At 40.6% G+C, this 57,671-nt stretch carries 55 protein-coding genes (1 of these 55 running past the window's edge); 20 read left to right on the top strand and 35 right to left on the bottom strand.

Translation table 11 applies throughout. The features are described from left to right. The first annotated feature begins 411 nt into the window (after nt 1-411). Nucleotides 412-792, top strand: coding sequence for a YgzB family protein (locus IEX94_RS05325; RefSeq protein ID WP_156856592.1), 381 nt, complete (start codon nt 412-414; stop codon nt 790-792). Nucleotides 793-835: 43 nt separating this feature from the next. Here the strand turns inward: IEX94_RS05325 and perR are convergent, their stop codons facing one another. From perR to bcp, 3 genes are all read right to left on the bottom strand, one after another. Next, a complete protein-coding gene (gene perR, locus IEX94_RS05330) occupies nt 836-1,279 on the bottom strand; it encodes a peroxide-responsive transcriptional repressor PerR (protein WP_156856593.1) in 444 nt (147 codons plus the stop codon). 167 nt (nt 1,280-1,446) lie between these two features. Beyond that, complete coding sequence (locus IEX94_RS05335; protein ID WP_188856349.1) at nt 1,447-2,394, bottom strand: D-2-hydroxyacid dehydrogenase; 948 nt, start codon at nt 2,392-2,394, stop codon at nt 1,447-1,449. A gap of 34 nt (nt 2,395-2,428) precedes the next feature. Further along, nucleotides 2,429-2,902, bottom strand: coding sequence for a thioredoxin-dependent thiol peroxidase (gene bcp, locus IEX94_RS05340; RefSeq protein ID WP_188856350.1), 474 nt, complete (start codon nt 2,900-2,902; stop codon nt 2,429-2,431). A gap of 318 nt (nt 2,903-3,220) precedes the next feature. On the opposite strand from bcp, the gene IEX94_RS05345 reads away from it, so the two are divergent. Then, on the top strand, nt 3,221-4,510 hold the full coding sequence (locus tag IEX94_RS05345) for a glutamate-1-semialdehyde 2,1-aminomutase (protein ID WP_156856596.1): 1,290 nt from the start codon (nt 3,221-3,223) through the stop codon (nt 4,508-4,510). Between the two features lie 197 nt (nt 4,511-4,707). Here the strand turns inward: IEX94_RS05345 and IEX94_RS05350 are convergent, their stop codons facing one another. The 4 genes from IEX94_RS05350 to mutY all read right to left on the bottom strand — a co-directional run bounded on the left by IEX94_RS05350 (nt 4,708) and on the right by mutY (nt 8,582). Continuing rightward, the gene (locus IEX94_RS05350) at nt 4,708-6,468 is read right to left on the bottom strand and encodes an ABC transporter ATP-binding protein (protein WP_188856351.1); all 1,761 of its coding nucleotides are present in this window, start codon (nt 6,466-6,468) and stop codon (nt 4,708-4,710) included. A 127-nt stretch (nt 6,469-6,595) separates the two neighbouring features. Next, the gene (ntdP, locus tag IEX94_RS05355; RefSeq protein WP_156856598.1) at nt 6,596-7,123 is read right to left on the bottom strand and encodes a nucleoside tri-diphosphate phosphatase; all 528 of its coding nucleotides are present in this window, start codon (nt 7,121-7,123) and stop codon (nt 6,596-6,598) included. A 123-nt stretch (nt 7,124-7,246) separates the two neighbouring features. Beyond that, entirely contained in the window at nt 7,247-7,414 is a 168-nt protein-coding gene (locus IEX94_RS05360) for a gamma-type small acid-soluble spore protein (RefSeq protein WP_156856599.1), read from the bottom strand. Nucleotides 7,415-7,517: 103 nt separating this feature from the next. Beyond that, nucleotides 7,518-8,582: an A/G-specific adenine glycosylase gene (gene mutY / locus IEX94_RS05365; RefSeq protein WP_188856352.1), complete on the bottom strand. Its 1,065-nt coding sequence runs from the start codon at nt 8,580-8,582 to the stop codon at nt 7,518-7,520. A 121-nt stretch (nt 8,583-8,703) separates the two neighbouring features. Here mutY and IEX94_RS05370 point away from each other — a divergent pair, with 121 nt between their 5' ends. After that, nucleotides 8,704-9,690, top strand: a complete 987-nt coding sequence (locus IEX94_RS05370; RefSeq protein ID WP_156856601.1) for a metal-dependent hydrolase — start codon at nt 8,704-8,706, stop codon at nt 9,688-9,690. Nucleotides 9,691-9,794: 104 nt separating this feature from the next. Here IEX94_RS05370 and IEX94_RS05375 read toward each other — a convergent pair whose 3' ends face one another. Both IEX94_RS05375 and recX read right to left on the bottom strand, forming a co-directional pair. Further along, a complete protein-coding gene (locus tag IEX94_RS05375; RefSeq protein ID WP_156856602.1) occupies nt 9,795-10,130 on the bottom strand; it encodes a YfhH family protein in 336 nt (111 codons plus the stop codon). Nucleotides 10,131-10,210: 80 nt separating this feature from the next. Then, nucleotides 10,211-11,026, bottom strand: a complete 816-nt coding sequence (gene recX / locus IEX94_RS05380; protein WP_156856603.1) for a recombination regulator RecX — start codon at nt 11,024-11,026, stop codon at nt 10,211-10,213. Nucleotides 11,027-11,540: 514 nt separating this feature from the next. Here recX and IEX94_RS05385 point away from each other — a divergent pair. After that, nucleotides 11,541-12,098 carry a GNAT family N-acetyltransferase gene (locus IEX94_RS05385; RefSeq protein WP_156856604.1) on the top strand — a complete coding sequence of 186 codons (558 nt, stop codon included), beginning with the start codon at nt 11,541-11,543 and terminating at the stop codon, nt 12,096-12,098. Between the two features lie 118 nt (nt 12,099-12,216). Here the strand turns inward: IEX94_RS05385 and IEX94_RS05390 are convergent, their stop codons facing one another. Further along, a complete protein-coding gene (locus IEX94_RS05390; RefSeq protein WP_188856353.1) occupies nt 12,217-12,504 on the bottom strand; it encodes a hypothetical protein in 288 nt (95 codons plus the stop codon). 146 nt (nt 12,505-12,650) lie between these two features. On the opposite strand from IEX94_RS05390, the gene IEX94_RS05395 reads away from it, so the two are divergent. From IEX94_RS05395 to IEX94_RS05420, 6 genes are all read left to right on the top strand, one after another. Further along, nucleotides 12,651-13,064 carry a helix-turn-helix domain-containing protein gene (locus tag IEX94_RS05395; protein WP_156856606.1) on the top strand — a complete coding sequence of 138 codons (414 nt, stop codon included), beginning with the start codon at nt 12,651-12,653 and terminating at the stop codon, nt 13,062-13,064. A gap of 174 nt (nt 13,065-13,238) precedes the next feature. Continuing rightward, nucleotides 13,239-13,640 carry a GntR family transcriptional regulator gene (locus IEX94_RS05400; protein ID WP_156856607.1) on the top strand — a complete coding sequence of 134 codons (402 nt, stop codon included), beginning with the start codon at nt 13,239-13,241 and terminating at the stop codon, nt 13,638-13,640. Continuing rightward, nucleotides 13,633-14,739, top strand: a complete 1,107-nt coding sequence (locus IEX94_RS05405) for a DUF1648 domain-containing protein (protein ID WP_188856354.1) — start codon at nt 13,633-13,635, stop codon at nt 14,737-14,739. Before IEX94_RS05400 ends, IEX94_RS05405 begins: the two co-directional genes overlap by 8 nt. A gap of 16 nt (nt 14,740-14,755) precedes the next feature. Beyond that, nucleotides 14,756-14,962: a PLD nuclease N-terminal domain-containing protein gene (locus tag IEX94_RS05410; RefSeq protein ID WP_156856609.1), complete on the top strand. Its 207-nt coding sequence runs from the start codon at nt 14,756-14,758 to the stop codon at nt 14,960-14,962. Next, a complete protein-coding gene (locus IEX94_RS05415) occupies nt 14,962-15,873 on the top strand; it encodes an ABC transporter ATP-binding protein (RefSeq protein WP_308425582.1) in 912 nt (303 codons plus the stop codon). The genes IEX94_RS05410 and IEX94_RS05415 overlap by 1 nt, the downstream gene beginning before the upstream one ends. Continuing rightward, nucleotides 15,870-16,649, top strand: coding sequence for an ABC transporter permease (locus IEX94_RS05420; RefSeq protein WP_188856356.1), 780 nt, complete (start codon nt 15,870-15,872; stop codon nt 16,647-16,649). Before IEX94_RS05415 ends, IEX94_RS05420 begins: the two co-directional genes overlap by 4 nt. 776 nt (nt 16,650-17,425) lie before the next feature. Here IEX94_RS05420 and IEX94_RS05425 read toward each other — a convergent pair. From IEX94_RS05425 to IEX94_RS05470, 10 genes are all read right to left on the bottom strand, one after another. Then, nucleotides 17,426-18,298: a ComEC/Rec2 family competence protein gene (locus IEX94_RS05425; protein ID WP_188856357.1), complete on the bottom strand. Its 873-nt coding sequence runs from the start codon at nt 18,296-18,298 to the stop codon at nt 17,426-17,428. Between the two features lie 96 nt (nt 18,299-18,394). Further along, nucleotides 18,395-20,527, bottom strand: a complete 2,133-nt coding sequence (locus tag IEX94_RS05430; RefSeq protein WP_188856358.1) for an ATP-dependent Clp protease ATP-binding subunit — start codon at nt 20,525-20,527, stop codon at nt 18,395-18,397. Nucleotides 20,528-21,201: 674 nt separating this feature from the next. Beyond that, entirely contained in the window at nt 21,202-22,779 is a 1,578-nt protein-coding gene (gene mbcS, locus IEX94_RS05435; protein ID WP_188856359.1) for an acyl-CoA synthetase MbcS, read from the bottom strand. A 123-nt stretch (nt 22,780-22,902) separates the two neighbouring features. Beyond that, on the bottom strand, nt 22,903-23,694 hold the full coding sequence (gene pdaA, locus IEX94_RS05440; RefSeq protein ID WP_188856360.1) for a delta-lactam-biosynthetic de-N-acetylase: 792 nt from the start codon (nt 23,692-23,694) through the stop codon (nt 22,903-22,905). A 128-nt stretch (nt 23,695-23,822) separates the two neighbouring features. Next, on the bottom strand, nt 23,823-25,136 hold the full coding sequence (locus IEX94_RS05445) for a Na+/H+ antiporter family protein (RefSeq protein WP_188856361.1): 1,314 nt from the start codon (nt 25,134-25,136) through the stop codon (nt 23,823-23,825). 167 nt (nt 25,137-25,303) lie between these two features. Next, nucleotides 25,304-26,098 (bottom strand): YfkD family protein, encoded by a 795-nt coding sequence (locus tag IEX94_RS05450; protein ID WP_188856362.1) that lies wholly within the window; start codon nt 26,096-26,098, stop codon nt 25,304-25,306. Nucleotides 26,099-26,500: 402 nt separating this feature from the next. Next, on the bottom strand, nt 26,501-27,193 hold the full coding sequence (locus tag IEX94_RS05455) for an amino acid ABC transporter permease (protein WP_188856363.1): 693 nt from the start codon (nt 27,191-27,193) through the stop codon (nt 26,501-26,503). Between the two features lie 6 nt (nt 27,194-27,199). After that, entirely contained in the window at nt 27,200-28,069 is an 870-nt protein-coding gene (locus IEX94_RS05460) for a transporter substrate-binding domain-containing protein (RefSeq protein ID WP_188856364.1), read from the bottom strand. A gap of 554 nt (nt 28,070-28,623) precedes the next feature. Further along, nucleotides 28,624-29,457, bottom strand: coding sequence for a YihY/virulence factor BrkB family protein (locus IEX94_RS05465; protein ID WP_188856365.1), 834 nt, complete (start codon nt 29,455-29,457; stop codon nt 28,624-28,626). A 90-nt stretch (nt 29,458-29,547) separates the two neighbouring features. Beyond that, complete coding sequence (locus tag IEX94_RS05470; RefSeq protein ID WP_156856620.1) at nt 29,548-29,826, bottom strand: YtxH domain-containing protein; 279 nt, start codon at nt 29,824-29,826, stop codon at nt 29,548-29,550. A 262-nt stretch (nt 29,827-30,088) separates the two neighbouring features. Here IEX94_RS05470 and IEX94_RS05475 point away from each other — a divergent pair, with 262 nt between their 5' ends. Continuing rightward, nucleotides 30,089-31,447 carry an alanine/glycine:cation symporter family protein gene (locus IEX94_RS05475; protein ID WP_188856366.1) on the top strand — a complete coding sequence of 453 codons (1,359 nt, stop codon included), beginning with the start codon at nt 30,089-30,091 and terminating at the stop codon, nt 31,445-31,447. A 103-nt stretch (nt 31,448-31,550) separates the two neighbouring features. On the opposite strand, the gene IEX94_RS05480 is transcribed toward IEX94_RS05475, so the two are convergent. The 4 genes from IEX94_RS05480 to IEX94_RS20105 all read right to left on the bottom strand — a co-directional run bounded on the left by IEX94_RS05480 (nt 31,551) and on the right by IEX94_RS20105 (nt 35,247). Then, nucleotides 31,551-32,234, bottom strand: coding sequence for a YdeJ family lipoprotein (locus tag IEX94_RS05480; RefSeq protein ID WP_188856367.1), 684 nt, complete (start codon nt 32,232-32,234; stop codon nt 31,551-31,553). Nucleotides 32,235-32,323: 89 nt separating this feature from the next. Continuing rightward, on the bottom strand, nt 32,324-32,989 hold the full coding sequence (locus IEX94_RS05485) for an SOS response-associated peptidase (protein ID WP_188856368.1): 666 nt from the start codon (nt 32,987-32,989) through the stop codon (nt 32,324-32,326). Between the two features lie 15 nt (nt 32,990-33,004). Next, the gene (locus IEX94_RS05490; protein ID WP_188856462.1) at nt 33,005-34,000 is read right to left on the bottom strand and encodes a glutaminase; all 996 of its coding nucleotides are present in this window, start codon (nt 33,998-34,000) and stop codon (nt 33,005-33,007) included. A 377-nt stretch (nt 34,001-34,377) separates the two neighbouring features. Continuing rightward, on the bottom strand, nt 34,378-35,247 hold the full coding sequence (locus IEX94_RS20105; protein ID WP_188856369.1) for a CAP domain-containing protein: 870 nt from the start codon (nt 35,245-35,247) through the stop codon (nt 34,378-34,380). A gap of 437 nt (nt 35,248-35,684) precedes the next feature. Here IEX94_RS20105 and mreBH point away from each other — a divergent pair, with 437 nt between their 5' ends. After that, complete coding sequence (gene mreBH / locus IEX94_RS05500; RefSeq protein ID WP_188856370.1) at nt 35,685-36,692, top strand: rod-share determining protein MreBH; 1,008 nt, start codon at nt 35,685-35,687, stop codon at nt 36,690-36,692. Between the two features lie 92 nt (nt 36,693-36,784). Here the strand turns inward: mreBH and IEX94_RS05505 are convergent, their stop codons facing one another. Together IEX94_RS05505 and IEX94_RS05510 are read right to left on the bottom strand one after the other, a co-directional pair. Then, nucleotides 36,785-37,933, bottom strand: coding sequence for a saccharopine dehydrogenase family protein (locus IEX94_RS05505; protein ID WP_188856371.1), 1,149 nt, complete (start codon nt 37,931-37,933; stop codon nt 36,785-36,787). A gap of 33 nt (nt 37,934-37,966) precedes the next feature. After that, a complete protein-coding gene (locus IEX94_RS05510) occupies nt 37,967-39,451 on the bottom strand; it encodes an aldehyde dehydrogenase family protein (protein WP_188856372.1) in 1,485 nt (494 codons plus the stop codon). 209 nt (nt 39,452-39,660) lie between these two features. Here IEX94_RS05510 and IEX94_RS05515 point away from each other — a divergent pair, with 209 nt between their 5' ends. Beyond that, on the top strand, nt 39,661-40,332 hold the full coding sequence (locus tag IEX94_RS05515) for an HAD family hydrolase (RefSeq protein WP_229782582.1): 672 nt from the start codon (nt 39,661-39,663) through the stop codon (nt 40,330-40,332). A 70-nt stretch (nt 40,333-40,402) separates the two neighbouring features. Here IEX94_RS05515 and IEX94_RS05520 read toward each other — a convergent pair whose 3' ends face one another. Both IEX94_RS05520 and IEX94_RS05525 read right to left on the bottom strand, forming a co-directional pair. Continuing rightward, nucleotides 40,403-41,758 (bottom strand): TldD/PmbA family protein, encoded by a 1,356-nt coding sequence (locus IEX94_RS05520; protein ID WP_188856374.1) that lies wholly within the window; start codon nt 41,756-41,758, stop codon nt 40,403-40,405. Then, a complete protein-coding gene (locus IEX94_RS05525) occupies nt 41,759-43,153 on the bottom strand; it encodes a TldD/PmbA family protein (protein WP_188856375.1) in 1,395 nt (464 codons plus the stop codon). Between the two features lie 1,043 nt (nt 43,154-44,196). Here IEX94_RS05525 and IEX94_RS05530 point away from each other — a divergent pair. Then, the gene (locus IEX94_RS05530) at nt 44,197-44,865 is read left to right on the top strand and encodes a hypothetical protein (protein WP_188856376.1); all 669 of its coding nucleotides are present in this window, start codon (nt 44,197-44,199) and stop codon (nt 44,863-44,865) included. A gap of 343 nt (nt 44,866-45,208) precedes the next feature. Continuing rightward, nucleotides 45,209-46,219 carry an LLM class flavin-dependent oxidoreductase gene (locus IEX94_RS05535; RefSeq protein ID WP_308425583.1) on the top strand — a complete coding sequence of 337 codons (1,011 nt, stop codon included), beginning with the start codon at nt 45,209-45,211 and terminating at the stop codon, nt 46,217-46,219. 541 nt (nt 46,220-46,760) lie between these two features. Here the strand turns inward: IEX94_RS05535 and IEX94_RS05540 are convergent. From IEX94_RS05540 to IEX94_RS05565, 6 genes are all read right to left on the bottom strand, one after another. Then, nucleotides 46,761-47,429, bottom strand: coding sequence for a hypothetical protein (locus IEX94_RS05540; protein ID WP_156856631.1), 669 nt, complete (start codon nt 47,427-47,429; stop codon nt 46,761-46,763). 76 nt (nt 47,430-47,505) lie between these two features. Next, a complete protein-coding gene (locus IEX94_RS05545) occupies nt 47,506-49,389 on the bottom strand; it encodes an ABC-F family ATP-binding cassette domain-containing protein (RefSeq protein WP_188856377.1) in 1,884 nt (627 codons plus the stop codon). Between the two features lie 12 nt (nt 49,390-49,401). Beyond that, nucleotides 49,402-49,587, bottom strand: a complete 186-nt coding sequence (locus IEX94_RS05550) for a hypothetical protein (protein ID WP_188856378.1) — start codon at nt 49,585-49,587, stop codon at nt 49,402-49,404. A gap of 336 nt (nt 49,588-49,923) precedes the next feature. Continuing rightward, nucleotides 49,924-50,202 (bottom strand): GNAT family N-acetyltransferase, encoded by a 279-nt coding sequence (locus tag IEX94_RS05555; protein WP_156856634.1) that lies wholly within the window; start codon nt 50,200-50,202, stop codon nt 49,924-49,926. 339 nt (nt 50,203-50,541) lie between these two features. After that, complete coding sequence (locus IEX94_RS05560) at nt 50,542-51,585, bottom strand: hypothetical protein (RefSeq protein WP_188856379.1); 1,044 nt, start codon at nt 51,583-51,585, stop codon at nt 50,542-50,544. A 150-nt stretch (nt 51,586-51,735) separates the two neighbouring features. Further along, entirely contained in the window at nt 51,736-52,815 is a 1,080-nt protein-coding gene (locus IEX94_RS05565; RefSeq protein WP_188856380.1) for a uridine kinase family protein, read from the bottom strand. A gap of 121 nt (nt 52,816-52,936) precedes the next feature. Here IEX94_RS05565 and IEX94_RS05570 point away from each other — a divergent pair, with 121 nt between their 5' ends. The 5 genes from IEX94_RS05570 (at nt 52,937) to IEX94_RS05590 (ending at nt 56,716) form a co-directional block, all read left to right on the top strand. After that, complete coding sequence (locus tag IEX94_RS05570; protein ID WP_188856381.1) at nt 52,937-53,353, top strand: SLAP domain-containing protein; 417 nt, start codon at nt 52,937-52,939, stop codon at nt 53,351-53,353. Between the two features lie 67 nt (nt 53,354-53,420). After that, a complete protein-coding gene (locus IEX94_RS05575) occupies nt 53,421-54,314 on the top strand; it encodes a fructose bisphosphate aldolase (RefSeq protein WP_188856382.1) in 894 nt (297 codons plus the stop codon). A 404-nt stretch (nt 54,315-54,718) separates the two neighbouring features. Next, nucleotides 54,719-55,093 carry a GntR family transcriptional regulator gene (locus IEX94_RS05580; protein WP_188856383.1) on the top strand — a complete coding sequence of 125 codons (375 nt, stop codon included), beginning with the start codon at nt 54,719-54,721 and terminating at the stop codon, nt 55,091-55,093. After that, entirely contained in the window at nt 55,093-55,968 is an 876-nt protein-coding gene (locus IEX94_RS05585; RefSeq protein WP_188856384.1) for an ATP-binding cassette domain-containing protein, read from the top strand. Before IEX94_RS05580 ends, IEX94_RS05585 begins: the two co-directional genes overlap by 1 nt. Then, nucleotides 55,961-56,716 carry a hypothetical protein gene (locus tag IEX94_RS05590; protein ID WP_188856385.1) on the top strand — a complete coding sequence of 252 codons (756 nt, stop codon included), beginning with the start codon at nt 55,961-55,963 and terminating at the stop codon, nt 56,714-56,716. Before IEX94_RS05585 ends, IEX94_RS05590 begins: the two co-directional genes overlap by 8 nt. 23 nt (nt 56,717-56,739) lie before the next feature. Here the strand turns inward: IEX94_RS05590 and IEX94_RS05595 are convergent, their stop codons facing one another. After that, a protein-coding gene (locus tag IEX94_RS05595) for an MATE family efflux transporter (RefSeq protein ID WP_188856386.1) crosses the window boundary here: on the bottom strand, nt 56,740-57,671 show its 3' portion. Its footprint extends 433 nt past the window's final position; 932 of the gene's 1,365 nt are visible here — the last part of the coding sequence; the start codon falls outside the window, past its right edge; it ends in the stop codon at nt 56,740-56,742.

The following is a 57,671-nucleotide window of genomic DNA, read 5'->3' on the forward strand; positions in this document are numbered from 1 at the left end:
TCTTTTTCATACTGGTTGTTTTGTTCAGTTTTCAAAGAGCAAATGTTCTGCCGTTTTCTTAACGGCGACTTGTCTAATATAACATGAATGTAATATCCTGTCAACGACTATTTTTTTATTTATTGTCGCTAAGTCGTTTGAATCTCTTTCGCTTTTGGCGACGGTTATTAATGTACCATGATATAAATTGGAAGTCAACGAAATAAAGAAAATCTAAATTATCTTTTAATTACGTTCAAAACAAGAAAATAAACGCTTCTATTATATAGTAAAATGACATCATGATTCCATTTCTCAATTTTATTTTACTAGAATCCGAACCTGTCACGAATCCCTAACCTTTTAATCCTCAATTTCAAAGAAAATATGCTATACTACAAATGGAATACTAAGGGAGGAATCTGAAAAAACATGTCACAATTAGTCTATTCGAGTAAAATAAATAAAATCCGTTCATTTGCTTTAATCTTGATTTTTGCTGGAATTCTTCTTATGTATGTAGGGTTGATTTTCAAAAGTAGAGAATGGTTGATGGTTATCTTCTTCATATTTGGTCTATTAGCAATCTTCGCGAGCTTAATTGTCTATTTATGGATCGGTACACTCTCGCTCCGAGCCGTCCCGATAATATGTCCCAGTTGTGAGAAACCGACAAAAATGCTCGGACGGGTTGATGCGTGCATGCACTGCAAACAACCGCTCACATTAGATAAAGATTTAGAAGGTATGGAGTTTGACGAGAAATACAATAAACGTAAATATGCCAAACAAAAAAATCAATCAACCGATTAAAAAAGTCACCCGGGGGTACCATCCCAGGTGACTTTAATTTAAATTAATGTTTCTCTGTTGCTACCTTACTGCACTCTTCACAAGTTCCATACAATTCCAGGCGGTGGTGGCTAATGTTAAAGCCCGCTACTTGTTCTGCCAGAGATTCTACTTCATCCAATGATGGGTAATGAAAATCTACAATCTTACCGCAACTGTTACAAATAATATGGTAATGGTCGGTTGTAGTGCAATCAAACCTGCTGGAGGAATCTCCATAGGTTAGTTCACGTACGAGCCCGATTTCTTTCAACACACGTAAATTATTGTAAACTGTTGCAACACTCATATTAGGAAACTTCCCCTCCAGCCCTTTATAAATCTCGTCCGCTGTAGGGTGAGTCATCGAACTTAGAAGGAATTCGAGAACTGCATGACGTTGTGGAGTAATCCGGACGCCTGATTCTTTTAATGTATCAATCGCATCTCGCAGTCTTTTTTCAGACATCACAGCAACCTCGCTTTCAATTAAATATTCAATCTAATAGATAATATAACATACAACTTATATTATTAATTAATAATCTTTATAATCAGTGTACCGTTATTCTCAATTCTAGTCAATATAAGTAGCTTGAGAATAGTGAAAACTTATCAATTATCTGCTAATATTAATTAATAACCGCGAGTTAAATCAATTTTATTGATGTATTCACCCTTATTACTTACATATACGGTAAGATTCTTATGGAAAATATCCAATGCCCGTTTCACATATTCTGGAGATAGACCGGAGATGTGTGGGGTGATTGTAATATTCTCTTCTTTCCAGAAGCCATGCTCTTTAGGGAGTGGCTCCTCTTTAAAGACATCAAGAACAGCATGGCCAATTTCTTCGTTGCGTATCGCCCGCAGCAGATCTTCTTCAACCAATACATCTCCTCGGCCCATATTTAAAAATACGGCGGATTCTTTCATTGCTTTAAAATGTTCATAAGTTAAAAGCTGTTTCGTTTCCTCTGTACTCGGTAGAACAGAAACAATTAAATCCGCTTTAGGTAAAATATGCAGTAATTCCGCTGTGTTATATACTTCATCAAAATGCTCAGCTGCTTTCCCGCTCCGGGAAATTCCTATTACATTCATTTGAAATGCTTTCGCCAGTCTTGCAGTTTCGCCACCGATTGCACCTGTTCCAAGGATGAGTAATGTCTTTCCGGTAATTTCTTGAACCCTTACTCCTTTATCCCACTTGGAATGACGCTCATTTTCAATAATGGTTTTCGAATTGCGGTATACTTGAAGAAGCATTGCAATTGCATATTCGGCCATTTGCGTCTTATGGATGCCTCGCGCGTTTGTAAGCAGGATCCCCTTTTCTTTCAAGCGTTCAAACGGAAAGCCATCCACTCCCGCAGATAAGCAAGCGATCCATTTTACGTTAGGTGCTTTTTCAAGCAACTCTTTCGTCACATCATTTCCGTACGTAACATATACTTCTGCCTTCTCCAAGTGCCTCTCCACTTCTGCATCAGTTTCGCCAAAAATAAATTGCTGCTCTGGAAAAGTCTTTATCAATTTTTCTTGATGCTTGTCTGCTACTTTAGCTGAAAATACAATCATGAAATCACTCCTCATCCCTATAGATTATGTTCTATTATGCATGAACTTCATCACGTAAATATTCCAGTGCCTCTTCCACATGCCCTTTCACTCGGACTTTACGGTATTCTTTTAATAACTTTCCTTCTTTATCAATAATAAAAGTAGAGCGTTCAACTCCATAATATTCTCGTCCAAAATTCTTCTTCAACTTCCAAACATCAAAGGCTTTAGCTAATTCATGGTTCTCATCCGCCAATAATTCAAATGGCAAATCATGTTTATCGATGAATTTCTGATGTCTTTCCACCGGATCTGGACTTACTCCAAGAATCACTGCATCCAGCTCACTGAATTTCTCATGATTATCTCTAAAATCACAAGCCTGCGTTGTACAGCCTGGCGTCATATCTTTCGGGTAAAAATAAAGAATGACATATTTCCCTCTATAATCACTCAAACTGATTTCCTCTCCGGACTGATTCTGTATAGTGAAATTGTTAACTTCTTTTCCTAATTCAACTGTCATGAAAATTCCTCCATCTCTTCTATCGCGGTGTAACTGGGTATAGCCCCCACATCAAGCTCCAGCAGACATTTCAGTTTCTAAGTGGGAGTTGCAGCAACCAGTAACTGCCCGGTTAATTCGACTAACATTCCGTGAAAGTGAAGTACAGCCCCACAGAATGAAGTTCTACTTTATACCCACTATATCATAGACAGTAACTGGATTCCTTAAAAAATGCTTTAATTCATTATGTACGAAATGATAATATTTGATATAGTAAATAGGCATCTATTCATTATATGTATTACTGTAATAACTCATGAACAAGGAGGCTTAACGATGAATCATCAAACATCAGAAAAATTGCATCAAGAAGCATTAGAACATATTGTCGGAGGAGTGAATTCCCCTTCCCGCTCTTATAAAGCAGTAGGTGGTGGTTCACCTGTCTATATGGATCGTGCTGAAGGTCCTTATTTTTACGATGTCGACGGAAATAAATATATTGATTATTTAGCGGCATATGGTCCAATCATTACGGGACATGCACACCCACATATAACGAAAACGATTCAAGAACAAGCGGCAAAAGGGGTGCTTTACGGAGCACCAACGAGTCTTGAAAATAAATTTGCGAAAATGTTAAAAGAGGCAATTCCTTCCCTTGAAAAAGTCCGTTTTAATAACTCGGGAACAGAAGCAGTAATGACAACTATCCGTGTCGCTCGTGCATATACCGGACGAGATAAAATCATCAAATTCGCTGGGTGCTACCACGGACATTTTGATGCAGTGCTCGTTGAAGCAGGCTCAGGACCTTCCACATTAGGAACACCGGATTCAGCTGGTGTTCCACAAACAACGGCCAATGATGTCATCACTGTTCCTTTCAATGATTTAGCAGGACTAAAAGAAGCATTAGAAAAATGGAAGGATCAAGTAGCTGCAGTTCTTGTGGAACCGATTGTCGGGAACTTCGGAATCGTGACACCACATGACGGGTTCCTTCAAGGCGTAAATGACCTTGCCCACGCGGCAGGTGCACTCGTTATTTATGATGAAGTCATTTCTGCATTCCGCTTCACTTATGGAAGTGCCCAGCAAGTGTACGGTGTCGAACCGGATATGACAGCAATGGGTAAAATCATCGGTGGCGGCTTGCCAATCGGTGCTTATGGCGGGCGGAAAGATATAATGGAACAAGTTGCCCCGCTCGGTCCAGCTTATCAGGCAGGCACGATGTCAGGTAACCCGTTATCCATGGCTGCGGGGATTGCCTGTTTGGAAGTGCTTCAAGAAGAAGGTGTTTACGACAGGTTGGAGAAGCTTGGTGCACAGCTTGAAGCAGGTATTTTAGAAAAAGCAGCGAAACATCAAATTGATATTACAATCAATCGTCTGCGCGGAGCATTAACCGTGTTCTTCGGTACAGAAGAAGTAACAAACTACGCGGAATCCGAGGCAACCGACGGTGAGGCTTTCGCGAAGTTCTTCCAACTGATGCTACATGAAGGAATAAACTTGGCCCCATCGAAATACGAAGCCTGGTTCCTAACGACGGAGCATACAGAGAAAGATATTGATGACACAATCGCAGCTGTTGACCGAGCCTTTGAACAAATGAGATAATCAAGAGCGGAAACGCCCGTTTAGCGACGTACAGATTGGACTGAGCCGGAGGAGATAAAGGAAACACAGCGACCAAAGGGAGCTGATGTTGACTTATCGTACGGAGGTAAAGGAAATTCGATAGTCGCTGGACACTGGAGCTAGATGAGATAGAACAAAAACAGGAAGAAATCTTTTAACGGATTTCTTCCTGTTTTTTATATCTTGATACCATTATCTAAATTCTGGATTTCATATAAATCAAAGTAACTTCCTTGTTTCTTCATTAACTCTTCATGTGAACCTTTTTCCACGATTTTCCCGTTTTCGATAACGACGATTGTATCGGCATGGGTAATAGTAGCAAGGCGATGGGCAACGATAAAAGTTGTCCGCTCCGCAGCAAGTTTTTCCATCGTTTCCTGGATCAATGATTCACTCTCCAAGTCAAGAGCTGATGTTGCTTCATCGAATATGAGAATTGGTGGATTTTTCAAGAATACACGGGCGATTGCGATTCGTTGTTTCTGACCACCGGATAATTTCACTCCTCGTTCACCGACTAATGTATCGTAGCCTTTCGGGAGACTCATAATAAAATCATGAGCATTCGCTGCTTTTGCCGCTTCAATTACCTCTTCATCCGAGGCATACGGATTCCCCATTCGGATATTCATTGCAATCGATTCACTAAATAAAATATTGTCCTGTAAAACCATCCCAATATTATTCCGTAAAGAGCGTGCTTTTACATCCCGAATATCTGTACCGTCTACTCGGATTGCTCCACCGGTCACATCGTAAAAACGCGGAATCAAGCTAATAAGTGTTGATTTCCCGCCACCGCTCATTCCAACAAGGGCAACGGTTTCCCCTTTTTCCACTTTGAGGTTCACATCTTTCAGTACTTGCAATTCATCCTCATCATAATGGAATGAAACATGTTCGAACTCCACCGTACCTTCCACTCGGTCCAATTGCTCGGCGCCCTCTTTATCCGTAATATCATATTTTTCATTCATGAATTCGAATACCCGGTCAATCGAAGCAATTGATTGGACTAGGACAGTGGATGAGTTGACTAAACGGCGTAACGGGCTATACACCCGGTCCATGAACCCGACAAAGGCAACCATCGTACCGACTGTCACATTCCCATTAATCACCTGGTAACCTGCATAAGCAATCACGAGCAGTGGAGCAAGGTCTGTGATTGTGTTCGTGACGGCAAATGTTTTCGCATTCCAGTCTGTATGTTCTAGGGCTTTATTCAGAAAGCCTGAGTTTCGCTTACCAAATTGTTCCTGCTCATAATCCTCCAACGCGAAACTACGGGTGACAGGTACTCCTTGAATTCGTTCATGGAGATGGCCCTGAACCTCTGCCAATTTCTGTGACCGTTCTCTTGTAAGCTGCCTGAGTCGACTATAAAAATATTTAATTGCAAATCCGAAAAACGGAAAGAGCGCAATAGCGACGAGTGTTAACGGAATATCCATAGCAAACATGATGCCAAGTGCAATAAATATAGTAATTAAATCCAGCCACACGTTCATTAACCCGGTCATCACGAAATTCTTCGTTTGTTCGACATCATTTATTACCCGGGAAATTATTTCACCGGATTTTGTCTTCGAATAATACTTTAAACTGAGCTTTTGAATATGGTCAAAAAGCTTATCACGAATATCGAAAAGAACCGTGTTTCCGACCCACTGGGCGTAATATTGTCTGGCATATTCAATCGGTGGACGGATGATTAAGAATATCAGAAAGGCGATTCCCATTACCCATAAAAGTTGGGTTACTTTCTCATCCGTTGTCAATGTCTCCACATAAATAATATCATCAAGGACATATTTAAGTATCAGTGGCATTAACAAAGGGATTCCGAATTTTAAAATCCCGATTAAAATCGTCAGGAAAATCTTCCACTTATATGGCTTTACAAATTCCATATATTGTCTAATACTACTCATGCAGTCATCTTCCTCTTATACGTGCTATAAATAATAGTTACCCATCTATTGTTAACCTTTTTCCTTTCACTTGTAAAACAAAATGCCTTGCTACAATTTGTAACAAAGCATTTAGATCGATTTCAATCTAACGGTATGTAAGGTATCGTTCATACCAATTATCGACGAAATCCGGTGCGAAGGGACCTTTCTGCTGATGGATCCAATGTTTCAATAATCTTAAGTTTTTTTGTAAGATCCGGTCGATTTCAATCGGATAATTCATCAATTTCCTATGGAGATCATATTCATCTTCATCAAGCAGCTCATACGTCATGTCCGGAAACACTCTCACATCCAAATCATAATCAATATATTTCAGGGCTTTATCTTCATATATGAATGGAGAACTAAGATTGCAATAATAATGTATGCCGTTATTTCGGATCATGCCGATAATATTAAACCAGTGTTCGGAATGGAAATAACAGATTGCCGGTTCCCTTGTCAACCATACTCTACCATCACTTTCCTTCACCTTTGTCCGATCATTTGCCCCGATTATTTCTGACTCCGTACCTTTTAAAACTAGGCTGCTTTCCCATATGCGATGAACCGTCCCATTATGTTTATAGCTTTGTATTTCTATTCTAGAACCAGGCTCCGGAGCAACCACTTGGATCAACCTTCCTTTTACGTTAATTACTCTTTTCTTTTTATATCTTATCTATTATAAAGGGAATGATATAAAATATAAAGGAAAAGAGCCTCCTATAACGGAAGCTCTTTTTTATCCAAGTTATTTTTTGTTTTGTTGAGACTTTTGGTTTTTGCGTTTTACTTCTTGTGCATCAGTCTCAGAAGCAAACTCTGTCCCATATTGACCTTGCTGTGCCATTTGGTTTTGCTGTCTTACTTTTTGTACATTGGTGCCCGCCTTAGAGTTTTTAGGGTTGTTGTTAGCCATCAATATCACCTCCGTAGTTGTTAATTTATCCATTTCTCGCAGGACTATACGGAGGAAAATATTACTTCTGGAAAGCTTGGAGAGGCACTAGGCACCAAAATGTCTAAAAACCGCGGATTCTTAAATGCGATACAGGAAATGGTAGTTTTTTCATTTCGTCTGGGCTCGCCAGACGGAGGCGGTTGTCTGCCACTTCGATCGCATCTGTTTCGGCTTCGTAAATTTCGATATCCCATATTAAATGGCTGAAGACGTGTTTCAAATCGCCGTCCCGTTTCCCAAGCATAACATCAACACCGTATTCTTTTTTAAACCACTTCGGGATATCGATTAGAGCAACTTCGCTGAGCGGAACCATTGGAAATTGGTACATATTCGCAAGCAATCCCGTTTCCGGTCGTTTTTCAATTAAATAATTGCCGTCCGCATTTTTCACCTTTAGTGCTGCATAAAATATTGGCTTTTGTTTTTTCGCCTTCGATTTTACTGGTAATTCGGCTTGAGCACCGACTTCAAAGGCACGGCAATGTTCTAGTACGGGACAGACGAGGCAAGCAGGTGACTTCGGTGTGCAAATTGTTGCACCAAGGTCCATAATCGCCTGATTAAAAGATGATGGATCTTCTTTTGAAATCACTTCCCTAACGACTGTTTCAAAATGTTTTTTCGTTCGCGGACGAGCGATATCATCATTAATTAATAACAAACGGGAAAATACGCGCATGACATTTCCATCCACGGCTGGTTCTGGCTGATTAAATGCAATAGACAGAATTGCTCCTTGAGTGTAGGGGCCGACACCTTTTAAGCTTCCCAACTCCTTCTTTTCATCCGGAATGGTTCCCCCATAATTTTCCACGACTTCCTGTACCGCTGTATGTAAGTTCCTCGCCCGTGAATAATATCCTAACCCTTCCCACTCTTTCAATACTTCTTCTTCTGGGGCTTCTGCGAGTGAGTATACGGTTGGATATTTCTCCATAAAACGTTTAAAATAAGGGATAACAGTATCTACTTTGGTTTGTTGCAGCATGATCTCAGATACCCAAATACGATAAGGGTCCCTCGACTCTCTCCAAGGGAGCATGCGCTTATTTTCATGATACCAAGTTAATAAATCAGATTCGAATGCTTTTATGTTAAAATTTTGTAAAATATCTTCTACCATTGTGCCACCTTCCTTTGGTACAATTGATGTATACGATTAAAAGTAACCTAAAAAATTATTGCTGTTTTTGACTATGAACATTGATTAATAATAATTAAAACGATAGGAAGTGTCCTTAATTATGGATACCGCTACACATATTGTAATGGGCGTCTCACTTGCAGGACTTGCAACATTAGACCCCGTTGTACAGAGTGATCCAATGCTCTTTAACGCTGTACTCGTCGGAACAATTGTCGGGTCCCATGCACCAGACTTTGATACCGTATTTAAAATGAAAGATAACGCCACCTACATCCGGCACCATAGAGGAGCAAGCCATTCGATCCCAGCCGTTATCCTATGGGGGCTACTCGTTTCCGGTGGTATATACTTATTCGTCCCAGAAGTAAGCTTTCTTCATTTATGGCTCTGGACTGCCCTTGCCGTGATCATTCACGTGACAGTTGATCTCTTCAATGCATACGGAACTCAAGCTTTCCGGCCGTTTACGAATAAATGGATTGCAAAAGGCTTCATCAACACGTTCGATCCATATATTTTCACATTGAACGTTGTCGGAATCATCGCCTGGTCACTCGGGGCAAATCCCGCCTATACGTGGATCACGATTTATACGGTCATCATCCTCTACTATATTAAACGATACTTGGATAAACGGGAAATCGTTCATAAAATCAAAGAACATTTTCCTGATACAGTAGAGATTGCAACTTCACCAACATTAAAACAAAATTATTGGCGGGTCGCAATTACGACGAAAAATCGGTTCTATGTAGGTAAAGTGGAAAATCGTCATATTGAAATTGTAGATGAATTCGAGAAAATATCCTTACCGGAAATTCCACTTATTGAAACAGCGAAGACGGATGAAAATATTGCTGCATTCTTGAACTTCTCCCCCGTTTACCGCTGGGAAATCAATGAGTTCGATGCCTATACCGAAGTAAGACTGATTGACCTTCGCTACCGCTCGAATGATTATTATCCATTTGTCGCTGTAGTGAAAATCAACCCAGACCTTGAAGTTATCAGTTCCTACACAGGTTGGATCTTCTCTGAGCATAAGCTGCAGCGGAAATTATATGCTAGTGACACGCTCGCCTAAATTGATTTATCGTTAGAAAACGAAGGTTGTCACCAAGCTATTAGGTGGCAACCTTATGTAGATAATAATACCAAATAAGAACAGCAGGCTATCCTGCTGTTCTTTTATTTATCCACCTTTTTGCCAAGTAGTGAAATCGGCAATGCTTCTATCGCTTCATATCGTTCATCAAGCAAATTAATTCGATATCCCCAAGCAAATATACCGTTTATGTACTCAATCTGAAATCGGAAACCCGGCTCCATCTTCAATTGATAAATTTCTTCTGGTTTGAATTCATCTGGGTTCATCGTGTAGGAAATGGCAACCTGCATTTTCCTTTCATTAATCTGTACTTCGGAAATATTCCCTTGCTGCTCCGCTTTCAGTGCTTTTTCTTTTAATTCCCCAATTTCTTTATATAGTTGCTCCACGGAGTAATCACTATATCGATAATTCATGTCGTTTCCCCCTATCCTTCTTCTAGCTTACCAACTTTTCACCAGGAAGGGAATAATCAAACTCCTCGCGGGAAAATTTGTTATTCCTGTTCGATCTGTTCTTCAATAAACCGCTCAATTAAATCGAAGGGAAATCCTTTCCGGTACAATCCCTCTTTAATCTTGTTTCGGAGCTCATAACCGGAAAACTTCGCTGCATGTCTCCTCACCAATTTCTCCCCTTGGAAAACAAGAGCATCCCATTCTTCATCTGTATCCAATTCACCGAAAAACTCCGAGGCAACATCTTTCACAACATCGCTAGCAAAACCTTTCTGAATCAAGTTCATCTGAAGCTGTTCCATCCGTTTACGAAAAGCATGCTTTGTGGATTGCCGAAGTTTCTTTTCCATAAACTTATACGCCTTATCATATTGCTCCTCATACCCATACATTGGAATGACACTTGCAATAATTGCCGCACTGACACCTTTTTCTTTTAATTCCTGCTCAATCAGCTTTGGACCTTTCGACGAGGTGTTCATTCTGGTGCGGATGAACATTTCGGCAAATTCCCGATCGTTCAGCAGTTTTTCTTTCGTCAGGCGCTCGATGATTTTCTCTATATACTCAGGCTCTAATTCCTTCTTCATTAAATAGTCATAAATTTCTTTTTTTGTCCGCATTCGATAGCTTAAAAAATGAATAGATTGGGTATAGAACTGATGGAGCCTTTCTTTTTGCGTTATTTTCTTGATTGTCTCTTCATCTAGTTCCAATCCCTTACGCAGCCTGAATTCGATTAGTACTGCTTCATCGACACCGAATGCAAAAGCTTCACCATTTCCATCATCAAGGAATATGTTATAACGGCTCGTATTTTTCTGTTGCGTTGTGATTCGGGTAATTTTTTTCAAAATCCTTCACCCCTTCCATCCTATTTTATCATGAAAAGAGAAGGGGCAGTGAATGTTCAGCATCCACCCAAATTTGTTTTTCATTATCCGATCATAAGTTGCTTTCGAAAGCTTGACACAGGGCCTTTGGATACTTTAATCCCGGCAGAAAAATCAGACGAAAAAGAAACAAAATCAGTAAAAAATTTTTAATAATATTTTTTTAAAAAACCCATTCACATTTTGTAAAATCCGTTGTAGAATGAGTTAAGTAAATTGATTACATCATGTAGAAAAGAGATGACGGCTTACAGCATTCCGTACGATTAAGAAATTTAATAGGGAAGGCAAATGGTGCGCCACCGGTATGTTCATACTGGTTCTAGTGGGTTCGATTCCCACCCCGAATTTTTGTTTATCGCAAGTTTTAACGTAATATCGTGGATAAAAATTCGTGGGTAGGATTCAGGAGGACCGCTTGTTTTAGTGGCTGCACCTTGAATAATACCCACCTGGAATAAAGGAGGGTTTTTTTATGCTAAAAATGCGTGAATTACAAGAGGTGCCAGTTCTGTATGAATTGATGACACATCCTGAAGTATTTCCCTACGTTAGACAAAAAGCCGACACATTGGATGAATTTTATTTTGTAACAAGACAGACGATCGAAGCCGAACAAAACCAAGAGTTGATTTCGCGAACGATTCTAGATGAATTCGGGCAGCCGATTGGTACAATCAATTTATTTGATATTGAAGAGAATCACGGATTCCTCGCCACTTGGATTGGGAAGCCTTATTTTGGCAAAGGGTATAACCGTCAGGCAAAGGATATGTTTTTTGACGAGTTATTTTTCACCCAAGGGATAGATGGTATATTCATGAAGGTTCGTAAAACGAATATCCGCTCCTTAAAAGCCGTATTAAAGCTTCCATATATCGCATTAGCTAATGAAACCTATCCTGAAGTGTTCGCGAAAGTCAATCCAGATGAGGAGATTTATGATTTATTCGTTATATCAAAGGAAAGCTATGTCTCCTACAAACAATTCGTACCTGTAGAAACAGCAGCGAGTGGTATAGAGGTTTCATAAAGTGAAACTTCATTCAGCGGGGGATCCTTCCCCCCTAATAAAGGCCGTATATTAAAATAACCAAAGCTGGTTCAGATATATCTGGCAGCTTTGGTGTTTTATTTGCTCCTATACACCGTTACTGAGTTAGATTCTCCTTATCTGTCTTAAACTGCTTCAGTGCTTCTTCCAATGCTCTTTCCTTTGTATGTTCGAAAGCATACACCGTCTGGATACCCGAGCTCTCAAAATCCATTGTCGCCTGCCAAACCTGACACTTCTCCACCCCTTCAAGATAGATGATTGTCGTTTTCTTATCCAACACTTCTATTTCAATTCTCTGATTGTTAAACACACTTCGTAATAGCAAGCTCTTTGTATAACTTGAGATTAATGGATGATATAACACCATGCAACCTAGTGACAAAGTATCACCTCCTTCGTTCTAATCAGGAACATATTATCATATGTTAACTAAATGAACAAGCGTAGTGGAACTTATTGTCTTTTTGCGTGATACCATATGTATTGTCTAAACGATTATATGATTCTAAAAAAAGTAGTGATGCTTAAATGATTGAACAAATCGCTTACAATATAAAATTTTTAAGGGAACAGAAAAAATGGACACAGCAAAGACTTGCTGATCAATTAATGATTTCCCGTTCTACCGTGACAAAATGGGAAAACAACCAGCTGACCCCTGATATACAGAGTTTAATTAAACTTAGCAGTGTATTTAACATTACACTCGATAATCTTGTAGGCAATTATACATACCACGAGGAATTGATGAAGGAATTTAAACGGATTTACCGTTCCAAATCGGTTGAATTTGATGATGAGGCTGTTAAACTTGTGGAATATATGATGAAGTTCCCTGAATTGAAAGAACAAATTTATCGTCTACAGCAATTATCCATTAAAAAGCAAATATCGGTTCAAAAGCTATTAGCAAGCATAATCGATCAATATGAACAAATTTGAAAAGAGAGCAGGAAGACTGCTCTCTTTTTTGTTGTTCAACATTCTCACGTATGGTGCAAAGGGTGCTTATGCCTATTGTTTAAAATTCGTTTTTCTGTTATATTAGTAGTATAACAGACAAACGGGTGGGACAGATGCTCTGACCCCGTGTCCCAGTGAAAGGTGGGTGTGTGTATGTTTTTAGAGCTTGATATGGCTGGGGATAAGCCGATTTATGTTCAGTTGAAGGAGCAGATTATTGAGGGGATTGCGCGGGGGAGTTTGCGGCCTGGGGATGATTTGCCTTCTGTTCGGGCACTTGCTGCTGATATTGGAATTAATTTGCACACGGTGAATAAAGTTTATCAACAGCTGCGGCAAGAAGGATATATCCAGATTCACCGCAGCCGGGGAGTGATGATTCATCCGGACGGCTTTCTTAAGGCTGATAAAACGTACCGCACAAATCTTAAAGCAACGTTACGGCCCCTCATTGCGGAAGCGATCGTCCATGATTTTAGTGCAGAGGAATTTGCCCGTTTATCTCAAGAAGTATATGAACAAATTTTAACGAAAGAAGGTGGAGAAGATGAATGAGTTCCTATTTCCAATCATCGTTTTAACGATTTTTATTCCAGTAGTAGTAACGATTACGTTCATCCCTTACTGGACGCGGAGAACGGAAAGCTTTGGAGTTACGATTCCCCAGAAAATTTATCCTAGCGCTGAGTTAAAGAAAATGAGGAAGCAGTATGCAGGATACACAAGTATATTTGCCCTGCTTCTATTAATTATTTTGTTCGTTTTAGACTGGAACGTATCTGAACAGGTGTTGGGAATCCAGTTAGCCATTACCATTATCTTATATCTACTAGTCAGCTTTCTCATTTATTTGAAATTCCACCTTGAGATGAAAAAGCTGAAAGCAAAAAGAAATTGGAATGAAGGAAAAAGTGAGCGTCTTTTTATTAGCACGAATTTCTACCAGGATAAATTAAGATATTCAAATCTCTGGTTTTTAATCTCGTTTTTCACTACATTTATCGTTATATTTTTCACCTTTAAAAATTATCATATACTTCCTGAACGAATTCCAATGCAATATAATTTCTCTGGTGAAGTAACAACCTGGGCGGACAAATCATATCGCTCTGCACTGCTTTTTCCAGTTCTAATGCTTTATATGACTCTAATCTTTTTATTTGTAAACACAATCATCTCTCGGGCAAAGCAGCAGATAGATAGTGAAAATCCGGAGAAATCATTGAAACAAAATGCAATGTTCCGTAGAAGGTGGTCACTTTTTACCATTATCGGCGGTATTGCCTTAACCTTACTCCTTGCCTTTGCGCAGATCAGCCTATTTTTTAACTTTAGCCCTGAAGTCTTTCTGATGATCACGTTGAGCTTCACAGTCTTGCTCATCGGTGGAGCCATTTACCTTTCGTTTACGACGGGTCAAGGTGGGAGCCGAATAAAGTATGGAACAATGATTAATGATGGGAAAACAATTAATCGCGATGACGATAAATATTGGAAGCTTGGGGTCATCTATTTCAACAGGAATGATCCTGCATTATTTCTTGAAAAAAGATTCGGTGTCGGATGGACGATTAATTTCGCTCGTCCTTTAGCATGGATGACACTTATTCTAATTATCGGGTTTGCGATTCTTATTCCACTATTATTCAGTTAAAATTGGAGGGATAAATATGAATGAATTTGCGATGGAATCTATTAATTTGGGATTGATTTTGCCAATATTTTTTATCCAAGGAATCTTAATAGTCGTAGCAGTTTTCGACTGGATCAAACAGGAAGAAAATGTCCGGGGTAACCGTTGGGTATGGCTTGTTATCATCCTAGTCCTCACGATGATTGGACCGATTCTATACTTTATCTTTGGAAGGAGAAAATAATGATGAGCATCCTTTCCGTAACAGGCTTACGTAAAGAGTACAAAAATATGACTGCTGTACGTGGTGTCGACTTCTCTCTTCCTGAAGGGAAGTGTATTGCACTAATTGGACCGAATGGCGCCGGGAAAACGACGATCTTACGGATTCTTGCTGGGCTGCTGAAACAGACGGATGGTGCTGTTACTTTTTCCGGTAAAGAAACAAATGCGGATATTCGTAAATTTATCGGCTACTTGCCACAGTATCCTGTTTTCCCTAGTTGGATGACCGCACGTGAATTTCTGCTTTTCAGTGGAGAAATCGCTGGCCTGACAAAAGAAGAAGCAGCGAGACGTGCAGAAGATTTAGCAGAACAAGTCGGGATTACAAATGCACTTGACAAACGGATTAGCGATTTTTCCGGAGGGATGAAGCAGCGTCTCGGAATTGCCCAAGCTATTATCCACTCTCCACAACTCCTGCTGCTTGATGAACCAGTTTCATCCCTTGATCCAATCGGTCGGCGCGACGTATTAACCTTACTTGAAAGGTTGAAAAAAGAAATGACGATTCTTTTCTCAACCCATATCCTAAATGATGCCGAAGAAGTTTGTGATGAGCTTCTTTTGCTTCATGATGGAGAAATCAATGAAGCGGGTTCAATGGAAGCATTGCGGGAAAAATATCAAACGTCTGTCATTGAAGTTGAATTTCAAGAAAATCGTCAAAGATATTTAGAGAAGCTAAAACAACTTCCGGGTATAACTGCCTGTACGCTCGAACGGCAAATTATAAAAATTCCAGTAGCTGATATTGCTCAAGCTCGGAAAGAGATTTTCCAAGCTGCAGCAGAAGAGAATTGGCCAATTATCGGTTTTAATTTAAATCGTGCTTCTCTTGAAGACCTATTTATGAAGGCGGTGAAGAAATGAGACAGTGGCAAACGCTTGTTAAGAAAGAACTGCTTGGTAACTTTCGGGATAGGAAATGGATTTGGGTACCCATCGTTCTCATTCTCCTTGCCGTCATGGATCCTGTATCAAACTATTATTTACCGCAAATTCTCGATGCAGTCGGTGGACTCCCCGACGGAGCGATTTACGAGATGCCTCAAGTCACCGGGATTGACGCCATCACGATGAGTATAAGTCAGCTCAGCAGTTTAGGAATATTAATTTTCGTTCTTATTTCCATGGGCACGATTGCTGGTGAAAGGAAATCCGGAATTGCGGAACTGATTCTTGTAAAGCCCGTATCCTATACGGCTTATATTATGAGTAAATGGACAGCACTGCTCGCACTCGTACTCGTATCCTATATCGTAAGTATGCTGTTCGCCTGGTATTATATCGGGATGCTCTATGAGTTCATACCAATCGGGGATTTTTTGCTCCTTCTTTTCTTTTACGGACTCTGGTTCATCCTCGTTGTAACGCTATCGATTTTTTATAATACGGTATTCAGATCACCTGGACTTGTCGCGTTCAGTACCATTGCAACAATTATTGTTTTGAGCGTTGTAACAAGCATGTTCGGACAAAAATTGAATTACAGCCCGAGCAATCTTTCAAACCACGCCTTGCACTATTTGCAAACCGGCGACATCTCAGGAGCGCTCATCGGCTCAGCAGTAACAACGATTAGCATCTGCGCTCTCCTGCTTGTCTGGAGTATTTATATCTTCCAGACAAAAGAACACGCATCCTAAACCGCGTCTATCATAATTGAAGTTAAATGTTAGAGTGGGAAGGAAACAGGTTTTTATTTTCCTAAACAGGCAGATTATTCGCCTTGGTGGGAAAGTAAATGGAGTTTGTTTGCCCAATAAAGCTGCTTACTCTATGCAATGGGAAAATAAACGGGAGTTATTCGACCAATCCAGCCCGTATCCTCATGTATTGGGAAAGGAAACAGAGTTTATTTTCCCAATCCAGCCGAATGCCCTATGCAATAGGAAAGTAAACTGGAGTTATTTGCCCAATAAAGCCACATGCTCTATAAAATGGGAAAATAAACATACTTTATTTTCCCAATCCAGCCGAATGTTCTATGCAATGGGAAAGTAAACAGGGTTTGTTTGCCCAATCTAGCCGAATGCTATATGCAATGGGAAAGTAAACATGCTTTATTTGCCCAATTAAGCCGCTTGCTCTATACAATGGGAAAGTAAACATGCTTTATTTGCCCAATCAAGCCACATGCTCTATACAATGGGAAAATAAACGGAAGTTATTTTCCCTATCCAGCCACATGCTCTATACAATGGGAAAGTAAAATGGAGTTATTCGCCCAATCTAGCCGCTTGTTCTATACAACAGGAAAGTAAAATGGAGTTATTTGCCCAATCCAGCCACATGCTCTATGCAATGGGAAAGTAAACTAGATTTATTCGCCCAATCAAGTAGCCTGCACACTTTAATGAGAAAACCACAATAATCGATCGGTCGCTCACGAAAAAAGCCAGCATCATTTGCTGGCTTTTTCTTATTCCTTATCCTTAATTCTTTTCAGGAACCGTTCTATCGGCTGCATTTCAGGGATCACGATATACTGTTTACCGTCCGTCTCGACTACAATATTACCATAGCCGGCTGTCGAGAAGATTTGACTTTCAACTTTGGCTAAATTGTTAATTACCCGTTCGACTGGATGTCCGTAATCATTCGAAGCACTATACGTAATAATCGACACCTCAGGATTTACTTTTTTGAGAAACTTTAATGTACTACTGGAATTCGAGCCATGATGGGCAACTTTCAAAACTTCCGAATTGACATCATACTTTTCAGCAATTGCCTCTTCCTGTTCCGCTTCCACATCACTCATAAAGAGAAAGTCTATTTCGTCATAGGACAACTTGAACGCTATGGCTGATTGATTCCTATTTTCCGCATGTTCATCTGCCGCATGCAGAATGTGCAGTTCCACATTTTCTGCTAACATGATTTTGTCATTTGCTTGAGCGATTTGTACGGGAACTTGTTCTTTGAAAAGATAGAACCGATATTTTGCAAAGGTTTTCGTCAATTGAACCTCTCCATTCTCCAAAACTTTCCGTACAGGGAAATGCTCCAACACATCGATTAATCCGCCAATGTGGTCATAATCCGGGTGGGTCGCAATCATTAAATCAATTTCTTCGATGTGTTGCTCCTTTAAGTATGATATGAGCCTATTTCCCGCTTCAGGAACACCACCATCGATTAAGATTGCCCGATTGTCAGGAGTTTCAACTAGCATACTGTCTCCTTGCCCGACATCAATAAAATGGACGCGCAAGCCGCTGTTTGGTGCTGTATATGTAATTTGCGGGATCATAAGTAATAAAAGGAAGAATAAATGGAGTACTTTTTTCATCGGTACCACCCTTTCTTCCTCTTATTTTGCACCGAAATATTCCGCTTATGAGCATGAAAAAAATCCCGCTGCACGAGGCGGCGGGATTAACAAGTTTTAAGCCTGTTTTACTATTATTTCATCTTCTTCTACATCAATATGAACTTTATCCACGGATTCGGACTCAAGAATTAAATCAGTAAGTTGGTCTTCAATTTTGTCTTGGATGACACGACGTAATGGTCTTGCACCGAAGCGTGGGTCGTATCCAAGTTCGACCAGTTTTTCTTTCGCTGCACTTGTAATTGTGATTTCAATATCATTTTCCTCAATCGTTTCTTCAAGCTCATGCAGCATAAGGTCAAGAATAGATAATAAGTTTTCTTTTGTTAATTCGTTGAACTCTACAATCGCATCGAAACGGTTCAAGAACTCTGGTTTGAAGAAATCACTTAAGTTTTCCAAGGTCGAAACGGCGTCATGTGTGTTATTGAAACCAACATTGACTTTCTTCGTACCTGTGCCAGCGTTGCTTGTCATAATGATGACAGATTCTTTAAAGCTCACCATTCTACCCTGGGAGTCTGTCAAATGGCCATCTTCCATAATTTGCAGGAACATATTTTGCACGTCTGGATGTGCTTTTTCAATCTCATCCAGCAAAATGATGGAATATGGATTGTGACGGACTTTCTCGGTTAGCTGGCCTGCTTCTTCGTGGCCGACATATCCTGGTGGTGAACCAATAATCTTGGACACGGAATGTTTCTCCATGTACTCACTCATATCAAGACGGATGAGCGCGTCACGTTTACCGAATAATTCTTCTGCAAGAACTTTCGTCAATTCCGTTTTACCGACACCAGTCGGACCTACGAAGAGGAAGGAACCAATTGGACGTTCTTTTGATTTCAAGCCTGCACGACTACGACGGATTGCCTTAGCAACTTTGTCCACCGCTTCATCTTGTCCAATTACTTTGCCGCGTAAATGGGTTGCAAGGCCCTTCATCTGCTTCTGTTCCTCTGCTTGCATTTTCGTTACCGGGATTCCTGTTTTTTCTTCAACGATCAATTCGATATCTGCTACTGTTACATCGGTAACTTTTTCACTGTCATCCGCTTTCTCCAATTGTTTCTGTAATTGGATTTCTTGGTAACGGAGATTTGCTGCAAGTTCGTAATCTTCGCGTTCGGCTGCTTCTTGTTTTTCCTTCACAATTTCATCCAAGCGTTGTTGCAAGGAGTTTGCATCTTGCTGTGAATTTTTTAAGTTCAAGCGGGAGCCGACTTCATCCATTAAATCAATCGCCTTATCCGGCAAGAAACGATCTTGGATATAGCGATCTGATAATGTAGCAAAAGCTTCAATAACATCATCAGAATAATTTACTTCATGGAACGCTTCATAGCGATCTTTAATTCCATGTAAAATCTGTACCGTTTGTTCAAGCGTCGGTTCTTTTACAATAACTGGCTGCAGGCGACGTTCGAGTGCCGGATCTTTTTCAATTTGACGGTATTCTTTAAGTGTCGTTGCCCCAATTAATTGCATTTCTCCACGGGCAAGAGCGGGTTTAAGAATGTTTCCAGCGTCCATTTGTGAACTCTCTGCTGTACCTGCCCCCACAATTAAGTGGATCTCATCAATGAATAGGATGACATCTTTTCTTTCCTGAAGTTCTGTGATCAGTTTCTTCATCCGTTCCTCGAACTGACCGCGAATACCAGTATTGGCAACTAAAGAGGCGACATCCAGCAAGTATACTTCTTTAGAGAGTAACTTACTTGGAACAGTACCTTCGACAATTCGTAGTGCTAGCCCTTCTGCAATTGCCGTTTTACCTACACCTGGTTCCCCGATAAGGACCGGATTGTTTTTATTTCTTCTGTTCAATGTTTCAATGACTCGTTTAATTTCCTGATCGCGTCCGATAATCGGATCGATTTCTCCTGCTCGTGCTGAATCAGTTAGATTTTTCCCTAATTGGTCAAGTAGGCCTTCACGTTTTCTTGTTTGCTGTTTTGTACGTGCACCTGTTTGTCCATTTCCTCCAGCTTGGAAGAATTGATTTTCAAATGGATTTTGCCCTTGATTAAAATTAGAGAAGAAATTATTTGCCTGGTTCATCATATTTCCTTGTATTTCACGTAAACAGGAGTTACATAGATGCATTTCCATACGCTGTCCGTTCACAATAACAGACGCATTTACATTTGCTTCATTCTGACCGCAATGTTGACATTTCATCTTACATTCCTCCTAAAGTTTTTTAGTATTATATTGATCAATCTTGACTTTGACTATCTTTGACTTTAACTACATTATACTCTGACCTATTTTGACTTTCAAGTGTTTTGCCTAACTTTTTTTTAAAAAATTTATCGTGGAAGATCAAAGGCGCAAGCGCCCGTTTAGCAACGTACAAACTGGAGCACTCCGTAATGAGATAAAGGAAACATGCCCCTTTAGGGGTATGCCGCTGTTGGGCTTTAGCCCGTATTTAAGCGGCCCTCCTTCAGTTCTGAGTTGATGTTGACTTATCGATTGGAGGAGTGTGAAGTTTGATAGTTGCTGGGCGCTGGAGCCGGACGTGGCTAGACCTGGATACCTAAGTTACCACAGCATTTTTATTTTATAGTTTTCCTAAAGAACGAAAAAGCAGATTGAGAGTCGTTTCATCTCATCTGCTTTTTTCATTTCATATTTTATCATCGCTATCCCAAAACCGAGGCGGGAGCGTGTTCTGCTAAGTCTTTTTCAATCGATTCCTTTATTTCTTCTGTAAATTAACAATTGACAATTCGTCAAGAAGGTTGAGTGGATGTTTTTAGTATCCATCTATCATCCCTCACTTCTAAGTATTTTATAGTAGTATACCCAAAAAGTGTACCTGGAAAACTAATGATCCTAGAAATCAGATTTTACAAGTTCTTCATTTCTCTCTGACGTAATTCGATTCTTCTTATTTTCCCTGAAGATGTTTTCGGGAGTTCATCAATAAATTCTATTTCTCTCGGATACCTGAATGGTGCCGTTTCACGTTTCACATGATCTTGTAATTCTTTAATCAAACCTGGGTCGTTCTTGTCCACATTTTGCTTTAATACGATAAATGCTTTTACAATACTTCCGCGAACCTTATCTGGACTTGCCACTACCGCACATTCTTGAACAAATGGATGTTTCACAAGCGCATCCTCTACTTCAAAAGGTCCAATCGTGTACCCCGAGCTGACAATGATATCATCCCGGCGGCCTTCAAACCAGAAATAGCCGTCCTCATCCTTGCGCGCCTGATCTCCGGTAATATAAAAATCTCCTCGTCGGGATGCTTTCGTCCGTTCTATATCCTTATAATATTCACGGAAAAGAGCTGGACTGTCGATACGGACTGCGATGTCCCCAACTATATTCACATCTGCAATATTGCCATCTTCGTCAATAATTTCCACTTCATTACCTGGCGTTGGCTTGCCCATGGAACCCGGCTTTACTTCCATATCTTTCGTAATGCCAAGGAGTAGAGTATTTTCCGTCTGACCGTAGCCGTCACGTACCATAATCCCAAAATGCTTGCGGAAAGTATCAATTACTTCCACGTTTAGCGGCTCTCCAGCAGAGACGGCACTACGTAAATGTGGCAGCTTATAATCTTCAAGATGTTCGACTTTCGCCATTAAGCGGTATTCTGTTGGTGTACAACAGAGCACATTGATTTCATTATCCTGAAGGAGCTCCAGATATTTGGACGGTTCAAATTTACCGCTATAAATAAATCCAGTCGCTCCTGTTCCTAGTACGGATAGAAACGGACTCCAGATCCATTTTTGCCAGCCTGGACCTGCCGTTGCCCACACTAAATCATCCTCTTCCACGCCAAGCCAATTTTCTGGCGCTGTCTTTAAATGAGCAAATCCCCAAGCATGTGTATGCACAACACCTTTTGGATTTCCCGTTGTTCCCGAGGTATATGGCAAAAATGCGATTGTCTCCCTGGTCGTATCTGCCATTTCAAGTTCATCACTGGCACTCGCTTTTGCTTCATCGAGGAAATCCCAACCATCAACGGTATGTCCCACAGAAAATTTCTTTAGTTCCGCAAAATTGGGTACTTTCCCTACCTCGCTTGTAGATTCATGAAAAGCTACAACACCACTAACTTCCCCGTGTTGGATCCGATATTCCAATTCGTTGGCCTTCAGCATTTCGGAGCTTGGAATAATAATGATTCCTGTTTTTAATGCTGCTAAATAGATTTCGTACGTTTCAATGAGTCGTGGCATGATGATGAGAATTTTATCTCCTCGCTGTAAACCACTGTTCAGGAATACGTTCCCGATTTTGTTTACATTCCGTATTAAGGCCTGATATGTAATTTCTTTTCTATTATTGTTTTCATCTAGCCAAATAAGTGCTTTCTTGTTTTTATCTTTCGCATATTTCTCGACTTCCATCGCAATATTATATTGTTTAGGTGCTATTAAATCCTCTCTCATCATCGTGACTCCACCACTTTCTTATGAGTTTTCCTTATTATAACAAAGAATCAGAAAGTTTGGTATGATTTTAATCTAAAAAAATCGAGAAGCAGTTGTTGCTCTGCTTCCCGATTTTTCTTATGCTTAATAGCCATAAATAACCTCTGGTATATGATCGCGGAGGACAAGGTCGTCAAGACTTTTAAATTGATATCCTTCTTCTTTTAAATCCGTTATCAATGCAGCAAGTGCTTCGGCATTGTCTTTAGAAACTGTATGAAGTAAAACTATTGCACCTGGATGGATTTGTTCCATCACTTCTTCATACGCATAGCGCCAGCCTTTCTGATTAGATGTCTCCCAGTCTTTAAATGCTAGCGACCAAAAGATATGAATGTAACCTAATTCATTTGCCCATTCCAATGTCTGCTCACTGAAGATGCCTCTTGGGGGGCGCAGATATTTCAAATCTTTTTGATCGGAAACTTCTCCCACTTTTTCCGCCAAGTCTTCAAGTTCTTTTTGCATAGCCTCTTTCGTTAAAATGGAGAAATCGGGATGATGATAGGAATGATTTCCAATAATATGCCCTTCATCAACCATCCGCTTTACTAATTCAGGGGCGGTCTCGACATAATGTCCGGTGACAAAGAAGGTAGCTGGAACATTTTCTTTTTTCAATACGTCTAAAATTTGCGGGGTGTACCCTTCCTCATAGCCATTATCGAACGTTAAATAAATATATTTCCCGCCAGATTGATCGGCGAAATATGCGCCATATTCCTGTAACAGCGGATTATAGGAGCCGATTTCCGGTATTTCTCCGCCCTGACCTTTTTTATAGCCCCAGCCATACCCTCTTGCACCAACTTCATTCTCTAAACTGAATCCAAGAAGCAGTGCAAAAATGAAACAAAACCCTAACAAACGCTTCATCAACAACACCCTTTTTTTCCTAGCATAACCTCCAAGGACGAAATTATGCGGAAGTGGGACAGTTGGGGTCAGAGCATTTGTCCCACTGCGTGCGGGACAAATGCTCTGACCCCGTGTCCCAAAAAAAACTACAAGATCATTGCTGCAATCCAGCCGAATATGATCAGTGGGATGTTGTAGTGGATGAATGTCGGTACAACTGTATCCCAGATATGGTTATGATTGCCATCCGCATTTAAACCGGATGTTGGTCCAAGGGTACTGTCAGAAGCTGGTGATCCTGCGTCACCAAGAGCACCTGCCGTTCCGATTAGTGTAGCGATTGCTAATGGCGAAAATCCTGCCGCTACACATATTGGAACATATAAAGCAACTAAAATCGGAATTGTACCGAATGAAGAGCCGATTCCCATTGTTACAAGAAGTCCTACTAATAATAGAATAAATGCAATGACAGCCTGATTATCGCCAATAAAACCAGCAGATGCCTCAACTAATGCATCAACTGCTCCAGTTTCGCGTAAAACTGTTCCGTAACCGGATGCGACAAGCATAATAAAGGCAATCATTCCCATTAGTCCAATTCCGTCAGCCATAATTTTATCCAGATTCCGGTAGGGAACAACGAGAAAGGCAAACATAACGAGCAACCCAGCTAACGCACCAAGGATTAAATTTTGCGTTATAATTTGGACGACTAAAGCCGCTACAATTGCGAAGATCGTAAATAAATGTTTTTTATTGAAGGTAAGGTCTTCTTCACCTATCGCCTCAACATTTATTGTGCCACTCCCTCCAGATCCTTTCACCGGGTCCCTTTCTTTCCGGTACGTGATAAAGATTGCGACAAATAGTCCAACCACCATTCCAAGTCCTGGAATTAACATAGCAAATGCTGTGTCCCATGCAGTTAGCTCAATGCCACTCTCCGCTAAGCCATCAACAATGATACCGTGGAAAATAGCACCAAACCCTAACGGAAGCATCACATACGGCGCTTTTAACCCAAATGTCAGCGCTGTAGCAACAGCCCGGCGATCAATCCGCATCTTGTTAAACAACTTCAGAAGCGGTGGGATTAAAATGGGAATAAATGCGATATGCACAGGAATCGCATTTTGAGAGAGACAAGCGATTCCAGCGATAACAAGTAAAATCGTTGCTCTCTTCCCAGACAATTTATTGATTACAAAATTCACGAGAAAGCCTGTTATTCCCGTATAACTAATAGCAATCGCGAACGCTCCTAGTAAAATATAACTTAAAGCCGTATTCGCCTGACCACCCATTCCACTTACAAGTAAATCAATCGTATCTACAAATGAAAGTCCTGACATGACGCCTGCAACAATTCCAGCTGCAATCAGCGCTAAAACAACGTTAAGTCGTAATAAGCTGAGGATAGTCAGCACAAGAACGGACACAAGAACAACCCACTCCACCTATTTCTTCCCCCTTAAATCTTTACTCTTTCATCACTTTATCACTTCATCATAATAAAGCATTAAAGATAAAAAAGCAACAGTTTTTTAAAAGAGAAACGGGACACGGGGGTCAGAGGCAATGTCCCACTTTGGGACATTGCCTCTGACCCCTATGTCCCGCCTGTTTACTTCACTTGGAAGGAATAGGATAGGTGGTTTTGGACAGGAATCCATGCTCCGATTCCTTGTTTTGTTACATTTTTAATTGTTAGTTGTTTTTTTGTTCCCTTTAATTGGATATATACTTCTCCGAAAGTTACCCGGCCCTTTTCATGAACAGCTGGTGTATACGCTTCAAGAATTCCTAATTTTTCTGGAGGGACAGGATAACCATGAGACATTTTTGTATTCCGCCCTATCTCCACTTCATAGGAAAGAGGAAGCTTGGTTTTATCTTTCGCTTTTTGCAGTACCATATTCCTTACCGTTTCTGCATTGGCAATCTTATTCGTGAGCATCCCTTTGATTTCCTTATGTTCCTGTTGAATATAGTTCATCTCCTGCTGACCGTCGGGACCGTTTTGGAACTCATTTTTATTAACAGCTTGATATTCCCAATTCACTCCTGTTTCCAACGATTCGTACTGTAATGGCCAGCGCCCAAGATAAATCTCTCCACGATACCCGAAACCAATTGGAGACGGATCGATACTTGTCTCATTCAACTGTTGAATCAACTCCGAGTTTTCAATTGCAACAGAGGCACTGTCCAGAAGTTCCTTCGTCTCCCCGCTCGGCTCAACGACTTCATTATCGGAATCGTCACTTTGCACCGTGTTTTCCTTTGATATATCTAATACATGACTCGGTACTTCAAAATTTTCTTCCGTTTCTTTTTTTTCCTCAGCAAAAAATACTACAGGAAATGTAAGCAGGATGAAAAATGCAGCAATCATACCGGATAAACGCTTAATGTTCATGGACCTCCATCCTTTCTTTTCCTATAGTTTTTTCGCTTCATGGAAAAATATACGCCCGTGCTGCACAAAAAATATGCGGATCCGTTCGTTCATATAGTGGCCCGCATGTTTTCAATCGCATTGTCATTGCCTTATTCTTCGACGGGGAAGGAAAGCAACAATATGTTAAGTTTTTTTAGTAAGCTGGTATCATTAGAAAGTAAAAAAAATCCACACACCCCAATTATGAGAGTATGATGGACTTTTTTATCACGTATTAACGGTCTGTAATACCCCCACCTATAAACATGAGGGAATCCCAACATGTGAAGGTGGGGATATACAGTCCGTAAATACCTGATTCGGTTCAACTAACATTTAGTGGGGAGATAAGGATACCCCACTGAATGAAGTTTCACTTTATTATAGATATTCACTAAACCTGTCTTCGAGACGATCTTGCAGAACGGATATTATTCCGCAAATCGGCCAGTAAATTAAAGCGACCAATATATACATCGTCATCGAGTCGAACGTTCTTCCAGCTATAATCTGAGCTTTTTGGAATAGTTCAGGTACCGTAATCATCGCGGCAAGCGAAGTGCCTTTTACGATACTTAAGAATACGTTCGATAACGGCGGAACCGCAATCCTCACCGCCTGTGGCAAAATGATTTTTCTCATCGTCGTCCAGTAAGGGATATTGAGCGCTTTTGCCGATTCCCATTGCCCAACATCAATACTATTTAACGCGGAACGATTAATTTCAGCTATATATGCTGCACTATTCAGACCAAAGGCAAGTACTGCTGCCGTAAATGCAGAAAGCTCGATTCCGATTACAGGCAATCCAAAATAAAGAATAAAAAGAAAAACGATCATTGGAGTCCCGCGTATAAATGAAATATAAACTCTTGATGGGAATCTTAAAATGAATCTTTCAGAACCCCTTCCAAGCGCTAGGAAGAAACCAAGCACGAGACCGAACACCATGCCAAGCACGGATAGATACAATGTCATCGGCACACCTTTTAACAAGAAAGGCAAGCTTTCAAGCGCCAATTCGAGGTCAAATAAACTACTCAATTGGATATAATCTATTTCAAACATGAGCATCCCTACTTATTTCGCTATACCTTCAATTTCTATAATATCTTCTTCCGGCTCTACAGACACATCTTGTCCATCAAAAAACTCTTCTGATATTTTCTTTAAAGTTCCATCTTCTAGCATGTCCGCAACAATTTGTTCTACCTCTTGATGCAGCTTATCCGCGTGTTTCGGCATAACAATGCTTGCTGTTGATGTGTGGAATTTTAAATCCGGATGGAGCTCAATATTAAACTCAGGAAATGCCTGGATTGCAAGACTTTGTAAATAATAATCATTAATAACGACGTCTGTTCTACCATTATGTACGTCTCTTAAATAAGCATCATTTGTCGCGTTTCCGTATGTTTTTACTTCTGCCCCAAATTTCTCAGCTATTTCACTATATACCGTTGTAGCAGCCCCGCCGGCAACTTTTCCTTCGAGGTCTTCCAGACTGTTAATGCCCGAGTGATCATCTTTACGAACGATCATCGTTGCATAAGAATATTTAATCGGTTGTGTGTAAGAGAACTTTTCTTTTCTCTCCCCGCGAAGTCCCATCGCCGTCATATCAATACGCCCTGAATCAAGTGCCGTAAGAATTGCGTCAAACCCCATGACTTCAAATTCGATATCGACACCTAACCGATTCGCGATTTCCCTCTGGATTTCTACTTCATAACCCGTCAGTTCATCTGAGTCTTCTGGATAATAAGTCGATGGGTAGAGCGTTCCTGCAGTACCAACTGTCAAAACACCTTCATCCTGAATCTTCTCCCAAACTTCATCCGTCACCTCAGATTCTGAAACGCCCGCAGAAGTGCTTTCTTTATCATCTCCGCCACACGCGGCTAAGAGAGTGATCAAACCAATCGCCAACAATAATACGAATCGCTTCACATTTACCCCTCCTGTTATAATGTTTTTTCATTTTTGATTGTAACACATTTCCTTCTTTTACAACAGATAACTAACCTATTTAAATATTCAGGAGTAAAGCCTGTTATAGTTGGCGATTAATATAGTGCAAACAGTCTATGTGCGATCAAAGGCGTAAGCGCCCTTACAGGCTAGGTTCGCGACGTCCTGTCGCAACGCCTGTACTGGCACATCCTGTGCGTCGTAGCAACGTACAAACTGTGCCTCCCAGGATGGGAGCTAGTTCGATGTTGCCCCAGGACGGGGCGAACTTAAGCGAACTTCCTTTTTACCGGAATGAGATAAAGGAAACATGCCCCTTTAGGGGTATGCTGCTGTTGGGCTTTAGCCCGTACTTAAGCGGCCTTCCTTTAGTTTTGAGTTGATGTTGACTTATCGATTGGAGGAGTGTGAAGTTTGCTAGTTGCTGGGCGCTGGAGCCGGACGTGGCTAGCCCGGATACCTAAGTTATCACAGCATTTTTTATATTATAGTTTCTTATGCATTAAAATAAGGCAGTCAGACTCCTAACCGCCTCATTCGAACGTCTTTTTCCTCCATGCCCGCTCATGCAGAGAAGCGTTTAATACTCCACCAATCAGCACAATCATTCCAAATAAATAAAACCAGATCATGAGTACAATAACCGTTCCTAGACTTCCGTAGGTTGTTGAATAATTCCCAAGTGTTCCTACATAAAAGGAAAAAGCCCAAGATACCAATTGAAAGCCGACCGTGGAAAAAAGCGCTCCCCAAACAATATGCCTAAAGTACACCCTCCGATTTGGAGTAAGCCGATACAATGCAACAAGGACAATAAAGAAGATAATAGAAGAAGTCACCCAACGAAACGTCTCCCATATTTGCAAGAACTCAGCTGAAAAACCGAGCCAAGAGAAGAAATATTCTCCGATCATCTTTCCAAACACCGGTAATAATAATGCAACAATGACGACAAAAAACATCCCAATGGTAAGCAATATGGATAAGAGACGGTAGATGATGAATATTCTCTTCGGTTTTATCTCATAAGCACGGTTTAATGCTTTCCGGACTGCATTTACCCCGTTAGAAGCTGCCCAGAGTGTACCGATGATTCCTACGGATAGAAGGCCACCACTTTGAATTTGCAGCATTGATTCAATATTTGACTCGATTAAATCATATACTTGTGGCGGAGCATAATCGACAATGGTTTGTAAAATAACCTCTTCGTTCAAAGAGAAATAACCGATTAAGTTAAATAAAAACAACAGAAAGGGAAAAAGCGATAAAAGGAAAAAATAAGCTAGCTGTGCCGCCAAGCCAAAAACGTCGACTTTTTCCATTCGTTCATAAAATTCTTTTAAAACTGGGATGAGATTTTCCATTTCTTATCCTCCACCGATAAAAGACAATGACCCCATCACAAGATTTGAGATGGGGTATTCCTTCTATGTTCTTTATTTTCCGTAATCGTATTATTTTTTACTAACTAAGCGGTCAAGTGTGGATTCTACTTGTTCAAGCGCATTGATCGTATTTTCAGCCCCAACAGAAATATTCGCATTCAATTTATCGAATGAATCACGTAATTTATGCACCGTTTCCGTCGGATTGCTTAACAGGTCACCTGAGTTGTCTTTTAATTTGTTCAGACAGGTTTTCGTATAGTTGCGTGCATCCTTATCAAATTGCATTGCGAGGGCACCAAGTAACGCTCCTGCTACAACGCCAGCGATTAATTTCTTTTGTCCCATTTTGTTCTCTCCTTTTCCAATTCTTTTTCTATCATACCATGTTCTATCATTATCTTATATTATAAGCGAATTAATTTAGATGAATCAATGAAAGCTGTAATAATCTCTGTTTTTTTATCGAAGTTCTTCGTTTTACTACACCGTTTTATTACACCATTATAAAATTTAAAATAAAAATTCAAAAAAGCCTTGACTTATTTATAAATATTCGGAATATTAGATAGTATAAATTGAATTACAAAAAGGATAGGGGGATGATGAAATGGTAGATTTTCTAGACAAGGTAAGTGGTTTTGTATGGGGACCGCCTCTTTTGATTCTCATTGTTGGTACAGGGCTCTACCTCACCTTCAGACTTGGATTTGTCCAGATTACAGCACTGCCGACTGCTTTAATTAATGCATTTACCCGTAGGAAGCAAGACAAATTATCTGAAGGGGATATCACCCATTATCAAGCATTAACAACTGCAATGGCGGCAACGGTAGGAACAGGAAATATCGTTGGAGTTGCCACAGCAGTTATCGCGGGTGGACCCGGAGCTGTATTTTGGATGTGGGTTATGGCGATTTTTGGGATGGCTACTAAGTATGCGGAAGCGGTTCTTGCAGTAAAGTATCGGGTGAAAGATGCGAAAGGTGAAATGGCCGGTGGTCCGATGTATTACTTAGAACGTGGATTAAATGCCAAGTGGCTTGCAATTTTATTTGCAATTTTCGGTTCAATCGCTGCGTTTGGTATCGGAAACATGGTTCAAGCGAATTCCGTTTCAGCTGCTGCTTCAAACACTTTTAATATCCCGACATGGGTTACTGGTATTGTTCTTTTTATTATTACTGCGATTGTTATTCTTGGCGGGATTAAAAGCATTGGACGAGTAACAGCTTACCTTGTACCGGTTATGGCTGTATTTTATGTTTTTGGCGGTTTAATTATTATGATTCTGAACGTTGATTTAGTACCAACTGCTTTCAATATCATTTTAACCGATGCCTTTACGGCAAATGCGATTGGAGGAGGTATTTTAGGTACGGTGATCCGCTATGGTGTTGCCCGGGGTATTTTCTCCAACGAAGCAGGCCTTGGTTCTGCACCGATAGCAGCTGCTGCAGCCAAGACCGATTATGCGGGGAGACAAGGACTTGTTTCCATGACACAAGTATTTATCGATACGATTATCGTTTGTAGTATTACTGGAATTACAATTGTTATGGCTGACTTGCATCAGACAGGGATTGATGGCGGTGCTCTAACAAGTGAATCTTTCGCCGTCTTTCTCGGGACGCCTGGCATGTATATCGTTGGTATCGCAACAATTTTATTTGCTTACTCCACACTGATTGGCTGGTCTTATTACGGTGAGAAATGCTTTAACTATCTCTTTAAAAGTACAAAGGCCATCACGATCTATCGCACGGTATGGGTTTTTGTCGTACTTTTCGGTTCCATTACGCTAATTGATATCGTTTGGCTTTTCTCGGATATCTTCAATGCACTGATGGCTATTCCTAACTTGATAGGACTGCTTGGATTGTCTGGCGTAGTCGCATACGAGACGAAACGATTCCTCAAAGTTGCGAAAGAAGAAAAGGCAGCAGAGAAAAAGGCAAAAGTTTCTTGATAAGTGTTAATTTAAAAAATGGCAATTCCATCCGTATGACCATCTGATGGAATTGCCATTTCATGTTAAACCGAAATTGTGGTTCCGCCCCTCTATCTGGCTTTTAAGAACCATAGTTTATTTTTTCAATGAGGGAGATGACTTCTTGCCCTTCTGCTGGATCGATGGTGATTAATTTTGTAGTTGTGATAAACGACTCCGTGAAAATCTTTATATCTTCTTCACTAAAATCATTTGGAATGTTCGTTTCCCAGCGTAACGGAACATAGTAGCGATTAATCGTGCCATCGCCATTTCCGCTATAAGTTATTGAACCGTCAACTAAGCGACTACCCGTCAACTGAATGACATCTTCCGGATAAGTAGCACTTGATTCCCAATTTGGATTAAGTGGTTCCCCTTCTGCAATATGGCGGACGTTTAATTCATCGATCTCATGATCCGGTCCAAGTTGCAACCAAATGCGTGCATATTCAATCTCTTCATTCGTGTAAGATGCGAGTGAATCCGTCTTCTCGTCCTCTGGTGTCGTGTCATCTTCCTCTGTATCTGAAGCCGAATTCTCTTCCATCTCAGTTGTAATAGAAGCACTTTTCGCCTTCTTCTCCTCTTCAATCGTCTCTTCTTCATCTTCCTCGATTACCCAATCGATAGGAAGCTTTTCTTGTATTTGCTGATCGATTTCATCATTCGTATTATGTTTAGCTGCAACTGTATCTTCGTTATTCCCGCAAGCAGCGAGTAAGAGCAGACATAAACCAATCCAGAATAAATTTCGACTCCTCAATCTATACACCTCCATACCATATGTACTAATGGGGGGCAGAGCATTTGTCCCAGTTCGGAATGGGACAAATGCTCTGACCCCATGTCCCACTAAGCTAATGACGCAATGCATTGTTGGTCGTTGTTTTTGGCGGAGTTAACGTAGGTGGAGACGGGGTAGGCTGTGAGTGTTGGGTCTTCAAATTGTTTTAAAAGTTCACTTACTTGGGAGGGAGCGAATTGCACCGGCTGAACCCATTCATCTTCTGCATGTTTCGGTAGAATGATTGGCATTCGGTGATGGATATCCTTCATGAATCCATGGGAATCCTTTGTTAAAATTGTACAAGTAAATAACGTCTCGTCACCTTGTGTCCATTTATCCCAAAGCCCGGCAAAAGCAAAGAACTTCCTATTTTCCACTTGAATCCGTTGCGGAATTTTCTCCTTGTCCGTTTGTTTCCACTCATAAAAACTATCCGCAATGATCAAACAACGTCTTTTCGCCATCAACTGTTTAAAACTCGGTTTCACATGAGCTGTTTCACTTCTTGCATTAATCATTTTATAACCAATCTTCGGGTCATCTGCCCAAGAAGGTACAAGTCCCCAGCGTAAATAGCCGGCCCGCTTTCTCTTTCCGTCATGGATAATTGCGAGCACTTGTTGACCTGGTGCTACATTATAACTTTCATGAAAATCATCTATCGGTTGTTCCAATGCAAATTCATCTAGAAGCTCCAATTGATCCCCTAGTAGTGTATATCTGCCGCACATATAGAGATCCTCTCCTTAAAATATACTCAAATCCCAGTGGCTCGCAATATGGCGCAACAAGCGGATACCCGCGGTACTATTTCCCTGTTTATCGAGAGCTGGACCATATACCCCGATTCCGCAGCCATCCATAAATGGCAGTAACTCATCCCTTGCCCGCGGTGGTACTGTAGCCATTATACCACCCGAGACACCACTTTTTGCAGGAATCCCAACATAGGCAGCAAATTTTCCAGATGCATCGTACATTCCACAAGTAAGCATTAACACTTTTGCCAGTCTTGCTATTTGCGTTGGAATTACTTCTTCCCCAGTCATCCTATCTATACCGTCATTAGCGAGAATCAGTCCTAATCTTGCAAGGTCTTCCGCTGACACTTCAATCGAACATTGCTTAAAATACGTTTCCAATGTTATTTCCAAATCCGATTCAAGTACACCGGTTTCTAATAGGAAATAACCAATGGCCCGATTGCGAATTGACGTTTCCCGTTCAGATTCGTACACTTCAATATCCAATTCCGGACGGTGGCCAAGAATTTTTTCAAACAGTTGAAAAATACCTTCCAACTTTTCATCTGACGTTTTGCCTTCCAGTAAAGAAGTAACCGTAATTGCACCAGCATTCACTAGTGGATTGAATGGTTTTTCGATTTTTTTCATTTCCAAGTGCATAATAGAGTTAAATGCCTCCCCCGTCGGCTCCACATCCACCCGGTTCAGTACATAAGACATACCACGTTGCATGCAGGCAACAATAAAAGCAAAGACCTTCGAAACACTTTGGATAGAAAATGTTGTATCGATATCTCCCGATTGTATGGTCATTCCATTATTACCGATAATAACGATTCCTAGGGCATTTGGATCTGCTTTTTCTAACTGTGGAATATAGGAAGCAAGTTTACCGTCCGTTGTATGTTTCCGGTAAAATTTAACCCAGTCGTCGACATAATTCTGCAGCCATTCCTGGGTCAGCTCTGTATTTAGATTTGTAGAACCTTGCACCATCACCATCACCTCTTCTTTACTATATTTTACGCGATCTGCTGCAAAAGTCTCCATCATTTAGCATAAAGCAAAATTTCAGGCAGTGGGGTGCTTTTTTCCTTCCCCACTGATTATTAGTTGAACGAATCAGGTCGTTACTATTTGTTAATCTCCCGCTTCGTTTTTTGACCTTTTTTAAAAGATAAGTATAAAATAAAAATGCTGTAATAAGTATCCAGGGCTAGTCACGTCCGGCTCCAACACCTTAGTTCCTCTAAATGCGGGAGTGAAACAGACAGATACATTGCGACAATTTTACCTCTATTGTAGCAAGTTTCCATCATTTAAGACAAAGAAAAGAGGAGACTGCATCCAGCCTCCTCATTTTTCCTCTTATGTTATTTACCAATAAACATCTGTGTCCAGTGGTTTCCTTGCTCAACAAAGCCAACTCCAATGTGGGTGAAGCTGCTGTTCATGATGTTTTCGCGGTGGCCGGGGCTGTTCATCCAAGCATTTACTACTTCTTCTGGTGAACGCTGACCTTGAGCGATGTTCTCTCCAGCTGCGTTATAGTTGATGCCATAGTTCTTCATCATATCAAATGGTGAACCGTGGACAGGGCTATTATGATCGAAGTAACCATTTGTAGCCATGTCTTTTGATTTGTCGCGAGCTACCTTACTTAGTTCATTATCGATTTTTAACGGTGCAAGTCCTTGTTTCGCCCGTTCTGCGTTTGTAAGTTCAACGACCTTAGCTTCAAATTCACTTAATTCATTTTGCTGTCCTGCTTCCTCTGCTGGCTGCTGGGACTCCTGTGGCTGCTCTGGTTGCGGTTGTGGTGTCGCATTTGGTGCCTCAGGTGTTTCCGGTTGTTCTTGGACCGGTGCCTTCTCTTGTGGCTTACTTACTTCTTTATTCTTTTCAACTGGTTGTTCTTGTTCCGGCTGCTCTGCTTCTTTAGCAGGTTCTTCTACTTCAACTTGTTCTTTCTCTATTTCTTGTTTCCCTACTCCAATGAGTTTCTCAATTCGTTCCCAATCAAAGTTTGTAAGATATTTCGCTTGAACTCTATCGAAAGCTTTATTTAATAGATTAGAAACATCTTCCTGTGTTAGACTTCCTGACTCTCCATTAATAGTGTAATGGATTTTATATGGTGACTGCTGCTCAACAGACTTGGCATCTGCAGTAGATGCGAACGCACCACCTCCAAATGTCAAGATTGCAGTTGCTGCAGTAATGATTGTTATTTTGCGAAGCATGTTTTCCTCTCCTTGTATGTTTATTTTTGTGTTGCCTTGCTTGCAAAATCATCATATCACAGCTTTTTTGTAATATTTACGGGAGAGATTTCCAATTGTTTTTTCATTTTACTAGAGGTTATAGAATTTGCGAAAAACATAAGTTTCCTATCGATTTAGAGACCGTATAAAAATTGGAATAGAGGAAATTGCTAAGTGCTATGGCAGTTTTTGCTAGAAATACACCCTTGACACCCTCCAAATATCGAGTTTTTATTACAAAAAAGATGATTTTTTATTACAAGATATGAGAAAATGTAATTGAAATGTTACTTGATTTCCCCCCCTAAGCTGTTTTACGTTAAAGAGAGGCAGTTTATAATTGCAAGAGGACTATCTCATGAATGTATTGATTAATTCAACAAGAATAGATGAAATTACACATTGGAGGATTTAACATGTTTTCAAATGCAGAAATTGGAATTGACTTAGGAACCGCAAATATCCTTATTTATTCAAAAACAAAAGGTGTCGTTTTAAATGAGCCGTCAGTTGTGGCGATTGATGTAAATACAAAAGATGTTGTTGCAGTTGGTACAGAAGCAAAAGAAATGATCGGGAAAACACCGAAAAACATAATCCCAATTCGCCCGCTCCGGGACGGAGTCATTGCTGATTATGATGTTACCGCCCAGATGCTTAAAGTATTATTAAAGAAAGTAAGTAAGAAAATCGGCGTCTCCATGCGGAAGCCAACTGTTGTCGTCTGTACACCGGCAGGCAGCACTGCTGTTGAGAGACGAGCGATTCATAATGCAATCACAAGCTTTGGTGCAAAAACGGTACATTTAATTGAAGAACCAGTCGCAGCTGCAATCGGAGCGGACCTCCCAGTAGACGAACCACTTGCAAGTGTTGTCGTTGATATCGGCGGAGGCACTTCGGAAGTCGGAATTATTTCCTTTGGTGGAGTCGTCTCCTCGAACTCGATTCGGGTCGGAGGAGATAATTTAGATGAAGAAATCATTCATTATATCCGGAAAACCTATAATGTTTTAATCGGGGAACGGACAGCCGAGAATATTAAAATGGAAATCGGCTATGCTCATCCGAACCATAAAGAGGACACGATGAGTATCCGCGGCCGAGATATGGTGACAGGCTTACCGAAAACAATTGATATTACGTCAACCGAGATTCATGAGGCGATTAAAGAGCCACTCCTTAAAATTCTCGATGCAGTGAAGGCTACACTTGAAGACTGTCCACCGGAGTTAAGTGGAGATATTGTCGATCATGGCGTTGTTTTAACAGGCGGAGGATCCATGCTGCAAGGCATGAAAGAATGGCTTGCAAGCGAACTGAATGTCCCAGTGCACATGGCACCAAACCCGCTCGAAGCAGTCGCAATCGGCACAGGCAAATCCCTAAAAATCATCAACAAACTACAAAAAGCAGCAAAATAACGGGACATTGGGGTCAGAGCATTTGTCCCACTCGAAAAATAAAAAGCCTTCCAAGCACTTACCTTGGAAGGCTTTTTCATTCTATTCATAACTTAAAGTAGCATTTCCTTTATTTCTATCCCTCTTTCTTTTAATGCAGCAATATACACTTCACCAGGGACTGCACGCTCAGGCGGATAGACCCCCCTCTTTGCAATCGTCCCTGCAGCGATTAGCTGAGCGACAATCGAAATCGTACTTGCTGTCACCCGTGCCATCGCGGTTATATTTCTGCTCGTATCCTTGAACGTCTGCATTTCGTACTGATACGTTTGCGGCTCTCCTTTTTTCATTCCAGTAACGGCAACTCGGAGTAACACCGCATCCTCCTTGTCCCGAAGATCCACAATTGGATCAATCGCTTGTAAGACAACTTTGCGCGGATTCACCTTTTTCCCTTCTACTTCCACTTCGATATCTTTTTTTGTCAAATTCAAGTCAACGAGTAATTTGAACTTTTCCGCATGACCGGGATAGCGAATCGTCTTATACTCCAATGTCTGCACATCCGAATACGACTGGGTTAACGTCGAAGTTCCACCTGACGTATGAAATGCTTCTAATGGACCGAACTTTTCAAAATATATTTCCTCAACTTCTGATAAGGAAGGGATTAATTTTTGCTCTCCATCACGGATAATGAGTGACGGATCTGTATAATGGTCAAAAACTCCCTCCATCGAGAACACATGATTGTATCCAAGTGGCGGCTCGGGACGAACTGGAATCCCGCCCACGTAAAGCTTAATTTCCTTTAGTTGGTCAAGTTTGCTTGCCCCGTAACCCGTAAGAATATTAATCATCCCTGGCGCAACACCTAAGTCAGGAATAATTGTAACTCCTTTACTCCTCGCCCTGTCATCTAAACTTAATACCCGGTCTGTCATCCCGCCAATGTGTCCACCTAAATCCACTACATGTGTACCAACATCTATTCCCGCCCCCGCAACCATTTCATTAAAGGAATAAAAAAGCGCATTAACGACGACATCAAACCGCTTCATAAACTTGCCTAATTCATCGGGGTCACTTGCATCAACCTTATCCGTAACAAGTTTTTTCGAATCAATTGTTTGCTCCGCTCGCTTCAGCTTCCCCGAATCAACATCCGCGAGTCCTACAACTTGTACGTCTCTACTGTTCACTAAATCCCTTGCTGCTTCCGTCCCCATCAATCCAGAACCAAGCACACCGATTTTCATCTGCATCCCCCCGTGTGTATGTGTTATAAACTATCATTCTTCCACATCAATTTGGGCACGCTGCAATTTCCCGCTGTAATCAACATAGACCGCTTTCCATTCAGTAAATACATCTAAAGCCTGGACACCAGAATCACGGTGGCCATTCCCCGTTCCTTTCGTTCCCCCAAACGGTAAATGAATTTCAGCACCTGTTGTTCCTGCGTTCACATAAACAATTCCTGTATCCAAATCCTGCTTCGCCTGGAAGACTCGATTAACGTCCTGAGTAAAAATTGAACTTGATAGCCCGTACGCTACCCCATTATTCACCTCTATCGCTTCCGCAAAACTTTTTACAGGTATAACGGAAACAACCGGTCCAAATATTTCTTCCTGGGCAATGCGCATCGAACTTGTGGCATCTGTAAATAATGTCGGTTCAAAATAATATCCTTTAGTATAGGAATTCCCTGTAAGCACGCGTCCGCCAGCGAGTAATTTCGCCCCTTCTTCCTTTCCAATCTCGATATAACGCTCAATCTTTTCAAGGCCTGCTTGATTAATAATCGGTCCGACTTTAATACCTTCTTGCAAACCATCACCAATCGTCAAACCTTTCATCGCCTTTAAGAGGCGTGTTTCAAATTCTTCCTTCACCGCTTCATGGACAATAACCCGACTGCATGCTGTACAGCGCTGGCCACTTGTCCCAAATGCACTCCAAACGACCCCTTCAACTGCTAAATCAAGATCGGCATCATCCATCACAATAACCGCATTCTTTCCGCCCATTTCAAGAGACACTTTCTTTAGTTGTCTTCCACAATCAGCAGCGATATTGCGACCAACCTCATTCGATCCCGTAAAGGAAATCACCCGGATATCTTCATGATGCACCATCGCATCCCCAACTGTACGACCTGTCCCAAATACAACATTGATCACCCCTTTAGGTAACCCAGCATCTTCAAAAATCTTCGCCAGTTCATAAGCCATGATTGGTGTCTCTGTTGCCGGTTTCCAGACGACAGCATTTCCTGCGACAATCGCCGGAAAGGACTTCCATGTCGCAATCGCAATCGGAAAATTCCACGGCGTAATAATGGCTACAACACCTATTGGCGCCCGCTCGCTCATCGCGAATTTATCCGGCAATTCCGCTGGGGTCGTTTGACCGAATAACCGTCTTCCCTCCCCCGCCATATAAAACGCCATATCAATTCCTTCTTGGACTTCTCCTCTCGCCTCTTCCAGCACCTTACCATTTTCCATTGTAAGGAGACGGGAGAGGTGCTCCTTTTTCTCCTTCATGAGTGAACCGACCCGGTAAAGAATCTCGGCTCGCTGTGGTGCTGGGACAAGCGCCCATTTTTTCTGGGAGCGTTTCGCTGCTGCTACCGCTTCGTCAACGTCTATTTTTTCCGATAGAGGCACTTGGGCGATTTCCTCACCTGTTGCGGGATTAAATACAGACGTCCGATTCTCAGCATCTACCCATTCACCAGCAATATAATTTTGCAATACTTTTTCTTCCATGTTAAAAAACCTCCTTCTATATTCTACTTTTATAATAGGAAAGCATGCTTCAAACTTTAGTTTTTTTATCAACCCCAACTGAAAGCGATTACAACCCTATATACTATATTCGATATTTCTTTGCTTTTTCCTGTTTCCTGTGTAAAATTACCAATAAGCCTAACGGAAATATACGGAAATCACGCTTATTCAAGTTCAAGGGAGGAATAATGTTGCAGCTTGTTACGGTAGACTTTGACGGAACTTTATTTCAAGGGGATTCTTTTAAACTAATGTTCCAGGCAGGAAGGAAAGAGTTCGGTATTAAGGAATTGGCAACCGTATTAATCGGCACAGCCCAAGCCTTATTTCTAGGAATAACAAGAGGAAAACATGCGCTTCGGATTCATTTCTTCCAAGCGTTCGCCAAAACCTTCAAAGGTAAAACGGAAGAAGAGCTTGCTAGCTTTTTCGATGAGTTGATTGCAGCTGGAAGAAATCAGATTAATGAACCGCTTGTACATAAAATAAAAGAACATCAAGAAAGCGGCAAACAAGTCATTATTTTATCCGGGGCATTAAAGCCATTTTTAGATGCATTGATTGAAAAACTTGGGCTTACCGTTACAACAATCGGTACAGAATTGCTCTTTGATCAAGATGGAAGATGCACTGGGGCAACTGGTCCTGTCATTAACGGAGAAGAAAAGGTACGAGCAGTCGCCAATTGGTTGGATAAACTTCAACTTGATCCCGAAGAAACAGAGATTTGGGCATATGCAGATAGTGAAAGTGATATTCCCCTCCTCCATTTTGTCGATAAACCGATTATCGTTAACCCAAAGGATGGGATGCGTGAAGTGGCCAAAGCGAAACAATGGCCGATTTTTGGAGAGAATTAATAGAACAGAAAGGAGAAAGACCGTCCATACTTCAGCCTCGTATGGAGCGGTCATTTTCCCTCTTCACATCCTAATCAAACGTAACTGCCAAGCCCTTAAGTTTAAGGGACGGGGATCCAATATAACCAGAACTACTCATTGGTGAAAATTCAAGATCCGCCCCGACCTCTTCAATATCTTGTAAAACTTCAAAAAAGTTTCCAGCAACCGTCATAAGTGTCGTTGGGCCAATGATTTTTCCGTTCTTTACATAAAATCCATTAGCTGCAAGGGAGAAATCACCAGAAATTGGATCGGCCCCAGAATGGAGTCCGGCTAAATCAGTTATGATGATACCTTCTTCCAGATTTCCATATAACGCTTCATACATTTTTTCCGTTGGCACGACATACAAGTTCGATGGACTGACACCAATCGTTTCTTTATAAGATGATTTATACCCATGCCCTGTAGAATTAACACCATCTTTTTTTGCTGTTTTTAAATTATGGAAAAAGGATACCAGTTTCCCATTCTCTACTAAGTTCAGTTCATTTGTTGGCACACCTTCTGAATCAAAGTTCCCACTATGCGTTCCCTCCGGTAAAAAGGGATTATCCAATAATGTAACTTGTTTTGATGCTATTTTTTCATCCAGCTTTCCTTTTAATCTTGACTCGCCCTTTTGAACCGCTTCTGCAGAGAAAGAGGATGCAAAGGTTGCGACGAGTGAAGCTGCAGCAGTATTTTTTAGAATGACTGGATAATTTTTATTAGGATAAGCCTGTTCACCAAGCTGGCTTAAGCTCTTTTCAACTGCTTCTTTCGCTATTTTTTCGGCATCTAGTGCAGCAAAGTCCTTTGTTATTTTAAAATACAAATCAGACTTAATTTCCTCGCCCTCTTTTACGACGACAGAAAAGATGACGGATAAGAAATTATTTCGATCGTGTAGCGTTAATCCCTTATTATTAAACAATCCTTTTTCAATCGATTCATCCTGTATCGCAGCGTAATCCGTTTGAGAAACCCGGGGATCATAGGCATAAATTTTCTTTTCAACTTCTTTTAGGAATGCAATTTTTTCTTCCGCTGTTACATGTTGTAATGCTGTAGAGTAATAATCTGTCTTTTGGTAATCTGCACCTTCACCTGTAAAAAGTTCTTCGGGCTCACCTTCTAGTAACGGCGCATTTTCCTGAATACTTTTTAATAAAAAGGCAATAGAATCCTCATCCAGCTTCTCAGTATAGGCATAACCCATCTGCCCGTTGTAGAGCCCACGCACAGAAACACCGTTTACAGTCGATGATTCATACCCGTCTATTTCACCTTTAAAGATTTTCACAGAGAATTTTTCCTGTTTCTCATAATATAATTCTAAATCTGTAAACCCTAATTTTTCACCTTCTGTAAAAAGCTGCTTGCGAAATGTTGTTAAATCCATTTAGTTTGCCTCCCTTCCACCGACAGTAATCTCACTTACGCGTAGCATCGGCTGGCCAACATTAACTGGAATGCTTCCGCTTGATGCACCGCACATACCGGCACCATGGCCTAGGTTATTGCCAACCATATCTACCTTTTGAATCGTTTTTGCCCCATTTCCAACCAAGGTTGCTCCACGTATTGGCTTGTCAATCTTTCCATTTTTCACCATATATGCTTCATTTACAGCAAAGTTATAATCACCCGTTGCTGGATTGACCGAGCCGCCACCCATATATTTCGCATAGATGCCATGCTCCGTATTTGCAATGATTTCTTCAGGTGTAGACTCTCCTGGCGCGATATACGTATTCGTCATTCGAGACGTTGGAGCGAATTTATAAGACTCCCTTCGTCCCGAACCGGTCGATTCCGCTTCCATTCTTCTGCCATTAAATTTATCAATCATATATCCTTTTAAAATTCCATTTTCAATCAGTACGTTCTTTCTTGCCTTTTCCCCCTCATCATCGATATTAATGGATCCCCATTCATTCGGTATCGTACCATCATCAATATATGTAACAAGGTCTGAGGCAACTTGTTCACCAATCTTACCTGCAAATACCGAATTATTTTTCGCAACAGCTTCCGCCTCTAATCCATGACCGCATGCTTCATGGAAAATAACACCGCCAAATTCATTATCGATAATAACCGGGAATTTCCCGCTTGGTGCAGGGTCTGCATGAAGCATTGTGACAGCTATCCGGGCTGCTTCTTTTGCATAATGATTGAGATCCAGTCCTTCGATGAATTCAAACCCTTGATATGCACCCGGCCCATAAAATCCTGTCTGCATGTCAGTTCCGTCCGTTGCAACAGCTGCAATCGCCATCCTGCTTCGTACTCGTTTGTCTTCTACAAAAATCCCTTCTGAATTAGCGATTAATACATGTTGTTCTTCGTCGATCAACCTGATAATTGCCTGAGCGATAGCTGGATCATAATTGCTTACAATTTCACTTGCATCCCTTAATACAGCTAATTTACGGTTTTTCTCCACACTGTTCGGCATCAACTGAATCGGATGTGCTGTTTCAAACGATTGTTTTTCCAGTGGTAATATGATGTCCTTTTTACTGTTCGCCCCTTGAAGTGCTTTTGCTGCTGTTTTTGCAGCTTTTACAAGCCCTTCCTCGGAATAGTCGTTTGTATATGCATAGACACTCTGAAGCCCTTTAAAAATCCGAATCCCCACACCAAAATCACGTCCAGCTAAGCTTTTTTCTAATTTCCCGCCTTGATGATGCATGTTATTCGTAAAGCGGTCTTCCACAAATACTTCAGAAAAGTCTCCACCCGTTGTAAGTGCGGCAGAAATTACATTTTCAACTAATGTCTTATCAAGCATATGATTCCTCCTTTTTAAACTTTTCTAAAAATACATACACTTATTATACTGCAATGAATGCTTGACTGGAAAGGGAAATGAAGTTGAATTTTTAACGTCTGAAGTTTTTGTTTTAGTTAAAGAAAAAGCCTTGATGTAACAGGATTTTCTTGATAGAAAGATAGTCTAGGGGTTTTTGTGGTATAATGGAAACTTACATTTCTTCACTTTATCAATTTTTTGATGAAGGACAGGGCGGTTGGAGTTACCGCGAAAAAGGGGGATTTCTACGACAACATTCCAATCTTTAATGATTTCTTTTTCTACTATGATCATTGCGTTAATCGTAGTCCTTGTCGCTATTTTTAACACAAAAAAATAGCCCCCTGTTCGCCAAATGGCTAAGGGCTATTTTTTCTTTGTATATTAGATAACGCCACTCCCTGTTAAGAGAATGGATATCTACTTGACCACAGTTACAGCTGTGGTCATTTTTTATTATATGTTCTGTTACTATTATAATACCACATTTTTACCCAAAATACACAAACTAATAATTTTGATTGAAAAATATAATAACTAATTTCTGGAGGTCCGCAGTCCCGAAACCTCTCGCACCTGCTGAGCGGCTGGTGAGCCTCACCTCCTCTGGCAACTGTCAGTTTTATTTTCCCATTACCGTTTCATCTGGCTTAATGGGAAAACAACTGAGGGTTATTTTCCCATTAGGATGTTCTTCTTACTTTAACGGGAAAACAATAGGGAATTATTTTCCTATTAGCGCGCTTACCTTGCTCTAATAAGAAAACAAACGATTCCTATTTTCCCATACGTATGATTATCTTACTTAATTGGGAAAGTATCCGTCCGCCGGGCAACTGAACGGTAATCAGGGCACTAAAATAATAGCCGAGCAAGATACTTACGTTGAATGAATTTATATCCTGAAACTTCATGGAAAGATTCTTTATTATTGAAACCAATCCACTCTTTTTTTCGTATTCAAAAGAGAAAGATAACGATCATTATCCTCCAAAATTGATTGAATACAAGGGGCTGTTATTATGTTGCGTCTATTACGGAATTGGCGTCACCAGCGGAAAATAGGTAAAGTTAAACCCGGTGATGGACACGCTTTAAAAGCCTACCGCTTTTATCACTTGCTTTCCCGGTCACTTTTTTATATCCGATTAGATGAAATTGATGGGAATTCTCACACCTATACGGTTGACGTCAATTATTTTAGTGAAGAATCGAAAGCCGATATGTACCGCGATGGTAAACATATCGCTACATCTAAGCTGCCTGCAGCTTTTCCAGTGCCCGGGGGATTTATTGAAGTTGCAACGACGACTTATGGACTGAGCCGTATGCATTTTATTCCTGAGGAAGGAAGCGAACAACAACTTAGTCCATACCCCGGCTCTACAGAAGGACTCCGGATGAGGTTTGATCAGCGCTTTCCAAGGATAAGCAAGACAATTGGAATCCTAGCTATTATTATTTTGCTTGCATCAATTATACTTGGATTACCTCAACTTATCGCCCTTATTACTGAAATTCCCTTTGTCCAGGAATATATCGGGACATTCGAATCTCCTATTATGCTACCAGGCTGGTTAAATACGTTCCTAGCTATCTCCGGGGCCTTGGCAGCATTTGAACGTGCTCTCACGCTCCGAAACCATTGGCTAATTGATATGGACACCAATTTATGGGATGACTTCGACTAATCAACATTTGATTTCACCTAAAATATGAAAGCTAATCATCTATAACAAACGCCCGTAGTCTTTGAAGTATGTAGCTAGACATCATTATTTAAATAATGAGTTTTGTGTAAACTAAACGAAATGATACTTCCATACGGAATAATTTTGTTTTAGACAGCAAAAAAATATCCGGTCGCGCAATGACCGTACAACAGGGACGGGTATATGCAGGTTACTCTTAAAGGATCCGAACTATGAAGCCATGTATGACCGTCTGAGAATTTACGGATTGTATGATTTGAGAATTAAAGATGAATTTGTTAGCTTTATTTTAAATGGATAGCCAAAGTATATGGAAAGAAGGATGAAGTTGGTTAAACTAGGAATATTAGATTACGCACAAATTGATGAAGGTAGTAACGAAAAAGAAGCGCTGGAGCAAACAGTCGAACTTGCTCAGTTAGCTGAAAGCTTAGGTTACAACCGCTTTTGGATGGCAGAGCATCACAATGTTCCAGCGTTTGCTGGCAGTTCACCCGAAATGATTATGATGCATTTAGCAAACGCTACAAAGCGTATTCGTCTTGGTTCGGGTGGAGTGATGCTCCCCCATTACAGTCCGTTAAAAGTCGCTGAAAATTTCCGGATTCTTGAAGCATTCCACCCTAACCGTATTGATTTAGGTATTGGCAATACAGTAGGAACGGCTCTCGTCAATCGGGCGATGAATGAAAATAAACGAGAGAAGCTCGACTATGAAGCGAGTATCACAGACATTGCAACGTATTTAACCGATGAAGTAAATAACGATCACCGCTTCCATGGACTCTCAGCCAATCCGGTTATCCCAACTGTTCCAGAAATGTGGCTCCTATCTATGAGTATCCGCACTGCAAAGATAGCTGCAAAGCTTGGAGTAGGATTCACTTACGGATTTTTCCTCCGGGGTACGGACCGGCTTGATATCGGAATAAAAGCTGTCGAGACATACCGGCGCGAATTCGCCCCATCCAGATTCATGCAAGAGCCTAAAGTTTCTCTTGCCTCTTTTGTTATTGCAGCTGAAACAGAAAAGATAGCAAATGAATACCGGCAAGCTTTGGACTTATGGTTGCTCGGAAATGACCGGTTCAGCCAGTTTAAACAGTTTCCATCTGTTGAAACTGCAAGGAACTACAACTATACAGACGAGGAGAGAGCGCGCATCCAGGCAAACCGCAAACGGATGATAACTGGGGATGTGAAACAAGTGACCAAACAATTAGACGATCTCATCCGTCTATTTCAGGCCGATGAAGTTTTAATCGTACCACTGCTTCCACATATCACCCTCCGCAAAAAAGTGATCGAACTACTTGCAGACGCGTATTTATAGTTACAACAAAGGCGGAAGCGCCCTTGCAGGTTAAAAACGCGACGTCCTGTCGCAACACCTGCACTAGCACATCCTGTGCGTCGTAGCAACGTACAAACTGTGCCTCCCAGGACGGGAGGTAGTTCGATGTTGCCCCAGGACGGGGCGAACTGAACTTAATCGAACTTCCCCTTTACGGAATGAGATAAAGGAAACATGCCCTTTTAGGGGTAGACGTGAGTTGGGCTTTAGCCCGAATTTAACCGGCCCTCCTTAAGTTTGGAGTTGATGCCCGCTTTCACCACAAGGGTAGAAGGGCGACTAAGCCGCACAAAGACCTCTCGGCAAGTCTTCTTTATCGAGTGGAGGAGTGTGAAGTTTGGGACTGCGCACTGCTCGTCCCACCAAAAGATCTGCTAGTTGCTGGGCGCTGGAGCCGGACGTGGCTAGCCCCGGATACCTAAGTTATCACAGCATTTTTATTTTATACTTTCTTATCTTACAAAAAAACGAATAAAAGGCTACTAGCTAGAGCCTTTTATTCGTTCCAATGAGTTGCGTATTAATCCGTACTGTAACGATAGATGAGTTCAAAGCTTTCTTCGTCTAGCAGTTCTGCAATGTGGACGTGGATTCCATGACCAAAGGTTACTTCTGATTCTGTCACTGCGACAACCATTGCCTTCGTATTATTTCGTTTATCAAGATAAATATCCCCAACATAAGGCTGCAGTGTTACATCTTTCTCAGCTAGATAGGAAATCGACTCATCTTTCAAGCGTTGTTCCTCTGGCACCAGTTCCTTATCATAGTAGGCAATCTCTTGACTCGCTTCACTCTTACCAGGAACGAGCATGACATATTCATGATGCTTTACACCATTATCCTTTGTCGTTGTTACACTGTTTTCATGCACTTCTTCAACTTTTTCAATTTCATTTAATGAATAGTGATCAAATAAGTCTGGTGCAGGCTTCGTAATTAAAATGTAATCACCCGGCTCCGGCTTTTTATACTGATCAATTGTATACCGTTGTCCGTAGAAAATAAATGTATCATTATGTTTTGGTCGATACAATTCGATATCAGCTGCTCTTGTAAGAATTTGCTCCATATCTTTCAGACGATATAAGTGGACGGATTGTCTGAACATCGGCTTAACGGAGTATACTTTATGCAACTCATTTTTATAAAAAACAAACTGTCCCTTACGAACCTGATATAACTTCATATCCAACCTCCTGATTTTTTAATCAACGCTTATATTTGTACATGATTCACTAGAATCAATGTTTCTAAACCTTTACCTATCTATTTTCAAATGCTTCAACCATTAAAGATAATTCTTCCCAACGTTCCATTTTCTGATCAAGTTCCGCTTGTACATCTTCCTGCTCCGCGAAAAGACGCTGAACTTCTCCTGCATCGCTGCCAGCATCTGCAATCTGTTGTTCCAACTCGGAGACACGTTCCTCTAATCCCATTATATCATCTTCAATCGTTTCCCATTCTTTCTGTTCACGGTAAGTAAGCTTCTTTTGTTTTCTCTCTTCCGCGCTCTGTTTTTCTCGTTGTTTTGGCAACTTTTCTACCGGCTCGGTCTCTCGGATGTTTTCCAAGTATTCACTGTATGTTCCAATATACCGCACTATTTTTCCAGTATTGGTAAAAATAATTAACCGATCTGCCACCCGATCAAGGAAATAACGATCATGGGAAACCGTAACGACAACACCTGGGAAAGATCTGAGATATTCTTCTAGGACACTTAATGTCTGTGTATCCAAATCATTCGTCGGCTCATCAAGGAATAAGACGTTCGGCTCTTCCATTAAGATTTTGAGTAAATAAAGGCGACGCTTCTCCCCACCAGAAAGTCTCCTAATATACGTATATTGCTCACTGCGGGAAAAGAGGAATCGTTCACACATCTGCTCAGCCGAAATAACGTTACCATCTACCGAATGGACGACTTCAGCTGTCTCTTTAATATAATCGATAACTCGCTGTTCACCATCCAGTTCCTCGTCACCTTGTGTATAATAACCGATTCTAACTGTTTCCCCTACTTCTACTTTTCCAGCATCAGGCGCAAGACGCCCGGCCATAATGTTAAGCAAGCTTGTCTTCCCAGAACCATTCGGTCCGATGATACCGATCCGGTCTCCAGGGATAATTAGTTCATTGAAATCATTAAGAACTTGTTTATCAACGAAAGATTTCGAAATATTTTCAAGTTCCAATACCTTTTTACCAAGCCGGTGAGAACCAATTTGTACTTCTATTCCCTGTTTTTTCGTGTCGAACTGCTTCTCTTGCAATTCTTCTATTCGTCCAATTCTCGCTTTTTGCTTTGTTGAGCGGGCCCTGGCACCGCGCTTTAGCCAAGCAAGCTCACGGCGGAGGACATTATGATGTTTTGCTTCACTTTCCCGTTCCAGTTCTTCACGTTCCGCTTTCTTCTCTAGAAAAACCTCATAATTTCCTTCATACGAATATAGATTCCCTTTATCCAATTCAAAAATTCGATTCGTCACCCGATTTAAAAAGTAACGGTCATGCGTTACGAGCAAAAGCGCTCCCGGATAAGTTTGCAAATACTTTTCCAACCACTCTACTGTCAGATGATCCAAATGGTTTGTCGGTTCATCGAGAATCAATAATTCTGCTGGTTGAATTAGTGCTTTCGCTAAAGCGATCCGTTTCTTTTGGCCTCCGGAAAGCTCTCCTGTTAATTTATCGAAGTCGGTAATCCCTAATTTCGTTAAAATTGTTTTCGCCTGCGTATTCGCTTCCCAGGCATCTTGTTCATCCATTTGACGCTGCAGTTTCAATAATTTTTCTTGCAGTCTCTCCTGCTCCGGTTCTGCTTGAAGCTCTAACAGGGCCTGCTCATAGGCCCGGAGCAACTTCATAAGTGCGGATTCCCCGTAATAGATTTGCTCAATCACGGTAAGGTTTGGATCTAGTTCTGGATCCTGTGCTAAATATTCTATTTCGTAATCTTTCGCATGAGCGATCGTCCCTTTTTCCAAGGTTGCAAGCCCAGCAATCGTACGAAGGAGTGTGGATTTTCCAGTCCCATTTACACCAATCAGACCAATTCTTTCAGATGGGGAAATGGTAAAATGGATCGAATCAAAAAGCACTTTATCTCCATACGACTTATATAATTGTTCAGCAGTTAGCATAAAAAATCCTTCCTATTCGGTTTTTTCTTTTCTTACTTTCAACAGGTTTTTGACGACCATTACAATTAAAAACAACAACCATGACGTTACAACATAAAAAATGTTTTTACTTGTACCTGTCATCTCATTATAGAAGAAAAACATTCCAAGCCAAACGACCGCTATCATACCTAACTGTGTAACTAACAGCTTATTCATGATTCAACCTCCGTTCATTACTCTTCTTCCACTAAGTTTATCTCACAAACACGGATATTTCCATTTAAACACACAAACAAAGGCGTAAGTGGCCGTTTAGCAACGTACAAACTGGAACACTTTGCAATGAGATAAAGGAAACACAGCGACCAACGGGAGCTGATGTTGACTTATCGATTGGAAAAGTGTGAAGTTTGCTAGTTGCTGGCCACTGGAGCCGGACGTGGCTGTTCCAGTAATTAAACTGGACCCAAGCTTTAATGTATTATAGTTACAAACACACAAAAGGCAAGCGTCAGCGCTCGCCTCTTTTATATTATTACGATGTCCTATATACTATTGAGCAAGAACATCATGGTATTCTACTGTATCTTCCATTCGTTTCTTGGCAAATACACAAAGGGGTTTAATTTTTTTATTATGCTCACGAGCGTATAAAACGACTTGTTCCAATAATTCCCCAGCAATCCCCTGACCTCTTAACTCATCAGAGACATAAGTATGATCGATGACTACTAATGATCTATTAGATTCCACATATGTTATCTCAGCAAGCGGTGTTTTCACATCTTCGCCTACATAAAACTTATTTCCGGCTTTTTTAATGGTTGTCATTCTTAAATCCTCCTAAACATAAGATCTATTCTATTATAACTCATAATTATTACATTTTGTGAAAACATCAAAAAAATATTTACGGAAATATTACATTGGCTTCATAATGTACTGCTATACTTATCATAGAATCAGTAGTAAAGTGCTAAATCACGAGATGGAGAAGTAACTTAAATGGTGAAATTACTAGTAATACTAATAGGACAATCCCTCACTAGGTCAAAATTATTAGGACCAAACCTTATTCTCGTCTCTGCCCTATCAGTAAGCAAAAAAACACTATCATACGGGGGATGTCTACACTCCCCGCATGATAGTGTTGATTGCCTTTTATATATTCTACTCTTCCACCGTAACTGTTATGGTTTGCCTAATCACTTTCGAACCATCTTCAGTATCATCAACAAAATCGCCTGCCAGATTTTGTCCATTCTCCCCATATACCTCTGTAACATGCGGACCATTGCTGCCATTGGATGGCTCCATTGTAATAATAATATCATATTCAGTTAGATTTTTAATTCTACTGTCTTTTTCTGGGTCTTCAAAATATAGGACTGCCGAGCCATCAGGATTTATATAACCGGTGCCTTGTATTCCCCATGTAATATAATTAGGAATGGAAGCTCTTGCTTGAATAAACGTTCCATCGATAATATTGCTATTTATTTTTACAGCAACATAATCTCCTTGCTTCTCTATTTCTGGCTCGATCCATACCGTTGCTTCTCCATAATCATCCGGTATTTCCCAGCTTGGTTCCGTAATCGCAAATGTCTGTTCTTCACCCTCATCTAGAGTGATTGTTTGTTGGAAAGATGCCTTTTGATAGGTCTCATCTAATTCTACATAGTTTCGTACAAAGCCCCCACTAAGCTCGTTTAAATAATGATTTTTTATTTCCTCTACATCCTGACTTGTTGGCTCAAATTTTACTTCAATATGTAATATTCCTTCTACGTTATCCGGCAAAGTAGTTTCTAATTCAAAGGATCCATTCTCATTAACTCGAGCTCGATCACTCGTTCCAATTAGTACACCATCCTCTGAATCAACCAAAAGGGTAAGTTGTGATTCTGGTAAAAGATTTGTTGTTCCTTTGACAGAAACAACTTTGTTTTCAACATGGATATCCCCTTCAAATTTCACTTCCAAATCACCTTGGTCTTCTAGTCCTTGATTCACTTCAAAGGAAACTTCTTCTTCCGTACTATCTGTTGAATCTTCTTCATCTTCAGTTTTTGATTCTGATTCCTTTTGTGCACTCGCATTGTTTTGATTTTCCGTTTCCACTTGTTTTTCATTTTCACCATTACTACAAGCAGCTAAAATCGAAATCATTAGTGCTAAAATTACCATTAATAATCGGTTGCGTCTGACCACTAAACTGTCCCTCCTAAATATAGTAAATATTCGATATTAATGATATACATTGTTGTTTTTAATAACAACAGGTCAGAATACCTATTTGTTAGAAATATAAGAAACTATAAAATAAAAATGGATTTGACTGGTGAAAAGTCGTAGTATTTCTTATTTTTCAGCTCTCATTCTTTTATCGCCGGTGTGGATTACGAAATCCGCCAACTCATTCACTCGTAAATTTTCAATATATTTTTCTTCAAGTGGAATCCACTCATTGATGAAACGGTGAAGCTTAGCCTCATGTCCTCGCTCTTTAATCCGCTGAATCTGTGTTCCCGGATCCGTTGTGACAAAAATCTTAACATCATAGTATTCCTCGAGTGCCGGATGGAAGGAATATACTCCTTCAATGACATTGAACTTCTTATACGGAATAACTGTCAGTTTGTCTAGATCATTAATGGAGCAATCGAATGGAACAAGCTTCACTTCCCTTCTTTTCATAAGCGGTTGGATGACCTCCTCAAGTACCCGTTCATAATGGACATTTCCTCCTGGTTCACCGAGCCGTTCTTCTGTCTTCATTTCGATAGGCAAGAAAAAATCATCCATATGGAAAACATTACAATCCAGTACTTCTTTTACAACCTGAGCAAAAGTGGTTTTCCCGCTGCCACATCTTCCATCAATTGCAATGAGTTTCGGTGTATCTCCCTTTGCAAGCTCTACCAAGTACTCTAGCACCGGCAAATATTCGAGATAACTAGCAGCAAGAACACGGTAATGTGGATCGTATTGTTCGTGATAAACTTTACTATGACTTACCGGCGGATAGCACCTCTCTTTATAAAACTGGAACACTCCTGCTAGGTCTTGTGCATCAACCGTAAGCTTCTCTTCTTCAGCTAATTCTACTGCACGTTCTAGTCTTTCTTCCAGTTGCTCAATGGTTCCCGATCGCCTATTTGTTGACCGGATAAAAAATTTGTTTAAAAGGGATAATGTCGTCTCGCTTATCTTTTCTGCACCAAGATGAACACGGACATAGCCATTCCCAATCGGTTCATGAAATACTCGGGTTTTCGTTTTGTCTATTCCTTTATACTCCTCGGTTAACTTTTCCAAACTATCTTTTTCATTAATCTGATCATCGTAACTACCAAATGTTTGTTGATAGATTAATTTATAGTAATCTATTGCTTCCATTTCAGCATACCTTTTTTGATGTGCTAAAAGAATCTCTTCCATTCTAACCCCTCCATCTCTACTTCCTTTATCGTACTAGCTTTAATTTTCATTGACAATGCATACTTATTAGTTCCTCTCCACTCCTTTTTTTGTTACGTTAAATATAGGAGGCGATGTTTACATGCAACAACTTATATTTGAAGCAGCTTGGGATAAGACGATTGCTCCGATTGATAGAGATAATATTACGTCTCTATTCCAGAAGACAACGAATGAAAACAAGAAAAATGTGGAAATTATTCCGATAAGCCAAGCAATTAATCATAATGAAGATTTACTTGTTATTGTGCTCATCCATAACTTTTCGAATGAGGATTTTCCCCTTAGAAATGTTTATGCTTCGTACCTAGAAGCTGATGAATTAATCGCCGAACATGATTTTACCTTTCCGCAGGTGAATATTCAGCGGAAGACGAGCATGCCTTGGACATTCATTTTCCCTAAAGTGAGTTGGCATAGGTCTCCTTCCTTTGAGAATAGCAGGTTGCAAATTGAAAAAGAAAAGAAAACTTTGCAAACGGGTAAAAGTTTACAATAATTAATGATACAATAGATAGTAGCTGAATATTCTAGCGCTTAATACAATGGAAAGAGGAGTGGAATGCATGCAGGAAAAACATTTGGAAAGAATTCGAAATGGAAAAGGTTTTATTGCAGCACTTGACCAAAGTGGCGGAAGTACACCGAAAGCCTTGAAAAATTATGGCATAGCGGAAGACGCGTACGATAATGAAGACAAGATGTTCGATCTTGTTCACGACATGCGCACCCGGATTATAACTTCACCAGCCTTTAACTCTGAACGTATCCTTGGCGCCATATTATTTGAACAGACGATGGACCGTCACATTGAAGGGAAGTATACCGCTGACTATTTAGCAGAAGAGAAGGAAATCGTTCCATTTCTAAAAGTGGACAAAGGTCTTGCTGATGAAGCAGATGGAGTCCAGCTCATGAAGCCTATTACAGACCTGGATGAATTACTGCAACGAGCAAATGAGCGGAATATTTTCGGTACGAAGATGCGCTCTGTCATTAAGCAAGCGAACGCGCAAGGTATCCAAAAAATCGTTAAACAGCAATTCGATATCGGTAAAGACATTCTTGCTGCTGGATTAGTTCCAATTATTGAGCCTGAAGTAGATATTTTCAGTGAAGACAAATCCCAATCAGAGGAGATTTTGAAAGAAGAATTATTGAAGCAATTGAATGAATTAGCTGATGGACAAGATGTTATGCTGAAACTCTCAATCCCGACTGTAGCTAATCTCTATAAAGAAATTGTTGACCATCCACGAGTCATCCGAATTGTCGCTTTATCAGGAGGTTACCCACTCGTTGAGGCGAATGAGAAACTGAAAGAGAATGAGGGTATCATCGCAAGCTTCTCAAGAGCCCTCACGCAAAACCTCAATGTCAATCAAAGTGATGAAAGCTTTAACCAAACTCTAGACGATGCAGTGGAAACAATTTATGACGCTTCTGTAAATAAAAAATAAAAATTTAAGATATGAAAATCCTTTCTACTTAAGTGTAGGAAGGATTTTTTTATTGCATAGGAAAAAATGCTGTAGATACTTAGGGATCCATCTCTAGCCACGTCCAGCATAGCCCAATATAAAATAGTTCTTGAGTTAGCTTCCATGACCAATCCTTTTGTCACTTTGCGAGGAGTTTTCTTCACTGAATAAGCTTACAACACGCCCCAACGAGCAGATCTTTTGGCGGGATGAGTAATCGCAGTCCTAGGCGCCCGTGAAACGAATCGCGAAACTTACTGTAAAGGGGCTTCTGCCAATGTTCTTTATTTCAAATAGTTTATTGACAAAATAATTAATCGCTGTTACGGTTATATACATTAGTATATAACCGTAACACTAAAACATAAAAAGGAGGGCTGGCATTGAAACATCTGTTACTGGATGATAAACCAATTTATCTTCAAGTCCGTGAACAAATCGAAGACCAAATTATCAATCGACAATTACAAGCGGGAGACCAGGCCCCTTCCACGAATCAACTTGTGAATTTTTATAAAATAAATCATGCGACGGTATCGAAAGGAATCAATCAACTTGTGGAAGACGGAATTCTTTTTAAGAAAAGAGGGATTGGTATGTTCGTTGCAGAAGGAGCAAGAAAACAGTTGCTTGAAAAACGGCGGCAAATGTTCGTCGAGGATTATATAGTCACCCTCGTACAAGAGGCCGAGAAGCTGGAAATTACAGAAGAAGAAATACTAAAGTTTATTAAACAAGTTAAAGGGAGTGAGAAATAATGAATATAACGGCAACAAACCTTCATTTCTCTTATGGTGGAGATGTAGTGTTACAAGATATTAATTTTGAGCTGAACGAACCAAAGATTTATGGTCTCCTAGGTAGAAATGGTGCTGGGAAAACATCACTTCTTTCCATCATCGGCTCATTTCGGGAACCATCCTCCGGCAAAATGCTCATTAACGGAGAAGCACCATTTGAAAATGCGGAAATCATGCAGCAGGTTGCTTTCCTCTACAATAAAGATAATAGCGGAGAAACGGATTCTGTAAAGACATTGTTAAAAGGTTTACAAATCTATCGTCCCTATTTCGATTATGAATACGCGCTTGAATTAGTAAAGAAATTTAAATTGGATTTAAAGGAAAATTTATCCAATTTGTCCACTGGGAAACAGTCTGCTTTCAATGTGATTGTTGGCCTTGCTAGCAGAACACCGATTACAATCTTTGATGAAGTCTATCTTGGAATGGATGCACCGGCACGAGACTTATTTTATAAAGAGTTGCTAAAGGAACAGGAACGTCATCCACGGATTATGATTCTCTCCACACATCTTGTTTCTGAAATGGATTATCTGTTTGATGAAGTGCTTATTTTAAAAGAAGGTAGACTCCTTCTTCATGAAGCATATGAAGATTTGCTCTCTCGCGGGGTTAATCTGATCGGCAGCAAAGAAGCAATAGATGCCTTCAGCAAAAATAAGGAAATTGTTCATCATGAGCAATTGGGAGATACCTTTTCGGTGACTTTATACGGAGAATTTAATGATATGGAGCGGCAACAAGCGAGAGAAAGAGGTCTGCAAGTTCGCAATATCTCACTGCAAGACTTGTTTATACAGCTGACAAAGGAGGATGAAGATAATGAATAAACCGGTACAAATCCATCAAGCAGCCTTCATCATGTTACAAGCACAGCTTACTTGGACACTTTGGTATATGGGGATTCTGCTACTTGTAAATGTTGCTAGGCTGATATTCAGTGCAGACGGGATAGATACCTTTTACAATCATGCCTTTGTTGCTAGTAATGTATATATGCTTGTTATCGGAATCATCACCATTTCGTTTATGCCCTACTTTGTCGAGATGGGAGTCACCCGGAAAAGTTATTTTTATGGGAATGCAATCGCAAGTATCTGCCTTTCCATATTGATTCCGGTTTTTGCTTATGTACTCACTATTTTCGAGAAACTGATATTGGCTAATTTTAAAGAACCGACTTTCAATATCGAATCTGCTGCAGATGGCAATTTCATTGGCGATCTGTTACAAAGCATTTTAATTACGCCTTATGTTGATATGGAGGCGAATGTATTGCTGTCCCTTGCTGTATTTAGTTTAAATATCTTTGTCTTTTATTTAATCGGTTGGTTGATTGGGACAGCATTTTATCGGCTTGGGGTGATTGGTGGGATTTTATTTATCGCCATCAGCATCGTCCTAATTGCTGCAAAAGACTCCATGCAGCGTATCGCAATGGACTTGCCGTTATTTGAAACCTATGCCTTCTTTGCTGCAGTACCAAGCCGGGTTGCCTATATTCTTCTTGTAGTCATCATGTTCATTCCATTAATCCTTATCCGGACATTGACAAAAAGAGCACCGATTAAAATATAAAAAGAGGGGTGCTCCCCTCTTTTTTATATTGTCTCTGCTTTTGTTTTAACCAACTTTTTCCTCAACCATGGTTGGGATTTCCAGCGACGATAGGCAAAAATACCACGGAACCATTCGTCCGCACCTTGCGCAAGCCATACGCCAAGTAAGCCAAGTCCGAAATGAATACCGAATACGTAACTTAGGACAACGGCAAGCCCCCACATGGAGATGACACCAATTACAACAGGGAAACGAACGTCCCCTACTGATTTTAATGAACCCATCAAGACCATATTCACCGCCCGGCCAGGCTCGATGAACACAATCGCCCAGAGGACCGGAATCGCAACGGCAATAATCGCCGGGTCACTCGTGAATATACCAAGGAGTCCTTTGCCAGTTAGCGCGATGATAAGCGAAATGACAAGTGACACAGAAACTGCTATCCGCAACGTTTTCAGGCCCCGTTTCAATGTCCGCTCATACATCCCCGCTCCGACATAGCGGGCAATGAGAAGCTGTGTACCTTGAGATATTGCCATCGTAAACATAAAACAAAACATCGATATATTTAAAATATAAACCCGCGCAGCAAGTGCCGCGTCCCCTATGATTGCGACAAAACTTGTAATAACTACTTGCGAGAACTGATAGGATAGTTGTTCTGCAGCAGATGGTATCCCAATCACCATCAGATTTTTGATGTTTTTCTTATCTATTTTAAAAATATCTTGCAGGCTGAATTTAATCGCCAGCCGTTTATATACAAATCCCAACAAAGCAAGAACGAGGAAGATACGAGCCACTATGATTGTAACGGAAACTCCGACAACTCCTGTCACCGGAAGACCGAACAATCCGTGAACCGCAATAAAGTATCCGGCAATACTAATTATATTCATGATAACCGTGACAAACATCGTCTCTCTCGTATATCCGTGACTTCTTAATACAGCACTAAGCGCTAAAGCTA

The sequence above is a fragment of the Oceanobacillus indicireducens genome (assembly GCF_014647195.1).
Taxonomy (GTDB): Bacteria; Bacillota; Bacilli; order Bacillales; family Amphibacillaceae; genus Oceanobacillus; species Oceanobacillus indicireducens.

Excerpts from the sequence above, each read along its gene's own strand:
- IEX94_RS05385 (WP_156856604.1), top strand. The coding sequence starts at position 11,541 with ATGCTAAAAATGCGTGAATTACAAGAGGTGCCAGTTCTGTATGAATTG.
- IEX94_RS05515 (WP_229782582.1), top strand. The coding sequence starts at position 39,661 with ATGTTGCAGCTTGTTACGGTAGACTTTGACGGAACTTTATTTCAAGGG.
- IEX94_RS05325 (WP_156856592.1), top strand. The coding sequence starts at position 412 with ATGTCACAATTAGTCTATTCGAGTAAAATAAATAAAATCCGTTCATTT.
- IEX94_RS05430 (WP_188856358.1), bottom strand. The coding sequence starts at position 20,527 with ATGAAATGTCAACATTGCGGTCAGAATGAAGCAAATGTAAATGCGTCT.
- IEX94_RS05425 (WP_188856357.1), bottom strand. The coding sequence starts at position 18,298 with ATGAAAAAAGTACTCCATTTATTCTTCCTTTTATTACTTATGATCCCG.
- IEX94_RS05525 (WP_188856375.1), bottom strand. The coding sequence starts at position 43,153 with ATGCTTGATAAGACATTAGTTGAAAATGTAATTTCTGCCGCACTTACA.
- IEX94_RS05540 (WP_156856631.1), bottom strand. The coding sequence starts at position 47,429 with ATGAAGTTATATCAGGTTCGTAAGGGACAGTTTGTTTTTTATAAAAAT.
- IEX94_RS05585 (WP_188856384.1), top strand. The coding sequence starts at position 55,093 with ATGAATATAACGGCAACAAACCTTCATTTCTCTTATGGTGGAGATGTA.
- IEX94_RS05575 (WP_188856382.1), top strand. The coding sequence starts at position 53,421 with ATGCAGGAAAAACATTTGGAAAGAATTCGAAATGGAAAAGGTTTTATT.
- IEX94_RS05465 (WP_188856365.1), bottom strand. The coding sequence starts at position 29,457 with ATGGAAAATCTCATCCCAGTTTTAAAAGAATTTTATGAACGAATGGAA.
- IEX94_RS05375 (WP_156856602.1), bottom strand. The coding sequence starts at position 10,130 with ATGAATTATCGATATAGTGATTACTCCGTGGAGCAACTATATAAAGAA.
- IEX94_RS05530 (WP_188856376.1), top strand. The coding sequence starts at position 44,197 with ATGTTGCGTCTATTACGGAATTGGCGTCACCAGCGGAAAATAGGTAAA.
- IEX94_RS05470 (WP_156856620.1), bottom strand. The coding sequence starts at position 29,826 with ATGGGACAAAAGAAATTAATCGCTGGCGTTGTAGCAGGAGCGTTACTT.
- IEX94_RS05490 (WP_188856462.1), bottom strand. The coding sequence starts at position 34,000 with ATGGTGCAAGGTTCTACAAATCTAAATACAGAGCTGACCCAGGAATGG.
- IEX94_RS05520 (WP_188856374.1), bottom strand. The coding sequence starts at position 41,758 with ATGGATTTAACAACATTTCGCAAGCAGCTTTTTACAGAAGGTGAAAAA.
- IEX94_RS05550 (WP_188856378.1), bottom strand. The coding sequence starts at position 49,587 with ATGAATAAGCTGTTAGTTACACAGTTAGGTATGATAGCGGTCGTTTGG.
- IEX94_RS05415 (WP_308425582.1), top strand. The coding sequence starts at position 14,962 with ATGATGAGCATCCTTTCCGTAACAGGCTTACGTAAAGAGTACAAAAAT.
- IEX94_RS20105 (WP_188856369.1), bottom strand. The coding sequence starts at position 35,247 with ATGCTTCGCAAAATAACAATCATTACTGCAGCAACTGCAATCTTGACA.
- mreBH (WP_188856370.1), top strand. The coding sequence starts at position 35,685 with ATGTTTTCAAATGCAGAAATTGGAATTGACTTAGGAACCGCAAATATC.
- IEX94_RS05485 (WP_188856368.1), bottom strand. The coding sequence starts at position 32,989 with ATGTGCGGCAGATATACACTACTAGGGGATCAATTGGAGCTTCTAGAT.
- IEX94_RS05400 (WP_156856607.1), top strand. The coding sequence starts at position 13,239 with ATGTTTTTAGAGCTTGATATGGCTGGGGATAAGCCGATTTATGTTCAG.
- IEX94_RS05395 (WP_156856606.1), top strand. The coding sequence starts at position 12,651 with ATGATTGAACAAATCGCTTACAATATAAAATTTTTAAGGGAACAGAAA.
- IEX94_RS05505 (WP_188856371.1), bottom strand. The coding sequence starts at position 37,933 with ATGAAAATCGGTGTGCTTGGTTCTGGATTGATGGGGACGGAAGCAGCA.
- IEX94_RS05590 (WP_188856385.1), top strand. The coding sequence starts at position 55,961 with ATGAATAAACCGGTACAAATCCATCAAGCAGCCTTCATCATGTTACAA.
- IEX94_RS05510 (WP_188856372.1), bottom strand. The coding sequence starts at position 39,451 with ATGGAAGAAAAAGTATTGCAAAATTATATTGCTGGTGAATGGGTAGAT.
- IEX94_RS05545 (WP_188856377.1), bottom strand. The coding sequence starts at position 49,389 with ATGCTAACTGCTGAACAATTATATAAGTCGTATGGAGATAAAGTGCTT.
- mbcS (WP_188856359.1), bottom strand. The coding sequence starts at position 22,779 with ATGATGAGAGAGGATTTAATAGCACCTAAACAATATAATATTGCGATG.
- IEX94_RS05405 (WP_188856354.1), top strand. The coding sequence starts at position 13,633 with ATGAATGAGTTCCTATTTCCAATCATCGTTTTAACGATTTTTATTCCA.
- IEX94_RS05350 (WP_188856351.1), bottom strand. The coding sequence starts at position 6,468 with ATGAGTAGTATTAGACAATATATGGAATTTGTAAAGCCATATAAGTGG.
- IEX94_RS05565 (WP_188856380.1), bottom strand. The coding sequence starts at position 52,815 with ATGGAAGAGATTCTTTTAGCACATCAAAAAAGGTATGCTGAAATGGAA.
- mutY (WP_188856352.1), bottom strand. The coding sequence starts at position 8,582 with ATGGTAGAAGATATTTTACAAAATTTTAACATAAAAGCATTCGAATCT.
- IEX94_RS05570 (WP_188856381.1), top strand. The coding sequence starts at position 52,937 with ATGCAACAACTTATATTTGAAGCAGCTTGGGATAAGACGATTGCTCCG.
- IEX94_RS05360 (WP_156856599.1), bottom strand. The coding sequence starts at position 7,414 with ATGGCTAACAACAACCCTAAAAACTCTAAGGCGGGCACCAATGTACAA.
- IEX94_RS05450 (WP_188856362.1), bottom strand. The coding sequence starts at position 26,098 with ATGAACATTAAGCGTTTATCCGGTATGATTGCTGCATTTTTCATCCTG.
- IEX94_RS05455 (WP_188856363.1), bottom strand. The coding sequence starts at position 27,193 with ATGCTCATGTTTGAAATAGATTATATCCAATTGAGTAGTTTATTTGAC.
- IEX94_RS05535 (WP_308425583.1), top strand. The coding sequence starts at position 45,209 with ATGAAGTTGGTTAAACTAGGAATATTAGATTACGCACAAATTGATGAA.
- IEX94_RS05410 (WP_156856609.1), top strand. The coding sequence starts at position 14,756 with ATGAATGAATTTGCGATGGAATCTATTAATTTGGGATTGATTTTGCCA.
- pdaA (WP_188856360.1), bottom strand. The coding sequence starts at position 23,694 with ATGAAGCGTTTGTTAGGGTTTTGTTTCATTTTTGCACTGCTTCTTGGA.
- perR (WP_156856593.1), bottom strand. The coding sequence starts at position 1,279 with ATGTCTGAAAAAAGACTGCGAGATGCGATTGATACATTAAAAGAATCA.
- IEX94_RS05420 (WP_188856356.1), top strand. The coding sequence starts at position 15,870 with ATGAGACAGTGGCAAACGCTTGTTAAGAAAGAACTGCTTGGTAACTTT.
- IEX94_RS05335 (WP_188856349.1), bottom strand. The coding sequence starts at position 2,394 with ATGATTGTATTTTCAGCTAAAGTAGCAGACAAGCATCAAGAAAAATTG.
- bcp (WP_188856350.1), bottom strand. The coding sequence starts at position 2,902 with ATGACAGTTGAATTAGGAAAAGAAGTTAACAATTTCACTATACAGAAT.
- IEX94_RS05555 (WP_156856634.1), bottom strand. The coding sequence starts at position 50,202 with ATGACAACCATTAAAAAAGCCGGAAATAAGTTTTATGTAGGCGAAGAT.
- IEX94_RS05475 (WP_188856366.1), top strand. The coding sequence starts at position 30,089 with ATGGTAGATTTTCTAGACAAGGTAAGTGGTTTTGTATGGGGACCGCCT.
- IEX94_RS05370 (WP_156856601.1), top strand. The coding sequence starts at position 8,704 with ATGGATACCGCTACACATATTGTAATGGGCGTCTCACTTGCAGGACTT.
- IEX94_RS05345 (WP_156856596.1), top strand. The coding sequence starts at position 3,221 with ATGAATCATCAAACATCAGAAAAATTGCATCAAGAAGCATTAGAACAT.